Here is a 57,331-nt window from a genome sequence, read left to right as displayed (position 1 = left end):
CGAGCACCTCGATGAGCTGATGCGCCGTGAGTTCTTCTTTCTGAACTACGCCCCGCTCGTGGCCATCTCCGCCAAGAACAAGGACCACATCGGCAAGCTCTTCGTACAGATCGAAAAAGTGCGCAATGGCGCGCAGAACCGCATCAGCACCGGTGCCCTGAACCGCCTGCTCGCTCATGCCATCGAAAACACCCCGGGAGCCTTGGGCCGCAGCACGCACAGCTTTAAGCTGCTCTATGCCACCCAGGTGAACGAGGCCGAAGGCTTCGCCATCCCCGTGCCTCACTTCGTCCTCTTTGCCAACCGCGCCTCCAAGCTCACCGAAAGCTACATGCGCTACCTGGAAAAAGTCATCCGCGATGAATGGGACGCCCCCGGCGTTCCTTTCAAAATGAGCGTGCGCGGCAAAGGGCCGAAGAACGCCCGATAGCCCGCCGTAAAACGAATTTCCAAATTCGTTTTCTCCTCTGGGAGCGAACTCGGAAGTTCGCCCTACTTGTCCAATCCTGCCTGCCTTTGGACAATTGCACCCGCGCATTCCCATTCTGCGGGATGCTGACTAGGCTGCCGCATGGCCACCATCCAGACCACCACCGTCGGCTCCTATCCCGTCCCCGAATGGCTCAGCGCCCTGCCCAGCGAAGCCGCCGTCATTGATGCCACGCGTGTGGTCTTCGACACCCAGCGCCAGGCTGGCATCGACCTTCCCACGGATGGCGAGCTCTACCGCTTCGATGTCAATCATCCCGACACCAACGGCATGATCGAATACTTCGTCCACAAACTGGGCGGCATCGACAGCCGCGTGGGACGTGCCGACGCGGCAGCCTTCCGTGCCAAGCATGAGATGGCCTTCCGCAGCAAACCCGCAGCCGTGGTGCGCGGCCCCATCACCGAAGGCGTGCTCAATCTGGCCGAGGACTGCGCCCGCGCGGGCCGGGTGGCCGGCGGCCCCTTTAAATTCACCCTCACCAGCCCCTACATGCTGGCCCGCACGCTGCTGGACACGCATTACAACGACTTTGCCGCCCTTAACATGGCCATCGCCGACGCCTTGGCCGCCCAGGCAGCCGATCTGCAATGCGACTGTGTACAGGTGGATGAAGCGAACATCCCCGGCAATCCCGCTGATGCACCCATCGCCGCCGCGGGCATCAACCGCGTGCTGGATGCCGTCAAAGGCACCAAGGCTGTGCACTTCTGCTTTGGCAACTACGGCGGCCAGACCATCCAGAAAGGCGAGTGGGCCGCGCTCATCACCTTCCTCAATTCCCTGCACGCCGACCACCTCGTGCTCGAACTGGCCCACCGTCCCGCTGCGGACCTCGACGCCCTGAAGGAGCTTGATCCCAAAATCGGCGTCGGCCTCGGCGTGGTGGACATCAAGGTGAACCACGTCGAAACCGCCGACGAAATCGCCCGCCGCATCGAAGCCGCGGAGAAAAAGCTCGGCACAGGCCGGGTAAAATTCATTCACCCCGACTGCGGCTTCTGGATGCTCAAACGCAGCGTCGCCGACCGCAAGATTGAGGCCCTGGCAAAGGGCCGTGACAAATTCGAAGGACGGTGATTGTTTCCCAGGTCCTCCCTATGAAACGAATCATACTTCTCTCCACCTCGATCGCACTGGCCTCCTGCGCCAGCTTCATCAACACGCACCGCATGCATGCGGCGCAGACGAAGCTGCAAGCCGCGCGCAAACTGCAGCAAGGCGGCCAGTGGGATGCCGCGTTGGAAATGGCGGAACGAATGCATTCCAGCGTGGCCAAAAGCATCGAAACCGCTCCCACGCATAAAGGTCCGGGCGGAATTCTCGTGGACATTCGGCCTCTGCTCACCGGGTGGGAAACCGGTCCGTTTGCCTCGCTCAAGTCCGCCCTGCAGAAGCATGACTCCCACAGCGCCACCTCCGCTTTTGCCTCCCTCCGCCAGCAGTGCATGAACTGCCATGCGGTGATCGGCAAGGCGGACATCAAGCTGCAGGAGATCCCGTAATTCTCTCACGCCAGCCCAAACAGCTTTTTAAGCTCCGCTTCATTGGCCGTCGTGGCCAGCAGGAATGTCTGGCCGCCATCACTCCAGCTGGCCATGCTCCAGTTTTTGCTGTTTGTGAACTGGGGCTTGAGTTGCGGTGGGGCTCCCGAAAGGCCGCTGTTGTCCACCACGACGAGGTGCGCCTCTTTGCCAGGCTGAATTTCAAAACAGATGATGGAGGCTGGCCGCCCATCGACTTTGATGCGTTTGCAGGCAAGCACGGGCATCAAACCCACTGTACCGGGAAGCCGGCCCGGAGCAGGCGAATGATGGGCAATCAACTGCTTCTTGAGTGCCTCGAGATCATGTGAGGCGTGATCGACCTTCATCATGCCATATTCGACTTTTGTCACAGCCGCGAGCGATTCAGCCTGCCAAGCGGGCATCTCGCTGTTCACAGGCCAGAGCATGGTCCAGCTCAGAACCATCGCAGCTGCAGCTGCGGACAGCGTTGGCAGAATCCAGCGCATGGATCGTTTGGCAGGTTTTCTGGCGTTTTGCAGAATGCTCTCACGCAATCCCGCAGGAATGGATGCAGCAAATACATCGGCGACCTGCTCGTCAAACGCGGTGCGCTTCGTTAGCCATGCGCCCAGCTCAGGATCGCTCTCCGCCATCGCGCGCGCCTCGGGAGACGCGTCCTGGGGGCGGAGCGTCGTGGCGTCGAGTTCGAGTCTGGCTTCTTCGCGGTTCACGAGGCGGCAAGGGGGATGATGTTGGAGGCGGTTGAATTATCAATCCGGCGCAAAATGGTGCGCAGGCTGTCTTTCGCGCGGGAGAGGCGCGACATCACTGTACCGATGGGCACGCCCAGTGTCTCAGCGATGTCGCGATAAGATAGCTCCTTGAGATAAAAAAGCACCAGCGGAGCGCGGTAGTTGGGTTCGAGCTCCTCCAGTGCGGTCTGGAGAGTCGCGCTGTCCACACGGGGATTTTCGCCGTCATCGTGGTTTTGAGCCTCCCCATGCTGGTCGGGTTCAAACTCTACCTCCTCGTACTTTTTCTCCCGCCGGGCGATGCTGAGCCACTCGCGGTAGATCGTGGTAAACAGCCAGGTCTTCACTTTGGAGGCATCCCGCAGCGTGTGGCCCTTCTTCGCCCACTGCAAAAAAGTCTGCTGCACCAGATCCTGCGCCGTGGCCTCACGCCGGCACATGCTCAGCGCAAAGCGGTAGAGACCCTGATAGTGGGCGTCCACGATCTGCTCGAAGCTGGGCACGGAGTCAGTCACGCGTCGAGGTATCGTGCGGGTTGCAGGCAGTTCAATGCCGAATTGAAGGGCAGATTCCATGAGTTCATGGGCGGATATTCAGGTAGGAGACGGCGCGTCGGCGTTTATTCCCGCCATTCACGCCTTTTTTCGCCGGCGCAGCAGTTCATCCACCGAGAACTTGCCTGGGCCAAAGATGAAGACGATCACGCTGGCGAGCAAAAAGAGAAACGGCGGGGCTGTGACGAAGGAGTCAGCATCAGACCAGATCGTCTTTATCACATCCAGATGCGCCGTGCCGTAGGCCACCAGCATGGTGAAAATGAGGGGCACACAGATGCTTCGGGAGAAGAGACCGGAGAGAAGCAGCAAACCGCCAAAGCATTCCGTGCAGCCGGCCAGCCACGCATTGAGCTGCGGAAAGGGAATGCCCAGCTCTGTAAAGAAAGCCGTGGGCGCACTGATGTCGCTGAGCTTGCCTTTGCCAGTCTGGAAAAACTGCCAGCCCCAGTAAAGACGGATGCCGAGCAGAAAGGGATCCGGCAGATAGCTGGCGATGCGGTCGAGGAGAGTGTTGGCAAGGGTCCAGGGCTTCATGATTTGCGGTGAGATTTGACGAACCAGCCGAGCTGGGAGAATTCAGCGAACCAGTCGCGGATTTGTGCCGGCCAGTCGGTTTCCGGATTGGTACCCGCGAGGGCGAGTTCGGTGGCATCGGCGAGGGTGAGGCCATCCCGCAGCGCGGCGAGCATGGCAAAGGACTCCGGCGCAAGCCGCTTGAAGTAGAGCTGATTGTCGTGGCGATGGACGACGAGATGCACCCGCTCTTTCTTGAGCCGCGGCACTTTGCCGATGTTTTCCCGCGCGGGAGCACTGGACATGGCCTGGCTGGCGGAACCGCGCACGTCGGCGTCAGATTTTTTCATCGCGGTGATGAAGTGATCCACCGCGTGCCCAATCTGCAAAAGCACGACGCACGGCTGGATCCCAAGATGCAGCGAGGAGGGGTCGGCCCCGAGCAGATCATCCATGTGCAGCGGCTTTTTCAGCGCCTCATCAAAAGCCAGCGTCTGCGCCCACTCCACACAGGCCACATCACGCGCCTTGTCATCCGTGATGAAGGCGGGAAGCGCGGAACCGAGATTGCGCAAAGTCCACGAAGTGCTGGGGTGCTGCGCCAGGTATTCACGGCAGAGCTTGTGGAAACGGCGCTCTCCCAGCAAGACACGCAGCGCAGGGTAGTCGTCGTAAAGGCAGTCGAGCAGACGAAACCAGTACTGGCGTGCGTAGATCTCGAGACGCTCAAACCCGCTCATGCGATCATTCGGCGTGATGAAATCGACCTGCGTGCTGGCGTGCATGCCGTTCCTGTGCGTGAGCGGCTGCATGAGTGCCGCGGCCATGGTGCGCTGAAGCTGGCGCAGGTCGGCGTTCGTGCGGAGCCGGCTAGGCGTGGGCGTGTTCATGCAGGTAGCGGTTGGCCTTGAGCGCCTCGGCGTGGACTTCGTCAAAGCTGGGAATCTTGTCGTCCCATTCGAGCAGCGTGGCAGTGCTGCCGGAAAGTCGGATGGCTTCAGCGTAGAGATCCCACACAGGATCTTGCACAGGGTGATCGTGGGTGTCCAAAATCACCTGATCCAGCCGCGTGTGTCCGGCAATGTGGATCTGCCCAACACGGTGATGAGGCACAGCCCGAAGATATTGGAAGGGATCAAAACCGTGATTCTGCGATGAGACGTAAATGTTGTTCACATCCAGCAGGATGCCACAATCCGCCAGCTCCACGACTTCGTTGAGGAACTCCCACTCCGTCATTTCGTTCTGGGTGAATTCGGCATAGCTGCTCACGTTTTCCACGCAGATGGGCACTTCGAGAAAATCGCGGGCCTGTTTGATCTTCTCCGCAGTGTGCCTGGCCACACTCAGGGTGTAGGGCATGGGCAGAAGATCATGCGAACATCGGCCATCAACGCTGCCCCAGCAGAGATGATCCGAGAGCCAGGGCGTGTCGGTGCGCTTCACCAGGCGCTTCAGTTTTTTGAGGTGCTCGCGGTTCAGCGGATCCGCGTTTCCAAAGTACATCGAGACTCCATGCTGCACCACGCGATACTGTTCCAAAATGCTGTCCAGCACTTCCAGCGGACGCCCGCCATCGACCATGAAGTTTTCGGAGATGATCTCAAACCAGCCGCATAGCGGCCTCTTCTCCAAAATGTGCCGGTAGTGCGGCACACGGAGTCCTAGACCGATGCCGAGGTCCGTATAACCGTTGTGGGGATTTGCAGGCATGCTCCGTAGTTCAAAAGCTAAAGGTTGCTCCTGGTAAGCCAGACTGTCCGCAGCCACTCACGGGGGTGGCAGGTGGCTGCGGCAGTCCGCCTTCTTCACTTCTTCGGCATGGTGTTGCAGCCGCCTTTGCCTTTGCAGGAGTTCTTGCCTTTGCAGCCGTTGTCGCCGGATTTGCAGCCACCCTGCCCCTTGCAGTCGTTGTGTCCTTTGCAGGTGTGCTGGCCTTTGTCAGCCATCTTTTCAATGGAGACGCCGAGGCTGGCGGCCTTCTGAGTGCTGGTGGTCTGGGCGGCGTAAGCTCCGGACAGAAGACCGGTGAAGGCTGCGGCGGCGATGATGTGCTTGGTGCTCATGAGCGGGGTGCGTTGGTTTGTTTGTAGGTGTGTTTCGGCTGGCCGAGTGGATTCGAGCCATCGTCACGTGTGAGCGGCCGTTCGTGCGATTATTCCGGCGGAACTGAACTTTCTTTTAGCAGGGGGCAAAAATGCCTGCTTTAGTACCTGCCTGCGCACGACTTCCAGGCTGCGCCCTCTCCCTCCATGGCATCCACCAAGCACATTCATTTCATCGGCATCTGCGGCACTGCGATGGGCTCCACCGCAGTCGCGCTGCGCGCCCTAGGCCACACCATCAGCGGCTCCGACAATCAGGTCTATCCGCCCATGAGCGATGTGCTGCGCAATGCCGGCATTACCGTGACCGAAGGTTACAAGCCGGAGAACCTGCCCCTGCAGGCTGATGTGTATGTAGTGGGGAATGCCATCTCCCGCGGCAATCCTGAACTCGAAACCCTTCTGGAGAAAAAGCTGCCTTATGTCTCGATGGCCGAGATGCTGAAACGAGAAGTCATCCAGGGCAAACGCAGCTTTGTCATCAGCGGCACGCATGGCAAGACGACCACGACCACGATGCTGGCCTGGATCTACGAGCACGCGGGCAAAAACCCTGGCTTCATGATCGGCGGCGTTCCGGAGAACTTTGAATCCGGCGCACGCTTCACCCACTCGGACCTGTTTGTCATCGAAGGAGACGAATACGACACCGCCTACTTCGACAAGCGCAGCAAGTTCCTGCACTACCTGCCGGAGTGCGCTATCGTAAACAACATCGAATTCGATCACGCCGACATCTTCCGTGACCTCGATGAAATCCTGCTCTCCTTCCAGCGCTTCCTCAATACCGTGCCGCGAAACGGCCTGGTGCTGATCAATGGTGACGATCCCAACTGCCTCAGCCTGCGCGCCAAGTGCCCCGCCCCGCTCAAAACCGTGGGCCTCGGCCCCGACTGCGACTTCCGCATCGCCATCACCGGCACCACGCCTGAAAGCACCCAGTTTGAACTCAACGGCACCGCCTTTGAAGTACCCATGGTCGGCGAATTCAACGCGCGCAATGCCGCCATGTGCGTCTGCGCCGCCCGCTTTGCTGGAATGAGGGATGATGAGATCCGCGCCGGACTGTCCAGCTTCCGGGGCATCCGCCGCCGCCAGCAGGAGCGGGGGGCAGCCCACGGCATCACTGTCATCGACGACTTCGGTCATCATCCCACCGCCATCCGCGAAACCCTGCGGGGCCTGCGCCAGCGCTACAGCGGCCGCCGCCTGTGGGCCATCTTTGAACCGCGCTCCAACACCAGCCGACGCAACGTGCTGCAAAACGAGCTGATCGAAGCCCTTACCGAGGCCGATGGCTCCGTCATTGCCGCCGTGGCCAATCCCGAAAAAGTCGCCGCCGAGCAGCGCCTGGACACCGCAAAGGTGGCAGAATCCGTCACTGCCCGTGGCAAGCCCTGCTACTTCGAAGCCAGCACCGACGCCATCGTCAGCCGCCTCAAGAAGGAAACCCGCACCGGGGATGTGATCGTGGTATTCAGCAACGGCGGCTTCGACGGCATCCACGACAAGCTGCTGGCTACGCTGTAGCCGTTGACAGTTGTTTACGGTAGTTGACGATTGTTGACAGTGGTTTTCCAAACCGGAGAAGCGGCTTTGCCGCCTTCACAACAACCGTGAACCACGGTCAACAACTGTAAACAATCGTCAACCCAGCCTCGGCTTCCTCAATAAACAATCTCCACCTCATCCCCCACCCGCACCTGGCTGAAGAACTGCTTCGCCTTTTCATACGGCAGGCGGATGCAGCCATGCGAGGCGGGCTGTCCGGTGACATACCCGCTGTGCAGGCCGATGGCACCGCAGTTCAAACGCATAAACCAAGGCATCGCGACGTGGTAGAGCGTTGATACATGGGAGGTATGCTTGTCGGTGATGACATAGCGCCCCGCCGGAGTTCCATAGCCTTCACGACCGGTGGAGACCATGGTGTGATTGATGATGCGGCCCCGCTTGGTCACCCAGGCACGCTGGCTGGAAAGATCGACGGTGACGAGTGTGTCCGGCTCGGATTCGGGGTCCCGGCCAAGCAGCACGCGCATGAGAAAGAGGTACCCCTGCGTGGCGGCAAAGTTGATTGGATAGCGGTGGTAGCGCGTGGTGCCCATTCCAGGCTTGCCGCCGGCTCGCATCAGCGTCACAGCCCCCTCGACATCGCCGCGCGCGGCACAGCAGATCAGGGGTGTGATTCCGCGGTCGCTCTCCATGGCATTGCGCAGATCTTTGATGGAACAGCGGTCAATCACCTGCTTGATAACCGGGGTATTGAACCGCGTGTTGGGATCCACTCCAAAATCCAGCAATGCCTTGAGCACGGGCACGTTGCGGCGCAGGGAGGCCAGCGCGATCGGAGGCTGTTTTTCGTGTGCTGGCTGGGTCAGGCTGGCCCCGGACAGCGCCAGAACATACACGCAGTCAGCACGCCCCATGCGAACGGCGGCACACAAGGGAGTGTCCCCACCCAGAGTCATTTCATTCGGCGAAATACCCATCGCGATCAGTCTGGCCAGATGCGCAGGATCATCATTCAGCACCGCCTGATAGGCCTGCGGAAGGGCATCAGTGCGCGGCATCAGACGCGTCCAATGCTCTGCAATGGGATCAACCACCGGGCGCCAGGCGGGAATCTCCACGGCTTTCAGAGGCGCTGGTTTGGCAGGTTTGGGGGCCGCAGCCACCACGGGTTCAGGATGGACAGGTTTCGCAGGAGCAGCAGGCTTGGTCTTGGCTGCCTCAGCCGCACGCCGGATGGCCTCCTTATCGGGGTTCTGCGGCATGGGCAGCGGGCGTTCGGGACTGAACGTGGCATCCACCGGCAATGCGGCGCGGATTTCCGCTCCGTTCTCGCTCAGCTTTCCCTGTCTCACCTTGCTGTTTGCAGCGGTGGGCAGCGCTACGCGGTCCACCCGAAACATTTCATGATCCTTCAAAACGTGGATGATCCCTGCGCAAACTCCCACGCCGACGAGCGGCGGAAGCACACAGGCACCCAGCATGTTGAACCATTTGTTTTTCATTTCTGCGTCACAAGTTCGCCATCCATAACAAAAATGACCGATGTGTCGAGCGTGGATTTCGGTGAGCAGGCATCATTCCATTTCCAAAAGGAGTTTCCCTCCCCCCTCAGGGTGTGATTTTAGGTCGATTCATCAATCTTTTATGGTAATTCAGAAAGAGAGTGAGACGGTACTTGATGTTCCAGCGCTCCAAAACATCGGCATCCCTTCGCTCGCGCGTCACATGCGCTGCCTTGGCTTGGCTGTGTCTGGGCGTCTTTCCATGCCAGGCGATCGTGTTTGAAGCCACCGGAGATCCCTTCCACAACACCACTGCGCCCACGGGTGCCTTTTTGAATTCAGGATGGCAGTATGAAGGATCGTATGGTGCTTACCTCGGCACCATGATTGCCCCGCAATACTTTATCACGGCACAGCACTTCGGCACTCAGGGCAGCACTTTTACTCAAAGCAGCACCTTCAATGGTGTGGGTGACATGACCTATCACATCGATGCGGCCGCCAACGGGGGCCTGGGCTATTGGGACATCGCGGGCACGGATCTCCGCATCTTTAAAATTCAGGAATATTTTTCCAGTTACGCTCCCCTCTATACAGGCTCCTCTGAAACTGGAATGACCATGGAAATCAACGGCCGTGGCGGCCCGCGTGGCGCGGATGTCCTGGTGGGCAGCGCTCTGCATGGCTGGCAGGAAACCACTCCAGATGGCGTGGCACGCTGGGGCAGCAACACCGTGAGCGGCATTTATTCCAGCGCTATCGGCGATCTGCTCACCGCCTCCTTCAGTGCCAGCGGCACAGCCGAGGAAGCCACGCTTTCCAATGGCGATTCCGGTGGCGGTGTCTTCGTGGATGACGGCGGCATCTGGAAACTGGCGGGCGTGAACTACAGCATCGACGGCATGTTTGACACAAACAACGTCGTAGGAGACGGCTCCGACTTTAACGCGGCTTTGTTTGATCGCGGCGGCCTCTACCAAGGTTCCGATGCCTTTGGCTGGTCCCTCGTCCCCGATCTGCCCCTCGACAATCCCTCCAGCATGTATGCGTCCCGTATTTCCACCAGCGCCGACGCCATCATGGCCATCGCTGTTGTCCCGGAGCCGAGTTCTGCTCTGCTTCTGGCTCTCGCGATCGCCTGCAGCGTGACGACGCGCAGGCGCCTCACGCGCCGGGCTTGATCTCGGCAAAGATCAGCCGTCCCGCACTCGTGGGCAGCGTGCCGGAGACCACCACATCCACAGTCTGGCCGATCTTGGGTGCGGCATTGTTCACCACGATCATGGCACCGTCCGGCAAGTAACCCACTGCCTGGTTTTTGTCCTTGCCCTGCTTCGTCAGCAGCAGCCGCAGTTCATCTCCCACGCTCAGCTCCGGATTCAGCGCCCCGGCCAGTTCGCGAAAACTGAGCACGGTGATGCCGCGCAGCCGGGCCACTTTGGTGAGGTTGTCGTCACTGGTCAGCAGCCGTGCATTCAGCTCCCGCGCCAGCGTCACCAGCCGCACTTCCAGTGGCACATCGGACAAGCCGTCTTCATGGATGGACACCTTCATCTCCGGCTTGGCGCGCATCTTTTCCATCATCTCCAGCCCCCGCTTGCCCCGCAGGGACTGCGCCGGTTCGGCAGAGTCAGAAAGCTGCTGAAGTTCATCCAAAACGCAGCGTGGCACCACCACGGCGCCGCTGAGGAACCCCGTGGCAAACACGGCCGGCAGCCTCGAATCGATGACCGCATTGGTGTCCAGGAGCAATGGTTCACCTTCAGAGCCGTCCCGCCGGAAGCGGATGTAGGGGATCAAAAAGGCAAACTGGTCCCGGTCGCTGCGCAGCGCAAACGTCACTCCGAAAAACGCGAGCGTGCCGTAGATGCAGATTTCCACCACGTTTTGCAGTGCTGCCGCCTCCTCATGATTTTGAAAATAGGCGAGCTGAAACACACCGATGCGTGTGATCAGCCACGCACAAAACAAACCCACTGCCAGCCCCAGCGTGGCGTGCGAGAAATCTCGCAGGGTGAAGTGCGCCAGAATGGAGTCCAGGATCACGAGCATTCCCATGAAAACCGCACCACCTACCGCGCCCACCCAGGCATCCTGCTGCAGCCCCAGGGCAATGGCGATGCCAATGAAAACGGAGAACGCAAAGAACAGCGCGCGCACTAGGCGTATGGACCAGGATGTCTTCATGGAGATGCGCACGGATTAACGGCAAAACGGAGACCGGGCAAAAGGATTCTCCCCCGGATTCCGTCATGGCCTGAAGGCCAGCCCACCGCGCCGGGTAAACTGCAGCTCCACACCGGCCTCCGCAAACACCCGCCCCATCTCCCTTTCCAGCTCCTCCACGCTGCGCCCTGCCAGAATGCACTCCCTCACCGCCCGCTCCTCCGGCATGCCCTGCTCCATGGCATGCAGCAGTGCCTTTACGCCCGCGCCTTCCCCTCCCCTGTCCAGATACTGAAGATAAAACGTCAGCAGCATGGCCGAGGCGCGGTTTTCATTGGCAGCCTGAGTCTCCAGGCCCGCCGCCCAGCTTTTGGCATCCATGGCCAGCAGCTCAGACAAATTCAGCACTGCAAATCTCACCGCCAGCCCCATCTGCCTCGCCCCCGCCTCCCGCAGGCTTTGCCGCAGGCGGTCGATCGTTTGTGCCGGAGAAAGTCTGGCATTCTTTTCCACGGCAAAATCGGGAATGTCCGTCAGCAGCCACACTGGCGGCGGCTGTTTGATTGTTTCTTTCTGCGCCGGAAGCGGTGGTTCCAGCGAGATCGGGACCGGAGCCACCACGCCAGGAGGAGCTGATGCTGCAGCAGCGGCAGGCGTCGGCTCTTTCCTCAAACCGTATGCCGCAAGAGCGGACGATTGCGCCGTCTGCAGCGGAGATTTCAGGCTTCGTGCTTCAACCAGGGGAGACTCACGTATCGCGATGGCGGCATGCGGATGCGGCGTCTCTTGTTTCAGCCACACTGCAAAAGCAGTCACACTCAGGGCGGCGGCTGCGCCAATCGTCACCCGCATCACGGTCCAAAAGCTCCGCTTGCCGTGCCGGCGCCGCGTTTTTTGAGCGACTTCGGCCTGGTCCATGAGCGCTACAGGCGCGCAACTGGGAGCAAGAGGATGCATGACACGAGGTACAAACCGGGTAAAACCTTCAATAGTCAAGCCCGCTAAACTAAGCCAAGCTTCAGGTCACCGGACATGCCGTGGCGCCTGCCGCCCCTCACTGCATCATCGCCTGGGCCTGTTCCGGTGCCACCGGTTCATCCCGGAATGCCGCCAAACTCGGGCGCTCCAGGTTCGGATCTTCGTCCAGCGTCCGCTCCGCCAGCTGCCGCGCCAGCCGCACCAGCCGGGTGTCCGCCAGCAGTTCGCCAAACAGCAGCGGGGCCTGCCCGCTCTGCGCATGCCCCAGCACATCCCCTGGCCCACGGCGGCGCAGATCTTCTTCGGCAATTTGAAATCCGTCGCTCGTCTCCTCCATGATCGCCAGCCGCTGGCGGTTCTCCTCATCCTTGTCATCCACAAACAGCACGCAGTAGCTCGTATGCGCCCCGCGGCCGATGCGCCCGCGCAGCTGATGAAGCTGCGCCAGGCCAAAGCGGCCCGCGTCATGAATGAACATCACCGTTGCATTCGGCACATCGATGCCCACTTCGATCACTGTCGTGGAAACCAGAGCGTCCAGCTTCCCTGCGCGGAAGCGTTTCATGACTTCCTCCTTCTCATCCGCGCTCATACGGCCATGCAGCAGCCCCACCTCGCAGGGAGCCAGCAGCTTGGACCATTCCTCATGTCCTTTGGTCGCTGCGCCCGCTTCCAGCTTCTCCGACTCGTCGATCAGCGCATACACGATGTATCCCTGCCGTCCCTCCTCGATCTGTTCGCGCAGGAATTTCGCCGCTTCCTTCAGCTTCGTCTTCGGCCGCACTTTGGTGACGATCTTCACTCCATCGCGTGGCTTTTGGTCGATGGTGGAAACATCGAGGTCGCCATACACCGTCAGCGTCAGCGTGCGCGGAATTGGCGTGGCCGTCAGCACCAGCACATCGGGCGTGTCCCCTTTGTGAATCAGCCGCGCACGCTGCGCCACGCCAAACTTATGCTGCTCGTCAATAACCACGATCCCCGTGTTGTGCATCAGCTCCGCGTCATGCAGCAGCGCATGGGTTCCGATGACGATTTCCGTTTTCCCCGAACTCTTTTTCCCACGCAGCAGTTCCACCCCATCCCCGTCCTCCCGCTTTGACCCCGTGCGCAGCGCCACTCGCAGGCCCAGAGGTTCCAGCCATTTCCGTGCATTGCGCGCATGCTGCTCCGCCAGGATCTGCGTGGGTGCCATCAGCACCGCCTGCCGTCCGGACTCAACCGCGCGCAGCATCGCCGCAAAGGCCACTACCGTCTTGCCACTGCCTACATCGCCATGCAGCAGGCGGTTCATCGGATTGCCTGAAGCCATGTCCTGGTGAATTTCGTCCAGGCAGCGCTGCTGCGCCGCAGTCAGCTGAAACGGTAGCTCCTTGAAAAAATCCCGCAGCAGCTCGCCCGTGCCCGCCTGCCTGCGTCCGCCGGATTCCAGCACGCGCCGCTTCCGCATGGCCACCCGCAGCTGGTAACCGTAAAACTCCTGCAGCGCCAGGTAGCGCCGTGCCTGCTCCAGCGTCTCCATGCTGGCTGGGAAATGCACCTCCCTCAGCGCCTTGGACCGAGACATCCCCGCAAACTCTCCATCCGCGCTCGGCTTCGGCAGCAGATCTTCCACAAACGACTCTGGAAGCGCCCGCAGCACATGCCACGCAGCCACGCGCAGCGCCTTCTGCGTCATCGCCCCGCGCAGCCGGTAGATCGGCGTGATGCGTCCCATGTGGATCTGCTCCGCATCATCATCCGCCCCGCCTTTGACGATCTCATACTCCGGGTGCGCCATGCTCAGCCGCCCCTTCGTGTCCTTGATCACCCCATAGACGATCAGCTCCTGTCCCTCCGCCAGCACCCGGCTCATGAAGGGCATGTTCCACCATTTCAGCGTCAGCTGCTGCCCCAGCAGCCCCGTCGCATGCCGCACCACCGCCTCAAACACCCCCGCCCTGCCAAAAAACTTGTTCCCCGTCTTCGTGACCAGCACATGATGGCACACCGGCAGCAGCCCCGCCTGAAACGCCAGCGCCTGCATCTGCCGCCGGTCCTCATGCCGGAACGGCAGCACCGCCATCACATCCCCCACCGTTTTCACCCCCTCCTTCCCCAGCAGCCGCGCCGCATGCGCCGGCATGCCAGGAACTTCAGCGAGGGAAAGGTTGAGAGGGATCACCGGGTGAAATGGAATGCGCGGGCGGGGGTGTCAAAGAGGAACTAAGGCCTCACACCGCCTTCTCCATCACATAGTCATCCATCACAAACCCGCTGCCGATGTCGCTGACGACGTCCTCGGTGAACCGAAAACCGGCCCTCAAATAAGAGCGGATGGCCGGAGCGTTGCGCTTGTTCACGCGCAGGCGCACGGCCTTGCAGCGCAGTTCCCTGGCGCGATCCTCCGCCCAGCGGAGGGTGAAGGAGCCCAGGCCGTGGCCGTGCACCTCGGGCAGGAGGTAGAGCTTGTTGATAAAGAGCACCGGCTCAAACAGGAGCTTCTCAAACGAGATGTAGCCCACCGGCTTTGGCCCGGCGACCTCGACCAGCGCATACCACACGTCCCGCGCCTGCATCTCATGCGCCATGGAGCCGGGCTGGTACCAGATGGAAAGCATGTAGCGGATCTGCTCTTCGCTGATGATGCCGGGATAATACGCATGCCAGATCTCATGCCCAAGACGTTGCACCGTCACCAGTTCATGCGCGCCAATGCGGCGGATGCGAGCGGGGAGCGGTTCGTACTTTCGCGTTTGCAGCGTGCCCAGGGCATGCTGCCACACGTCCTCGTCCCGCGCAGGCGAGAGGCGGTGCAAATGACCGGCGATCTCACTCTTGGTCGGCTCCACGATCTGCTCCTCGCGGATTTGCTTCTGGTCCGAGGGAAACTCCGACTCCGGCAGGATCAACTGCGCAAGGTACCAGCACGCCCAGGCGCGCCAGGTACGCAGCTCCTTGTTCGGCTCCACCATGCGCGTGGCCAGATGCTGCCAGTGACGTCGCGGGTTCCCAATGAACTGACCCTCCACCCGGTGCTGCATAATCCAAACCAGCGCTAGATACGGCAGCGGCCATTTCGCCAGGATGGGTTCATCCTCCTTCAACGGCAACGAGAGCGCGCGGTTGAGAATGAGAATGCTCTTCGCCGGAAAACCTTCCCGCCACAGGCTCTGCGCATAGTGAAGAGCCGTTTCATAAAACAGCGGACCTCGCTCATGATTCAGCGCTTCGATGTCCGTGTGATCATAGTGCCGGTTTTCTTCCGGCAGAAACGGGCAGGGCGCGTTGATCCACTCTTTGTTCTTCACGCTGATTTATCCTCCCATCCCTTCGCACGGCCCAGTGCCCGGCCCCAGCCTTGTGTGATCTTGGCGCGGGCCGCCGCCTTCATGCCGGGCTTAAACTTGCGGTCCACCTGCCAGTGCTTGGCGATATCAGCCAGATCTTTCCAATAGCCCACGGCCAGCCCTGCGAGACAGGCGGCGCCGAGCGCAGTGGTTTCATTCACCTTCGGGCGCACCACAGGAACTCCAAGAAGATCGCACTGCAGTTGCATGAGCAGATTGTTCACGCACGCGCCGCCGTCCACACGCAGTTCCTTGAGCTTGATGCCCGCGTCCGCCTCCATGGCCTTCAGGATGTCCATGACCTGCAAAGCAATGCCCTCAAGCGCCGCACGCGCAATGTGCGCAGCCGTGGTGCCGCGCGTCATGCCCACCAGCGTGCCACGTGCGTACGCATCCCAATGCGGAGCGCCGAGACCCGCAAACGCAGGCACCAGGTAAACTCCGCCGGTGTCCGGCACACTCGCCGCAAGCGCTTCTACATCCGCCGACTGGCGGATGATGCCCAGCCCATCCCGCAGCCACTGAATGGCCGCGCCCGCAATAAACACGCTGCCTTCCAGCGCATACTCCGTGCGTCCGCCGATGCGCCAGGCCACCGTGGTGAGCAGCTTGTTTTTGGAGGCGATGGGCTTGGTGCCCGTGTTCATCAGCATGAAGCAGCCGGTGCCATAGGTGTTCTTCACCATGCCAGGCTTGGTGCAGATCTGCCCAAACAATGCCGACTGCTGATCTCCCGCGATGCCGGCGATGGGAATGGATCCGCCGAGCAGCGACGTCTCCCCAAACACGCCGCTGGAATCCTTCACCTCAGGCAGCATGGAGCGCGGCACGCCGAAGATTTTAAGCAGTTCATCATCCCAGGTGCCTTTCCGAATGTCATAAAGCATCGTCCGCGAGGCATTGCTCACATCCGTGGCATGCACCTTGCCGCCGGTAAGATTCCACAGCAGCCAGGAGTCGATGGTGCCAAAGGCCAGTTCCCCCTTCGCGGCCCGAGCCTTGGCCCCTTTCACATTCTGCAAAATCCACTGCACCTTCGTGGCGGAGAAATAGGCATCCACCACGAGCCCCGTCTTCTTTTGGATGATCTTGTCCAGCTTCTGCGCGCGCAGCTTGTCACACATGGGCGCCGTGCGGCGGTCCTGCCACACGATGGCATTGCAGATCGGCTTTCCTGTCTTGCGATCCCATACGACGGTTGTCTCACGCTGATTGGTGATGCCGATGGCACCCACGTCCGCCGCCGTAGCATGCGCTTTGTGCAGCACCTCTGATGCCACCCCGGCCTGCGTGGCCCAGATTTCCTGCGCATCGTGCTCCACCCAGCCCGGCTTCGGAAAGATCTGCTGGAATTCCTTCTGCGCCGTCGCCACGATGCCGCCGTCATGGTTGAAGAGGATGGCACGTGAGCTGGTGGTGCCCTGATCGAGAGCGAGTATGTATTTCATGGTTATTCCAGATGTTCCCAAGCCCGGCGCGTAGAGTCAATGCCTTACAAACTGCGGGGCAAGCTGTAGCTGGCATTTTTTCGCTGAAATGAATACTCTTGGCCGGAAAGCATCCAAACTCACCACCATGCAAACCATCCCTGAATCCGTTGCGCCCGCCGCACCGCGTGCGCGCTCCACGAAGAAAGTCGTGCTCATCACCCTCGCCGTCATCCTCGGCTGCGCGGGCATCGCCGCCGCCACCGGGGCCGTCTGGGTCAAGCATACCTTCTACCCCTCCGCCATGACTCCTGTGAGTCTGACCGCGAAGGAAAAAGAAGCCTTTGACAGCAAGCTGCAGGTCCTGAACAACCCGGCCACTGTCCCGCCTGAGGAGGCCAACCGCACGCTCGTGATCAACGAACGCGAAGTGAACGCCTACCTCGCCCAGCAGGAACTCGGCGAAAGCGTGCAGGTAAAATTCGGCGAAGGCCAGGTCTCCGCAGCCGTCATCCTCACCGCTCCGGAAGACTTCCCTATCGTCCCCAATCAAAAGATCCGTCTGCGCTTTACCTTTGGCACCAGCCTTTCCCCGGAGCACAAGCTCTCCCTGAAACTGGATGATCTCACCCTCGGCGGCATCTCTCTGCCCAACAGCTGGCTCGGCGACATGAAGGGTGTCGATCTCATCGCCCAGAACGTCGAGTCCGATCCCGCGCTGCAAAAGTTCCTTGCCGGCATTCAGTCCCTGGAAATCCACAACGGCACCCTCCGCCTCGTGCTAAACAAGTAAGCAACCTTTCAAAAATCAAAAAGCCGCAGGGAATCGCTCCCCTGCGGCTTTTTCGTTGGATTCAAAGACTCACTTTTTCGCGTCGGCCTCGGCAAGGATCTTCTTCGCCTCATCAGAGCCGATCTCGCGCACCTTCAGGTTGCGCCAGCGGATCTCGCCGCCGTGAGTTTGCAGCATGATAGGGCCTTTGGCAGGCAGCGGCTGGGTTTTGTCCCAGTAGTTTTCCATCACATTGCCGTCCACCACGAGCTTGTCATTCAGCCACACCCAGGTGCGCGCACCGATCTGGCGTATGCGGAAGCTGTTCCACTCGCCAAAGGGCTTGTCCGCCACCACCAGAGGATCACGCCCAGGCGTGTCCGGGGTGTTGTTGAACAGACCACCCGAGCCAAGGTGCGGTTTGCGTGTTGGCTTGGCCGGATCAAACACCTGGTTCTTGTCCCAGATCTGCACCTGCGGCGCGCCACGCAGGTAGATGCCGCTGTCGGCACCCGCCACGGTTTTGTATTCGATGAGGAATTCGATGTCGCCAAATTCCTCTTCCGTGGTGGCATAAGGTCCGTGGCCGTCATTGACCAGTTCGCCATTTTCGACCTTCCAGTCTGTGGCGAATTCATCGCGCATTTTCTTGAGCGCTTCCGTCTTCTTCTCGTCCTTGAGTTTGACGACGGAATGCGGGTTCAGGCCATACCAGCCGGCCAGATCTTTGCCGTTAAAAATCGGGCGAAATGCGGAGTCTTCAGCCCGCGAGATCAGACAGAGTGACAGCAGGGCGCCGCCTAGAGAGAGCGCTTTGAGTTTCATGTTCATCGGTCAGTAAAAGTCTGTTTCCTTCACTTCGTTTCCTTGAGTTTGGCAATGAGATATTCGGTGGTCGTCTTGTACTTCACATCCGCCGCACCTGGATAAACCACATCACAGGCCACACCCTTCTCCTTGCAGTGCTCCTGCAGTTTCACGCCGAAGTTCGCCGTGTGAGTCGGGTCCTTCTCTTCCTTGCCAATCGCTGGCGGCGCACCGAAGGAGCAATACACACCGGGGTCATCAGAAGTCACCAAGGCGTAAGGCGAGTACTCGTTGATCCATGGCAGGATGCGTTCACGCGCCGCCACGAAGTCATCGAAGTTTTTGAACTCACCCGCCTTGCTGAAGGCATGGCCGCCGTATTTGCTGTTCGGCGTCCACTCACGCATCTGCTGCGGGTCCAGCGTGGTCTGCGGGCCGTTCACAGCAGCAGTCAGCAGTCGTGTGGACTCGCGCTTGATGGGATCGCTGCTCTTGGGGTCCGCCATGTCGTCATGGAAGGCCAGCCAAAGGCTGCTGCACGCACCAGCCGAGCCGCCGCTCGCTGCGATGCGTGTCTTGTCGATGTTCCACTCCGCCGCCTTGCTGCGCACCGTCTGCAATGCCAGTGCTGCATCGGTCAAGGGTGCCTTCACCGGGGGCACCACATCCTGCGCCTGTGAGATGTAGCGGTAGTTGATCGACACAACGGAAATGCCCTCCTTCAAAAACGGCTCCACCGCGATGCCCGCCTTGTCCCCGCCCATCCAGCCGCCGCCATGGATAAAGAACAGCAGCGGCGTCGGCTTGTCTGATTTCGCCTGCCAAAAGTCCAGCACGTTCCGCTCAAACGGCCCATACTTCAGGTTCGCCACCGTCGGCGGCGGGTTCTTCGGGTAGTTTTTCTTGGCGGGTGCCTTCGCCGCTGGGGCCGCGGCTTTCTTGGCAGGAGCTTCAGCTTTTTTCGCCGGCGCATCGGCCGCGAACGAGATTGATGTGAGTAAGAGGAGGGAGAGAGCGAGTTTCATATCAATTTGGATTGGTATTTCGGATGTGGTTCAGGGTTTCTTCAGCGTCTCAATCAAAAAATCCGAGATGCTCTTATGCTTCACATCCGGCGCACCGGGATAGACCAGCTCGCATTCGTCTCCGATTTCGCGGCAATGTTCCTGGAGCTTCACGCCGTAGTTCGACGTATGGGTGGGATCCTTCTGTTCCTTGCCGATGGCCGGAACATTGGTGTAGTAAAGGTACACCGGCGGATCGTCCTTGCTCACAAGTTCATACGGCGAGTACATCTTGATCCACTTCAGCACAGACTCGCGTTTCTCCAAAAATTCGGCAAATCGCGTGTCGCGCGTCTTGCGCTCGTTTGGGTCCATAAAGCCGAAGGCATGACCACCGTAGCGGCTGTTGGGGGTCCACTCCTTAAGCTGCTTGGGGTCCAGCGAGGTCTGCGCACCGCTGACGGCGGCACACCAAAGGCGGGTGGACTCACGGGCGACAGGATCGCTGCTCTTTGGATCGGCCATGTCATCATGGAAGGCGAGGTAGAGGCTGGAGCATGCCCCTGCGGAGCCACCGCTGGCGCCGATGCGCTGCTTGTCGATGTTCCATTCCGCAGCCTTGCTGCGCACAAACTGCAGAGCGCGTGCCGCATCCTCCAGCGGCCATTGCACTGGTGGCATCACGCCTGCAAGCTGCGCCTGCCACGAATAGCGGTAGTTGATGGAAACCACGGAAATACCAGCCTTGAGGCAGGCCTCCAGTTCTCCCACGCCTGACTTGTCACCAGCCACCCAGCCGCCGCCGTGGATGAAAAACAGCAGCGGTGTCGGCTTGGAAGATTCAGCCTTGTAAAAGTCCAGCACCTGCCGCTCATGCGTGCCATAAGGCACATTGGCGACAGTCGGCGCACGTTTCGGAGCCGGTGCGGGCTTGGGGGTGGGAGCAGGTGTCTGCGCGTGCAGAGATGCCGCAAGGAGCAGCGTGAGGATGGCGGATGATTTCATGTGGGTTGGAGTAAACTGGGGTCAGGGTTTGGCAAATGTGTCAGCAGCGGCTTTTTGAAAAGCGGGAAGGATCTTCTTTCCTTCATCGGTTCTCCAGCCGCTGTGCTGCACCATGAAGACGGTGGCGATGCCTTTGGCAGGATCGATGTTCAGATGGGTGGAGTAGGCGCCACCATGGCCAAAGGCGGTGCCGTTGAGCTGGAATCCCAGGCTGTAGGCATTGAGGCCTTCTCCCGTCTGCTTGGTCTGCAGCTGCTTCAGCGAAGCTTCGGAGATGTAGCGTTTGCCGCCAAACTGGCCGCCGCTGAGCAGCATCTGGCAAAACCTGCCAACATCGGCTGCGGTGCTGAACAATCCTCCAGCGGGCATCGGCTGGCGGATGTGCTCGTGCAGGGGATAGTGCAGCTGAGTCACCTGCATGGCTTCAAGGCCGCTCTTGTCCGGATTGGGCTTGTACGAGGTGGCGATGCGCTCTTCCTGCGCTTCTGTGGGCCAGAAGGTGGTGTCCACCATTCCCAGAGGAGTGAAAAGACGCTGCTGCATGAAATCCTCATACCTCATGCCGGAGACGACTTCGATGATGCGGGCTGCGGTATTGATGCCGGCATTGGAGTACTGGTATTTGGAGTCTGGTTCAAATTGCAGCGCTGCGGCGGCGTAGCTTAGGACGGCCACACGGAGGGGAAGCATGTCGAGGGTGGGGTCTTCGACGGCGGATTTGAAAGTGAGACCACTCGTGTGGCTGAGGATGTTGCGCACGGTAATGGGGTGCCGGGGCTTCCGCAAAAGCACATGTTGTGTGTCTTTTTCCGCAATTACCATCTGCCCCTTAAACTCGGGCAGGTATTTTTCCACCGGGTCGTCCAGCGAGACCTTGCCCTCATCCACCAGCATAATGAAAGCGGTCGCGGTAATGGGTTTGCTCATGGAGGCAATCCAGAAAATGGCATCCTTGGTCATCGGCTTTTTGGCCTCGATGTCCGCCCAGCCGACGGTGGTCACGTCCAGCACCTTGTCTTTGTCAGCCACTAGCGTGACGGCTCCGGCGAGGACGTTGCCGTCCACAAACGGCTGCAAGGCAGTCGCGACGGGAGGCGGCGTCTCTGCATGCAGACCGGCAAGGGCGAAAAGGAAAATCGGGGCGAAGAGTTTCATCATCTGAGGGCAGACCAAACGTGCCCCGAAGGCTGTTTCATCAAACAAAAACAGCCGCGCCGCTAAGCCAGTGCCTGGGTGATCACCCGCCGGTCTTCCACTCCGGTGAGACGCTGGTTGAGTCCCTGATGCAGATAACTGAGGCGCGAGTGGTCGATGCCCATGAGATGGAGGATGGTCGCATGCAAATCGCTGACGTGGCAGCGGTCCTCCACGGCCTTAAATCCAAGTTCATCCGTGGCGCCGATGGCCTGCCCGCCTTTGACTCCGGCGCCGGCCAGCCACATGGAAAAGCCATGCCAGTCATGATCACGGCCCGGCTTGCCAACGCCTTCGCTCGTGGGTGTACGGCCAAACTCGCCGCCCCAGACGAGCAGGGTCTCCTCCCACAGGCCGGTGCGTTTCAGGTCGGCAATCAGCGCGGCGATGGGCCGATCCGTTTCTCCCGCATGCAATGTGTGGTTGGTGATACAGTCGTTGTGCCCGTCCCAGGTGTCCTCAATATGGCCGCCGCCGGAGTAGAGCTGGATGAAGCGCACGCCTTTCTCGATGAGCTTGCGGGTGATGAGGCACTTGCGGCCAAAGTCGGCGGTGCGCGGATGGTTGAGCCCGTACATCTCGCGGGTGGCGGAGTCTTCGCTGTCGAGGTCGACCACGCTCATCGCCTCCGTCTGCATGCGGTAGGCCAGTTCATAGGACTCGATGCGGGCCATCAGCTCCGTCTCTTCGGGATGACGCTTGAGGTGCTCTTCGTTCAAAGACTTGAGCAGGTCCAGACTGCGCCGCTGCGTCCGCTCGCTCGTGCCTTCCGGAGTGGCAAGATCCAGCAGGGGTGAGCCGCCGCTGCGAAACAAGGTGCCCTGATACGCCGCCGGCATGTAACCCGCCGTCCAGTTCGAGGCGCTGCCGATCGGTCCGCCTCGCGGGTCCGTCATCACGACAAAGCCCGGCAAATCTTGGTTGGAGGAGCCAAGGCCGTAGTTGAGCCAGGAACCGAGACAGGGCTTGCCGATGAAAATGCTGCCTGTGTTCATCTGCAGGCATCCCGAAGCATGCGCCGCAGTGTCAGCATGCATGGAGCGGATCACACAGAGGTCATCCGCATGCATGGCCGTGTGTGGAAACAGGCTGCTGATCTCCAGCCCGCTCTGCCCATGCTTTTTAAATTCAAACGGCGACTGCATCAGATGCCCCACCGCACGCCCATTCGACCCCACCTTCGCATCCCCCGTGTAAGGCATGCCGTGGTATTTTTTCAGCGCCGGCTTCGGATCAAACGTGTCCACCTGGCTCGGTCCGCCGTTCATAAAGAGGAAGACGCAATGCTTGGCCTTCGCGGGAAAGTGCGCGCGCTTTTCAGACAGCGGTGATGCGGCCATCAAATCCGCCAGCGCCAGACCAGCGAAGCCACCCGTGGCACGCAAGAGGTATTCGCGACGTGTGATAAAATCGTTCATCGTTTTACTCTGGATAAACAAACTCGTTCAGATTCAAAATCACGCGGCAGGCCTGCTCCAGTGGCTGCTCCTGCAAAAAGGCTCGCATCTTTGCCATCTCCTCGCGTGAAGGTTCGCGGCAGAGGGCGAGCTTCCAGGCTAGGCTGATTTGCTTCTCGGCGTCGTCACCGGCTTCGCGTTTAAGGCGTTCGGCAAAGTGACGGGCCTGCTGGTTCACGAACTCGCCATTGAAGAGACTCAGGGCCTGTGGGGCGACGGTGGTGACCTGGCGCTGGGGGCAGCTGCTCACCGTGTCAGCCAGATCAAGCGTCTCAAGCATGGGGACGACGAGGCCGCGCTTGATGAAGGCGTAAATGCTGCGGCGCGAGGCTTCGCGCTCGTCCGAGGGCTGCCAGACTTTTTCCTTGTCGGTGTTGGCCTCCAGCGCGGCCTTGGGAATGCCGGGTTTCATCGCAGGGCCGAAGCGCCTCGAGTTGAGCTGACCGCTGACGGCAAGCATGGAGTCCCGGATGGCCTCGACTTCGAGGCGACGATAGCGCATGAGCGAGTCCGGTGTCTTGCTCATCTGCCAGGCACGGCTGGTGAGGATGAGGCGGTGCAGCTTTTTCAGCGACCAGCTGGCATCGTGCATGAACCAGTGAGAAAGCCAGTCGAGGAGTTCGGGTTGTGAAGGAGCGGAACCCATGAGGCCGAAGTCGTTGGCCGTGGTCACCAATCCCTGGCCGAAGTGCTGCTGCCAGATGCGGTTCACGATGACACGGGCCGTGAGCGGGTTTTGCTCGCTGGCGATCCACTGCGCCAGGCCGAGACGGCGTCGGGTGGTTGCATCGTTCGCCCCGGGAAATTCCGGCTGCTGCCTGGCGAGAATGGCGGGCACCGCAGGCCCTACGAGATCGCCGAAGCGGGTGGGCGAACCGCGCACGAGCACGTGCGTCTCCGGCGCCTTCGCAGACGGTTCGTGAAAGGCATAAACCTCGGTGCTGTCGATTGGGAAGGTCAGCTCCTTACGTCCTTTGGCAGGACGTTGCAGGGGATTGAAGACAGCGACGAGGCTGTAGTAGTCGCGCGTGGACAACGGCTCAAATTTGTGATCGTGGCAGCGCGCGCAGCCGATGGTGAGCCCGAGAAACGCCTGCCCGGTGGTGCTGACGATGTCATCAAGCTGATCATAACGATCTGCCACAGAATCGGCAGGCTCGTCATCCCAGTGACCGAGGCGCAGAAACCCGGTGGCTATGACGGATGCGAGGGAGCGGTCCGGCAATTCATCGCCCGCGAGCTGCTCCAGCACGAAGCGATTGAACGCCTTGTCTTGATTGAGCGAATCAATGACATAGTCCCGATAGCGCCAGACGAAGGGCTTTTCGGCATCGCGCTCGTAGCCGTTGCTGTCCGCATAACGCACCACATCCAGCCAGTGCCGGGCCCAGCGCTCGCCGTACTCGGGGCGTGTGAGCAGGTCATCGATCACGGTGTTGATGTCTGAAAAGCGCTCTTGCTCTTGAAGCGTCGGCGGCAGGCCGGTCAGGTCTAGGTGCACACGCCGCAGCAGCACTTGCGCATCGGCCTTAGGTGCTGCCTCATGCCTGCCAAACACAAAGGCGTCAATGGGATGGGTGAAGGCGGACGCAGGGACGTCGGGCCGCCGCACCGGCTGAAAGGACCAGTGCTCGGAGGGTTTCTTCGGGATGACTTCATCCTTGGGAAAGGGCGCACCGGCCGCAGTCCATTGCCGCAGCAGTTCTATCTGCTCAGCACTCAGCCGTTTGCCCTCCGGAGGCATGCGTTCGTCTTCATCCGTGGACGCAATGCGTTTGAGCAGCTCGTGATGAACATCTTTTTGAATCAACGCACCCGCATCGAGCCGCAGATCCCCTTTCTGCTTCACGGTGCCATGGCAGGAGACACAGCGCTCCTTGAGGAGTGGCTTGATGTCCTTCACGTAATCCACGGCCATCGCCGGCAGTGCAAACACCGAGAGGCACAGCACTGCGCAGAGGGCAGATGGCGGGCAGGTGCTGGGATGGAGTTCAGGCGGACGCATGGGCTGGCATTGACTGTCTGACATACCCATACGGGCTTCCGGCTTCTCTCTAAATTGAATGTTTGACCTCATTCATGCATATTTTGGCATGGCTGATGTGCGCGACCCCAATCTTTACTTCAACATTCCCGGTCCGTGGAATGTAAACGCCACGCGTCCTGTGCACTGCGAGCTGGGACAGATCGTTTACGCAGGCACCAAGTGGAACAGCCAGGCCACCTATGCGCATGCGCCGCCTCCACACTTCCTGCGTCCCACGCCAAACTACCTTCTGGTGCTGACGCTGGAGGGCAGCGCCGACTACATGGACGACACCGGTGTGCGCCGCGTGCTGCAGCCCGGCACGCTGGTGTGGTCAAAGCCTGGAATCAACCAAAGCTACGGCCCGCAAAACGGTGTGCGCTGGAGCGAGCTTTTTCTGTGGTTCAACGGCAGCCTCTTTGACGCCTGGCAGTCCGCCGGACATCCCGGGGACCGCAGCCGCGTGCTGGAGCTGAGCCCCCTGCCCTATTGGGTGGACCGCCTTCGCCGCATCATCGTGCCGCCGCCGGACGCGCCCGAGTCCGCGCCATTGACAAGGCTGTGCCAGTTTCAGCAGTGGCTGGCCGACGCCCTGCAGTTTGATGATGCGCGGCATCAAACAACGGAGAGCGTGCAGTGGCGTGAATCTGCAGAGCGCATGCTGGCCGATGGCAAACTCAACACACCTTCGCTGGAGCAGATCGCCGCTGACCTTGGCATGTCCTACAGTGCTTTTCGAAAACGGTTCGTGCACATGACCGGCAAAAGCCCCGGCGAGTTTCGCGCCGATGAGATCGTGCTACGCGCCTGCTCCAAACTCCTGGAGAGCAGCCACACCCTCGCCCAGATCGCGGCCGATCTGGGCTTTCACGACGCCTTTCATTTCTCCCGGCGCTTCAAGCAGGTGGTGGGCATGTCGCCGAAGGATTTTCGGCGGCAGCATGCGCCGCCCTGAGGATCACACCTCGGGAAGTTCAAAGCCCGCGGCGTATTCCTCCTGTGCAAGTTTGTTGGCCTCCGTGGCGAACTGGCCGGTGAAGACCTCGTTGACCGGATCAAAATCAAGCCAGGGGCCGACAATGACTTGATCGACATCGGTGTTGATTTGATTGGCCGCGAGCGTGCTGAGCATGTCGGCAAACATGGCCTGGCCAAATTTGTCCCCCTGCAGCCGTTCCTTGATCTCCTCGTTCTTCATGGCTTTGCCAAGGCGGTAGGACGTGTTTGCGAGATGGGAGAGCATGGCCGCCTGCTGCCCGTGGCGGATGTGAAGCACGTCCTTGGTGTATTTCCCTTCACGCACGGAGTCGATGAAGTTCTTCATGTGGTCAGGGCCGGTGAGGAAGTTCTCAAACTTCGTGATCGTCTTGCCCTCATTGTCATAGGCCTTCGATTCCGCCACGTAGCCGCCCTCACAGTGGATGATGTTCCCGGTGCGGATGCCCTTGTAAGGAGGCTCGCCGGATTTCTTGTCCATGTTCCTCATGGGCAGGCCAAACATGTCCATCAAAAGCGGCACCGGCTCGTACGGGTGGAAGGCCAGCTGGCAGTTCGCGGTCTGCCCATCATCCACATACCCCCAGCGATGGCCCAGGCTCATCACACGCTGCGGCAGCGTGGCGGGATCATTGAGCGCCCAGCGCGCCACATCATACTGATGCGGCCCCTGGTTGCCGATGTCGCCGTTTCCATACGGCCACTGCCAGTGCCAGTCGTAGTGAAACTGCCTGCGCATGACCGGCATTTCAGGACGCGGTGCAGACCACAGCTTGTAGTCCACCGTGGCGGGCGGTGGCTGGGCGGCATCCACCTTGTCGATGCTCAGGCGCATGCCATGCACCAGCGCGTGGGAGAGTTTTTTCTGTCCGATGTGACCTTCATTCACCCATGCCATCGCCGCGGCCCAGCCAAGGTCCGAACGGCGCTGCATGCCATGCTGCACGATGATGCCTTTGGCAGCCGCTTTGGTGGCGGCAGCCATGAGCTTGCGGCCCTCAATGAGATTATGGCAGACAGGCTTCTCCACATACACGTGCTTGCCATGCTGCAAGGCGGTGAGAGCGATGAGCACATGGCTGTGGTTCGGCGTGGCGATGGTCACCGCGTCGATGTCCTTGTCAGCGCAGCACTCGCGGAAGTCACGGTAGGTTTTCACCTTCACACCTTGCTTGTCGAGTTCAGCCACTTTCTTGTCCACGACGGCGGAATCGACATCGCACAGGGCGACCAAGCGCACGCCGGGAACTTTGAGCAGTTCCTTGATGTGTCCGCCACCTCGACCGCGAAAGCCAATCACAGCGACGCGCACGTCGCCGTTGGCTCCCAGTGGAGCAGCCCAGGCGGGCATGGAAATGGCCCCTGCGAGGGAGCTTTGAAGAAACCGACGGCGAGAAGTGGTGGGCGCGTTCATGGTGCCACTCATAACGCAGGCTGCGGGCTTGCCTTTACGGAGTTCATGCCTAGCGATGAAAGATGCCCTCCCTTCCAACCCTCAGCGAAATCGAATCCGCCAAGGCCCTGATCCGCCCCTGCATCCATGAGACGCCTGCGTATCGCTGGCCGCTGCTGGAGGCCGGCCTGGGCTGCGAGCTGTGGCTGAAGCACGAAAACCACACGCCTGTGGGGGCATTTAAAATTCGTGGCGGACTGGTGTACATGGACGAGTTGAAACGCCAGCAGCCTGAAGTGCGCGGGGTGATCGCGGCGACAACGGGCAATCATGGGCAGTCGATTGCCTTTGCGGCGAAACGGAACGGCCTGCGCGCCGTGATCGTGGTGCCGCATGGGAACAATCCGGAGAAGAATGCGGCGATGCGCTCACTGGGAGCGGAACTGGTGGAGCATGGGCGGGAGTTTCAGGAGGCGCTGGAGTACTCGCGTGAACTGGCCGTGCAAGAAGGGCTGCACGCGGTGCCGTCATTCCACCCGTGGCTGGTGCGCGGCGTGGCGACGTATGGCGTGGAGCTGTTTCATGCGGTGAAGGATCTGGATGTGGTCTTTGTTCCCATCGGGCTGGGGTCGGGATTCTGCGGTGTGACCGCCGCTCGCGAGGCACTGGGATTGAAGACAAAGATCATCGGCGTGGTGTCCGAGCACGCGCCCGCGTATGCGCTGTCGTTTCAACAAAGGCAGTTTGTGGAGCAGGCGAGCACGACACGCGTGGCGGAAGGGGTGGCGTGCAAGACGCCGAACCGGGAGGCGCTGGAGCATGTGATGCAGCATGCGCATGAAATCGTCACGGTGAATGATGAAGAGGCCGTGGCGGCCATGCGTGAGATCATTCAGGCCACGCACAATACCGCGGAAGGCGCCGGAGCGCTGGCCTTTGCAGCACTGAGGAAGCGGCGCAGCGAATGGCTGGGCAAACGTGTGGCGTGCGTGCTCACGGGAGGAAATGCGAGCATGCACATCCTGCGCGAGGCGCTGGCATCCTCCTCGTAGAAAAAGACGGGATGAGGAAGAGCGCAATCTTTCGCAGTCCCATTCTCTACCGCTGCACCACCGGCAGCACAATCTGCGAGGGATGCTCGCGATCATGATGCACCGTGTTCGTCGCGATGACCGTCCGCCGGTGCTGCTGCAGCGGCTCTCCGGTGTTGGGGTTCACATCAAAGCGCGGGAAATTGCTGCTGCTGATGTCCACTCGAATCCGGTGCCCCTTTTTGAATACATTGCTCGTGGGGTAGAGCTTGATCGTGATGGGATACACCTTCCCCGGCTGCATCAGCTTCTCCTCCTTCAGCGAATCGCGAAACCGCGCCCGCATGATGCCGTCGGTCAGATTCAGGTCAAAGCCATGCGGCCAGTCCGCGCTCGGAGGATACACATCCACCAGCTTGGCCGTGAAGTCGGTGTCCACCGCCGAAGATGAAACCCACAGCTTCACCTCCATCTCCCCCGTCACCTCCGCATCCTCCGGCAGCGGTGCTGTCTGAAACACGAGCACGTCGCTGCGCGCCGAGAGCGGGATGGGTTTTGTCCAGTTCCAGAACTTGTCACTCCCACGCTGATCCCACGCACCCTGCTGCATGATGCCGTCGCCGGAGGAAATATTCCCGCCAAGCGTCGGCACAGGATTTTTGGGATCAAACGCATAGCTCTGCGCCGCCGCCTCGACCTTCGGCTTTTCATCACTCAGCAGCCCTTCGGGATGCAGGTAAAACGGCGTCGCCTTAGCCCGCGCCAGCGGCCATTCATTCTCATCGCGCCACTGGCCGCCGTGATTCAGCAGTCCGTCCTTCGTCTTGCTGCCATCACCGCTGCCCATGACGAAGATGCGGACTTTTTTGGCAAAAGGCGCCGCCCGGCCCACGCTGTTGTCCAGACCTTTCATCCAATGGTCAAACCACTCCTTCCGCCACGCCAGCTGGTCAGCAATGGCGGCGTCAGCGCCAAACTCCACCTGCCCATGCGCAGACTTGTTTTGCGCCCCGTGAATCCACGGCCCCATGATTAGATAGACGTCACTTTTGAGCGACTTTGAGAGCGCCTGGAAATTCGCGGAGGTGTTGCCCGCCCATGAGTCATACCAGCCGCCTACGAGATACACAGGCATGTCCTTGTAGCTCTTCGGATCCGCCAGAATGTTGTTCTGCGCCCAGAAGTCGTCGTCCTTGCCGTGCCGCATGGCCTGGATCAGCCAGTCCTCATATTCCGGCGCCAGCTTCAGCGGCGTGCAGCCCGCACGCAGCGGCAGCAGAGGCAGGTAGTCCCAGCGATGCTCCGCCATCTCCTTCAGCTCGGCCTGCGTCGCGGGATTCAGCGCCGCATTGCTTCCCTTCCCCGCGTTCAGCATGATCCAGTTCCAGAAGCGCATCTCAAACGCCCCTGCATTCCGCATGCTCTGCCGCCCCATGTTCGACACCGCATCCACCGGGATCACCGTCGTCAGCTCCGGCACTTTAGCCAGTGCCATCGCGTGCTGGGTGCCGCCCACATACGAAGTGCCCACCATGCCGATCTTCCCGTTCGCCCACGGCTGAGCCGCGATCCACGCGGCGCAGTCAGCGCCGTCCACGCCATCGTCCGTCATCCAGTGCCACACGCCCTGGCTCGCGTAACGCCCGCGTGTATCCTGTGCCACAAACACATACCCGTGCGCCGCGAAGTATTCGCCAAAGCTTTTGGCTCCGTCCTTGTTGTAGGGCGTGCGGGTCAAAACTACGGGCAGCTTTTCCGCGCTGGCAGCCGGCAGGTAAACATCCGTGGCCAGCTGCACTCCGTCGCGCATGGCCACCATGACGTTTTTATGAACCTGGAGGTCGGGATGTTGCGCACGTAAAACCGCAGCGGCCAGCAGGACAGCCAGAAAAACAGGTCGATGAATCATGCGCCTACTCCTCGAGCAGTTTGGACACCTTCGTCTCCAGATCGCCACGCGCATTGGTGCTCACCACCATGCCCTTCTTGTTCAGCAGCCACATGGCGGGGATCGAGTCGATGCCATACTTGGAGGAGATCTCGTTTTTCCAGCCCTTGCCATCAAAGAACTGCGGCCACTCCATGCCCTTCTGCTTCACAAAGGCCTCCAGCTCGGCCTTGTCGCTGTCGAGCGAGATGCCCACAATTTCAAAGCCCTTGGGGTGCAGTTCTTTGTAGGCCTTGAGCACATTCGGCAGCTCGGCAACGCAGGGCCCGCACCAGGTGGCCCAGAAGTCGATCAGCACGACCTTGCCCTGCAGCTTGGACACATCCACTTCACGGCCGTCCACGGCGGTGAACTTCAGATCGAGCGGCTTCGTCTTCAGTTCAGAGGTGGCCTTCATGCTCTTGAGCTTGCCTTCCACCATCTTGTTCATCTTTTCTTCCGGGAAATCCTTCAGGTGCTTCTCCGCCTTTGCCACCCACGCGGCGGTGTCCCCGCCGGGGCTTTCAGCGGCATCGGCCGCCTCCATGACGCTCATCAGGCTGGCCTGTGATTTCGTTTCAGGCTTGGCGTCAGCGGCTTTGAGCACGTCCTCGAGGCTGCCGACTTTGTTTTCTGGCGCAGGCACTCCTGCCAGACTACGTGCGCGTTCGACCATCACATTAAACAAGACCGCGTCCCACCGCGCGGGATTCTCAGGCGCGACCTTCATCGCCGCTGCACAAGCTGCATCGAACTCCGTCAGCCCCGTTTTCAGCAGGGCGATCGCCTCTTCGCGTGATTTGGGCCGGGTCTTGGGTTGTTTGATGCCATCGACGATCTCCTCCACTTTTTTCCACTCGGCATCGCCTGCGGCGGCATGAAGGAGGGAAGAAGCGGCCAGGACCAAAGTCGTGACCCCGATGCGGAGGAGGCGGTGCGTGTTCATGAGCCAGCCTAAACGGAGGTCCGCCGCCCAACCATTCTTTTTACGCGAAGATTTCCAGCTTACCCTCCAATCATAAAATTCCCTGGTGGTGTGACAATCGATTTTGGTCCGGCCAGATCTATCGAGCACGCTGTCATTCAGCGAGGAGCTTTGTGACCTGCTCCTTCATGCCCTCGGCGGCATGCATGCTCACGATCATGCCCTTCTTGTTCAGCAGCCACATCGTGGGGATGGACTCGAGCTTGTATTTGAGAAAGAGCTGGTTCTCCGGGCCCTTGCCATCGAAGTACTGCGGCCATTCCATGCCCTTTTCCTTCACAAAAGCCTCCAGCTCGGCCTTGTCGCCATCGAGTGAAACGCCGATGACTTCAAAGCCCTTTTCATGCAGCTCCTTGTAGTTTTTCAGGACGTTGGGCAGCTCTTCCACACAGGGTCCGCACCACGTGGCCCAGAAGTCAATGAGGACCACCTTGCCGCGCAGCTTGCTCACATCCACTTCACGACCGTCCAGGGCGGTGAACTTCAGATCGAGTGGTTTCGTGCGGAGGTTGACCTCCACCAGCCTGTCCTCCACCATCTTGTTCAGCTTTTCCGCGGGATATTCCTTTAGATGCTTCTCCGCCTGGGCCATCCACGCCGCGGCATCGCCCCCCGGGGCGAGAGCTGCGTCTGAAGCCACCATGACCAAGGTCAGGCTCGCCTGCGATTTAGTCTCGGGCTTGGCGTCCGCTGCTTTGACGATGTCTGCCAGGCTGATGGGCTGCTGCTCGGGTCCGGGAACATTGGCCATTTCGCGCACGCGTCCGAGCATGGAATCAAAAAGCGCCACGTCCCACCGTGCGGGATTGGCAGGCGCGGCTTTCATGGCGGCCTCGTAGCTGGCATCAAACTCCTTGAGGCTCTTCTTCAGCATTCCCATCGCCTCATCATCCGACTGCGGTTTCACCTTCGGATTTCGGATGTCTTCGATGACATCATTGACCTTCTTCCATGCATCATCGCCATCGGCGGCACAAAGAAAAGAGGAGGCTGTGAGGACGAGAGCCGTGACTCCGATGCAAAAAAAGCGTTGGGCGTTCATGAGTGTGGGGGAAGCCTAAACGGGAGGAAACCCCGCCACCAATCTTTTTACGCGAAGATTTCCATGACGGCTTTTCCCTTGCCGTCTTCGGTGACGTAGAAGGGCCGCCCCTCGATCTCAAACTCCGTCTTCGGACTGATCCCCATCGCAGTCATGATGGTGGCATGCAGGTCCATCACGCTCACCGGATTCTTCGTGGCAATGAGCGGCCTCTCATCGGCGGTTTCTCCATACAGGTGCCCTTTCTTCACTCCGCCGCCAAACATGACCACGCTGGTGCCGCCGGTGAAGTGGCGGTGCAGGCCGTAGTGCTTCATCTCGCTGAGCGTATCGACCTTGAAGGTGGTCTGATCATTCGCGGTGGAGCCGGGCTTGCCCTCCATGAGCGCGTCACGGCTGAACTCGCTGGCGATGATGATGAGCGTGCGGTCCAGCAGCCCTTTGGCCTCAAGATCACGCACAAGCTGGGCGATGGGCATGTCAATCTCCTTGTGCATGGCCTCCAGCGTGGTGTGGCCGTCCTTGTGCGTGTCCCACTGAAAGAAGGGCACGTACTCGGTGGTCACCTCCACGAAACGTGTGCCGGCCTCCACGAGTCGGCGGGCGAGCAGGCAGCCACGTCCGAAACGACCCGTGTCATACTTGGCGTAGCTCTCCTTGGGTTCGAGGGTGATGTCGAAGGCCTCTCGCTCCTTCGCGCTCAGCAGGCGGTAGGCATTGTCCATGCTGCGCAGCATGGACTCCTGCTGGTAGTCGCTCATGAATTCACGTTGCGGACTTTGATCGACCAGCTTGCGAAAAAGCCGGTCACGATTGGCGAAACGGTTCGCGTCCATTCCCTTCGGCGGCTTCACGGATTGCGCGGCCTCTTCAGGAAACGGCAGGTTCATGGGGCCAAACTCGCTGCCGAAAAATCCGGCGGTGGTAAAGGCCTTCAGTTCTTCGCTTTCGCCCACGCCTTCGAGGCGCTGGCCGATGTTGATAAAGGCGGGCATCACCTCATTGCGAGGGCCGAGCACCTTGGCCATCCAGGAGCCGATGTGCGGGCACGCCACCGTCTGGGGCGGCACGTAACCAGTGTGCCAGTGGTACTGATGCCGCGAGTGCAAAATGCTGCCGAGATCCGGCTGCACCGCGCTGCGAATCAGCGTGGCCCTGTCCATCACCTGCGCAATGTTTTCCAGCCCCTGGCAGATCTTGATGCCGTCCACGCTGGTGTTGATGGCAGGAAAGGTGCTGAGCATGCGCTTGACCTCCAGGCCCTTCTCAAAGGGGAGGTAGCCTTTGGGGTCAAACGTGTCCGGCGCAGCCATGCCTCCGGCCATCCAGAGAAGGATGCAGGCATCAGCCTTTGCATTTGGGTGCGTCACCTTGTCCCCTTTCTTGGCCCAGACTGCCTGGGGTGCGCCGGTCATCCATGCAGCGGTGCTGGCAGCCGCAAGTTTCTTCAGGAAATCGCGGCGGACGAGGTGCTCGGGGAGGGTGGGGTCGATGTCGTACTTCACACCCTTAAAACGCTGCGACAATCACTCCACTGGCGCATTTTTCTTCTTTCCTGCCCCTTTTGCAGATCTCGGATCTGGCGCTCCCGGCACGCGCTCAGCATTTGCCCGGTGGTCTTCTCATTTGGATGCCGCAAAAACGAAGCCTCCTGCAGGGGCTGCCATAAATGCCCCAAGATTCCGCGATTGACGGGCGTCTAGCCATCCGCCATCTCCATACCGTGCTGATCAGCCTTCACCATCTGCTCTTCGTCCTGCTCCCCGTCGCTCTGGCGGCGCGCATGGTCATCAAACCACGCCCGTCCGCTCTCGATATGGCGCATGGGATCACGCGTTTCTGCCTGGGTTTTGGCAAAGCGGTGCTGCTGGTGGATCCTCTATGGCATCTGGCGGCGATGGTCTTTCGCGGCGGGCCGGAAAGCCTGAGCGTCAGCGTGGCGTGGATGGGGTTTCTGGCGCAGCTGGTCAGCCTGCATTTCGCCTGCACTGCTGCGGGAGACATGCTTTCAGGAACAGCGGAAATGTTTGGCTCCAAGGTGGCGGAGCCGGTGCAGGAGGCGCTGACGCTGCGGCGCTTTACCAAAGGCAAATGGCTGCAGCTGGTCGTGCTCTTGCTCGTTGCAGCCGTGATCGGCATGCTGGTGCAGACAGCTTCCTTTGGCGACACGTGGAAGCACCTGCATGCCATGTTTGTGGCTCCGGCCAAAACGACCGCCACGGTGTTTCAGCAGGAGCGGGTGTGGACGGATTTCAATGCGCTCACACTGTTTGCCTCGCTGATGTGCCTGATCGCCCTGCCGCACTCGCGTGACTTTCTGCGCGAACCTGCCCCTTGGAAAGCGGTGGTCTGCCTCGTAACCTTCATCCTTGCCGTGGCGATGCTGTGGGGGCACGCCGCACCGATGCCATGAAACCAACCCTGCAACGAATCGACCCGGCCAAGCGCACGATCCTGCCGCCCGAGCCTGAGCTGAGCGCCAAGGCAGCGCGAAACATCGTGGGCGTGTTTTTGTTTTTGCTGGCCGTGCCGCTGGCGTTTGAAGTCGCGGCGCGGTTCACGCCATCCAAAACCAACCTCGCCGCGGCAACGGTGCGCAGCGGTGTGCAATGGCTGCTGCTGCACGGGCTGAACGAGGGGAACAAGGCCGTGTTTGTGGGAAAGGACCGCTGGCTGTTTGCCCAGCATGAAATTGACCGGCTGGTTCACGCCAGACGCGCTGGGAACTTCATGCAAGCGGATTTGCTGAAACTGGCGGCCGAGCTGAAAGCGCAGGACACACCGCTTCTCGTCATCACAATTCCGGAACGTGCGGCGCTCTATCCCGAGCAGATCCATCCCGCACGCTATGCGGGCGTCATACGGCTGAAGGAGGAAGCGACCCGCCTGGCTGAATTGAAGGCCGCAGGCGTGGACGTGCTGGATATGAGCGATGCCATGTGGGAGACTCGTGAGCGGCCTCCGGCTTACTATGCTCAGGACAGCCACTGGACGCCCGAAGTGATGAAGGCGGTGGCGCTGGTGGTGAACAAGCACATCAGGGAAAAAGTTCCCCGCCTCGGCAACACCGAAACTCCGATTATCAACGCGACGACCCCGGAGCATGCGGATGCCGGAGACCTGGCGCGCCAGCTTGATCCGCGCCATGCCACGACCCTGCTGGGCGATGAGGTGGCTGACCTGGTTTCGTTTCAAGGGCTGGAGCCGAGCGCCGAGTCCCCCATCGTGCTTTTCGGAGAAGAACTGCTTCGTGTCTATGAAGATGCGAACCTGAGCTTTGGCGGCGGTGGCGCGCCACCACATGCGGGCTTTGCCTCGCAGCTGGCCGCATTGATGGGACGCCCGCTGGACGTCCGGTGGCGCATGCCAGCCCGGGAAAACGGCTACGAGGACAAGAAGCTTGTCATCATTCTGTTGCCGATGGCGGAACTGGTGCCGTAAGTTTGGCCTTTCCATGCTGCGGCTTCTTCTCCATTTCTTTTTTGGCGGCGTCTTCGTCTATGCAGGGGTTTTGAAAGTGGCGGATCCCATGTCGTTTCTGGATGACATCCGCAGCTTTGACCTGCTGGGAGATCCCTGGGCCGCATGGCTGGCCATGGGGCTGCCGTGGCTGGAGATCTTTGCAGGACTGGCGGTGATGAGCGGCCTGCTGCGCTCCGGCGGCCTCCTGATTTTGAATGGCTCGCTCGTAATCTTCCTCGCAGCCATCGGCATTTCATGGTGGCGCGGCATCGACATCCGCTGCGGCTGCTTTGGCCACGCGGATGCCACCTCCAATTATTACGATCTCATTCTGCGCGATGTGCTGCTGCTGATCGCAGGGATCGTGCTCGTATGGCATGGCAAACGGAACGCAAAAGCATGAGCACTGAAATCAAATACCACTTCGCCTCGGACAATACGTCCGGCATTTGTCCTGAAGCCTGGCAGGCGCTGGAAGAGGCCAATGCCGGCTATCAGCCTAGCTACGGAGCAGACAGCACCACCGCCGAGGCCTGCGAAACCTTCAGGCAGTTTTTTGAAACCGACTGCGATGTGTACTTCGTCTTCAACGGCACTGCGGCCAACTCGCTCTCTCTCGCAACACTCTGCCAGAGCTACCACAGCATCATCACCGCGCAGGAGGCGCATGTGGAGACGGACGAATGCGGCGCGCCGGAGTTTTTCAGCCACGGGTCGAAAATCCTCCTCGCCCGCAGCCCCCTGGGCAAGCTGGACCCTTCTGATGTGGAACGTCTGGCCACGAGCCGGAACGATGTACACTTCCCCAAGCCACGCGCGCTGAGCATCAGCCAAAGCACGGAGCTGGGCACCGTGTATCGCCCCGGAGAGGTCAAAGGACTTGGCGCCTTGGCGAAGAAGCATGGCCTCTCCATCCACATGGATGGCGCGCGGTTTTTCAATGCGCTGACCGGGCTGAACTGTTCACCGGCAGACATCACCTGGCGGGCGGGGGTTGATGTGCTGTGCTGTGGCGGCACGAAGCTCGGCATGGCGGTGACGGAGGCCGTGGTGTTCTTCAACAAGGAGCTGTCCCGGGAGTTTGCCTACCGCTGCAAGCAGGCCGGACAGCTCTGCTCCAAAATGCGCTTCATCTCCGCGCAATGGCTGCGCATTCTGACCGATGAAACCTGGCGCAGGCATGCGCAAAACGGCAACACCCTGGCACGCCGGCTGGCGGACGCGCTGGGCCATCTGCCGGGAGTCCAGATTCTCTACCCGGTGGATGCCAACGCGGTCTTCGCCAAACTGCCTGACAAGATGAAGGAAGGCCTCAAGGAACGCGGCTGGATTTTCTACAGCTTTATCGGTGGCGGCTCACGCCTCATGTGCTCCTGGCGCACAACGGAGGCGGATGTGGATGCCTTCGTGGCGGATGCGGCGGCGCTGGCATGACAGGTGCCTTGAGCGAAGTTGGACTCAACGCGGTTCCACGTTCGCCTGACGGATTCAGCGCTGTAGAAGATACACATCCCGGGAGAATGAACGTGGAAGGCCCCGGCTCAGATCCCTGGGGGAAAGCAGGCGGCGGCAGTTCCTTCCACGGCATGACCTGCGTCAAACACCCTCGGCCACTTCGCCCGCCAGCTCGGCGGCGTCGGAAATCGGGGAGAGGCGCTTGAAGTGCAGTTGCAGCACACGGCGGAGGTCGGCCTTGGTGGTGGTGACTTCGTAGCCTTCGATGGTCACTTTTTCGCCCACCTTGGGCAGGTGGCCGAGAAGATGGGTGACGTAGCCGCCAACGGTGGTGACTTCATCGCTGTCGAGATCAATGCCGGTCTGATCGGCGAGTTCATAGAGGTTGTAGGTGCCTTCGACGGTAAACTCGCGATCATTGATGCGGCGGAACTCGCTCACTTCGTGGTCGAATTCGTCCTGGATGTCTCCCACGATTTCTTCGAGCACGTTGTCGAGCGTGACGATGCCGACGGCACCGCCAAATTCATCCACCGCCAGGGCCACATGCACGTGCTTGTCGAGGAAGAAGCGAAGCAGCTTGTCGATGGGCATCATCTCCGGCACCATCTGCAGCTCGCGTTTGATCTTGCGCAGATCAGGCTGGGGTTTGCCGACGAGGCTCAGCAGGTCCTTGATATGAATGGTTCCGATGGCGTGGTCCAGATGGCCTTCCACGAGCGGATAGCGGGTGTGCTTGGAGTCGATGGCGATTTTGAGGTTGTCCTCAAAGGTTTCGTCCGCATCGAGCGAGACCACCTGGTTGCGCGGGGTCATCACATCGCGCACGCAGCGGTCGTTGAGAGCCAGGGCGTTGAGCAGAATGTCCTTCTCGGTCTCCGTCACCTCCTTGGATTTCTGGCTTTCGGCCACGATGTGGCGCAGTTCCTCCTCCGAGTGGGCGATTTCGTGCTCTGAGACGGCGGAGATGCCAAGGAAGCGGAGCACCACATTGGTGCTGGCGCTGAGGATCCAAATGGCAGGCTTCAGTACGATGTAGAAAAGGTGCAGCGGGCGCGCGACCAGCATGGCGGTCTGCATGGACTTGCGGATCGCCAGCACCTTCGGCGTCTGCTCGCCGAGGACGACGTGCAAGTAGGTGACGATGGCGTAGGCGATGCCGGTGGACGTCCAGCGGATGACGGTTTCGCTGACGATGCCCACTTTAAACAGCAGGGGCTGCACCAGGAGGGAAACGAAAGGCTCGCCGAAAATACCCAGAGCGATGCTGGTGAGGGTGATGCCGAGCTGGCCGGCCGAAAGGTAGGCGTCCAGATCGCGCGTGACCGTCTGGGCAAACTTGGCGCCGCGGGTGCCCTCGTCGATGGCGGCCTGCAGCTGGCTGTCGCGCACCTTGACGATGGCGAATTCAGCCGCGACGAAAAAGGCATTGAGCAGCACGATGGCCAGCACGATGACTACCTGCCAGAAGACTTCTCCAGCGGTGAACCCCCACTCGTGAGGAAGTTCAGCGGAGGCATTGGCTAGCAAGGGTGTCATGAGGCGGCGCTATCGGTCGTTCACAGCTTCTCGTAATTCCCATCGCATCGTTTTTCGAGGATGGTGAAGCCGGCGGCCTTGGCGTCGGAAACAGAGAGGGGTTTGGTGATCTTCGGCGTGTTGAAGCCGGAGATGAGTTTTTTGACCGGCTGCCTGCAAAGTGGGCAGGCCTCCAGCGCGGGGCGGCTGAGAGGGCGGCGCAGGTCAAAGCCTCTGCGGCATGCAGGGCATCCCTTTTCAGGGTCTTCGGCAATGTAGGAGTAGGTGGGCATCAGAGAAGATACGCTTCGCCTCTCCATGCAGCCAGAACCAGGCTCTGGCTGCAAGTTCGGACGCAATGCTTACCAGCTGGACTTCGTCACCCCGGGGATCATTCCCTGGGAAGCGAGTTCGCGGAAGGTCATACGGGACATCTGGAAGCGGCGGATGAACGCGCGACGACGGCCGGAGACACGGCAGCGGTTGATGAGACGCGTCGGGCTTGCATCGCGTGGAAGCATGGAAAGGCCGACGTAGTCGCCTTTCTCCTTGAGTTCAGCACGGAGTTTAGCGTACTTTTCGACGGTTTTACGTTTGCGCTTGTCGCGCTCGAGCCAGCATGTTTTTGCCATAGGGGCGCGGAGTCTGCCTCAAAGCCCCGTTTTCGCAAGAAGAAATTTCTACTGGCGAACACTGCGATCCGCGCTAAATGCCCATCCACTATGGTCATCTTTTACGGAATGTGTCTCGCCGCCTCACTGCTTTTCTGCGGTGTCATCGTCTTCACCTACCTGGTGAAAGGCTGAAGCGGGCCGTTTTTAACTTATTGATACAGGAAGGTCGTCAGCGGGCTGGTGGCTGAAGCCTCCGCCGCACCTTCGCTCAGACCGATTTCATAGGCGCTGCGCCCTGCTTCCACGGCCATTCTAAAGGCCTGAGCCATGCGCACGGGGTCGGAGGCCACGGCGATGGCCGTGTTGACCAGCACGGCGTCCGCCCCCATTTCAAAGGCTTCCGCGGCATGGCTGGGAGCGCCGATCCCGGCATCCACCACCACCGGCACCGTAGCCTGGGTGATGATGATTTCGATCTGCCGCCGCGTGGTGATGCCCTGGTGCGACCCGATGGGCGAGCCCAGGGGCATGACCGTGGCCGTGCCCACATCCTGCAAACGGCGCGCCAGCACGGGGTCGGCATTGATGTAGGGCAGGACGGTGAAGCCTTCCTTCACCAAAATTTCAGCCGCTTTGAGCGTCTCAATGGGATCCGGCAGCAGGTAGCGCGGGTCGGGGTGGATCTCCAGTTTCACCCAGTTGGGCAGGCCCGCAGCCACGGCCAGCCGGGCCAGGCGCACCGCCTCCTCTGCATTCATCGCTCCGCTTGTATTGGGCAGAAGCAGGATGTTTTTCGGAATGAAATCAAGGATGTTGGCAAACGGATCTCCCTTTCCGGTCAAATCCGCACGCCGCAGGGCCACGGTGACAATCTCCGTCTCCGAAGCCACGATGGCGTCCCGCATCAGCTCCCCACTGGCAAATTTCCCCGTACCCAGCATGAGTCGGGAGTTAAACTGACGATTGGCGATGGTGAGGGGCTGATTGGACACGGGAACTCAGAGATGCACCCAATCCCGCCTCACGCAAGCATCACCCGCTGCAGCAGCTCGTTCGTCGGCGGCTGGATGCCGATGTAGAAGTCGCCAAACTCCCCATACTGGGTGGTCACTTCGTCGAAGCGCATCTCATAAACGATGCTTTTGATCTGGAACATGTCGTGCGCGAAGAGCGTCACGCCCCACTCGTGGCTGTCCAGGCCGGTGGAGCCGGAGATCAGCTGGCGCACCTTGCCGGAGTATTTGCGGCCGGTTTTAGCGTGGCCGCCCATGAGTTCGCGGCGTTTGGCGAAGTCATTGGCGTACCAGTTGGCCCCCACGTTGCGGCGCTTGCTCATGGGGTAGAAGCAGAAGACCTGCCAGTCGGGCATGTTGGGGTACAGACGGTCGTTAAAATACTTCGTCATGTGGCCCTTCCACTCCGCCAGGCGCTTGTCGAAGGCCTCGGTGCCGGGAGTCAGGTTTTCCGCTTTCTCGAGCTGCACCTTGAACTCTTCCTCGCTCTGCGAGTATTCGGTCCACTCCGTCATGGAAAGGTAGCTGTAGGCGGGCGTGAGCACATCCGGACCTAGCGCCAGGGTGATCTGCTTTTCAAAACGCTGCGAGTCATGCAGGTCCGGCGTCAGCAGCATGAAGCCCAGCTCGGATTTGGGCGAGACCATGGCCAACGCGAGCAGCTGTGTGCCAGGGTGCTTGCGAATGGCCTCGATCGTGCGCGTAAAATTCTCGCGCCGCTCCTGGCGCTCCTCAGGTGTCAGCGCCGCCCAGTAGCCGTGGTCGATGTTGAAAAACAGATGCTGCACCACCCAGCCCTCCTGGGAGATTAGAGGCTTGGATTCAGCAGGGCCGTTGGAGGTTGGGAAAGAGGTCGGAATGAGCATGGGGTTGGGAGGAAGCTTTCTTTCCATACGCTGGAAATCCGCACGCTCAACGGGCGATCCTTGGGATTTGCTGTGCCTATGGCGATCCGCTGCTGCTCACCCATGTGAACTGCGGCGTTCACTGCGGCATGGCCAAATGACCAAACCGCCTGCGGCGGCTCAAGACGGCTGCCAGTCCCGTCAACCACAGCATGATCGCAAAAATCCAAGGCAGATCGGGATGCGAAGGCGGAGTCTCCGGAATCATTTGTCTGCCTTCCAGGCGTGAGCAAACGACTCTGAGTGCTTCCATGAAAATCTCTGGAAGCAGCTTGAATGAACGAAGAGTCCCGAAGCTCATGCCAAATCCGAGCATGTAGATGGGCACCATGAAAAACCAGACAGTTCGCGTAAACCACGCCAGAATGACCGGAAAAAAGGCGCAGTAAACACCACGCATCAAAACCGTACCGACCTCAAGCCTGGCACCACCGATTTCAGCTCCAAAAATCCCAACTCCATATCCGACTATGAAGGCTGTGGTGCCTGCCAGAATGAGTGCTCCTAGCTGTTGCTCATGCCAGGTGAAATCTTGTCTGGGGTTCATGCTTTCCATAAGCTCACCTCGCCACTGTCAGGTCCTTCGCCACCCGGCTCCCGCTCTGCGCATAATTTCCCTCCCTGGAGCAGGAACTCCGAGAGCAAACCGCAGGAAGAATAAAATGTGGCGGTTTTCAAGGCTGCATTACGTTACCACTCAATGCACCGCTCGTCGATCCTCTTCCTCATCCTTCTGGCTCTACGCATCTGCCCTGCGCAGGAGGCGTTTGACCGGCTGACCTTTCATGCAGCACCAAAGCCGCTTTCGAAAGACGCCAAAACCAACGACTGGCCCCGTGTCCTCGGTCCCACGGATGATGCGCACTCGCCGGAAACACATCTGCTCAAAAAGTGGGGCGCGGGCGAACCCAGGGCAGTGTGGGAAGTGCAGATGGGAGAGGCCTACAACTCCCCTGCCATCAGCGGTGATTATTGCGTGATCTTCCACGCCCTTGAAGGCAAGGAAACCATCGAGTGCCTGCACCGCGAAACGGGCAGGCGCTTCTGGTCGCAGGATTATCCCATTTCATACCAGGACCGCTATGGCTTTGGCAACGGGCCGCGCGGCAGCCCGGTCATCTCTGACGGTGTGGTGGTGACGTATGGGGTGACTTCGGAGCTGCGTGCCTTCGATTTGAAAACGGGCAGGCCGCTGTGGCAGCATGACCTGCGCAAAGAGTACAACGTGCCGCAGGATTTCTTCGGCGCGGGCGGCACGCCGCTGATTCTCAATGGCCGGGTGATCTTAAACGTCGGCGGGAAGAAGGGCGCGCTCGAAGGAAATGAAGGCCTGCGCGAGCGCAAAACGCGGCTCTCCGAAGCAGGCGTGTGCGTGGCGGCCTTTGACCTCCAAAGCGGCAAGGTGGCGTGGACCGTGGAAGACGCCTGGGGTGCCAGCTATGCCTCCCCCATTCCCGCCAAACTGCACGGACAGACCAAGGTGCTCGTCTATGCGGGTGGCGAGAGCGATCCCGCCATCGGCGGCCTCATGTGCATCGATCCCGCAAGTGGAAAGCTCCACTCCAAATTTCCCTGGCGCAATGAAGACTACATCCAGGCCATCGGAACTTCGCCCGTGGTCATTCCGGAAAAGAACCGCGCCTTCATCACCACGGCTTATCCCAAAGGACGCCCGCTCGGCGGCGTGATGGTGGAGTATGACGCGGAGTTTCAGGCCAAAGAAGTGTGGCAGTCGCAAAAGCTCGCCGTGCACTGGATGAATCCCGTCTATCACGAAGGCCACCTCTACGCCATCGATGGCGAGACGGAGCCGAAGTCCCGCCTCGTGTGCGTGAATGCGGACACCGGCGCGGAAGTATGGGAGCAGCACATCGAATGGGAGGACGCGGAGTTCAGCAAACAAAGCGGTCGGGCGAATCCGGTGCGTTTGAGCATCCTGCGTGCGAGTCTGCTGAAAGTGGACGGCGCCTTCCTCTGCTTAGGCGAAACGGGCTCGCTGCACTGGCTGGACCTCAGCCCCGCAGGCGCCAAGGTTCTGGCGCAGGCGCAGGCCTTTTACGCGCTGAATACCTGGAGCCTGCCCGCGCTCAGCTACGGCCTGCTCTATGTGCGCCAGCAGTCGGAAGATCTGCTGCGGAAGTCAGGGCCGCGGGTGATCTGCCTGGACCTGCGCGGTGAGTGAGAGCGCTAAACTGGCGTTTTCAGCCTGTGGCGTCTTATTGCAATAGCGTGTAGCGTTTTGCGCCACACGGCATAGGGAGCGGAGGAGCCTAACCCGCTTCCCTCGCGCCCCGAGAATCGCCCCTCATTTGCCGCCCGCCTCCTACTGTCCAGCTTGAAATGTGCGACTCGGAATAGGCGCGTTGCAAATCCCGCCATCTGACTTGGAGGGGTGTAAAATAGCCCGTGAAGGGGATGGAAAACACCATACGCCCCCCTCCGTCCGCAGCCCCTTTTTCGGCGTGCTTTGGAGAAGTGGCATATCTGCTGCTCATGCAAAAGTTTCATGACCCTCCGCCATTCTCTCCGTGAAAAACGTGCCAGCGCCATTGCCAGGGCAGCCCTGTGCTGCGCGGTGCTCCTGCCAGCCCTCTCTTGCAGCGAGAAAAAAACGGCCTCCAGCCACGAGGCCAGCAAATCCTACCCCGTCACCTCCGGCATGGTCATGGATGTGCCGCATGGCCAGGAATATGTGGCCAGCATTCAGAACTCCAACTTTGTGGAGCTGCGCGCCCGCGTGAACGGACACCTGGAAACCATCCCCGTCGATGAAGGACAGCGTGTGACGAAAGGGCAGGTGCTCTTCACCATCAGCAGCCATGAGTTTCAGGAGGAGCTGAAGCGTGCCAATGCCAGGCTCAAATCCGCCATGGCCGAGGCCAAAATGGCGGAGATCGACCTGCAGAACAATCAGCTGCTGCTGGAGAAGAAGATCATCGCCCGCTCGGAATGGGAGCTGGCGCAGGCGCGGCTGGACTCCGCCATGGCCAAGGTGGATGAAGCACGCACCACCGTCTCCGATGCGGAACGCAAGCTGACCTATGCCGAAGTGCGCGCGCCGTTTGACGGCATCATCAACCGCATTCGCACCAAGGCGGGCAGCCTCGTCTCCGAGGGCGACCTGCTCACCTCCATCTCCAATGACGGCGATGTGTACGCCTACTTCAATGTCTCCGAGCGCGAATACCTGGAGCTGGCGCGCAGGAAGGATCTGGGAGTGGAAGGCAGCGTGGAGCTGGAGCTGGCGAATGGCGAGATCCATCCGCACAAGGGTCGCATCGAAACCTGGGAAAGCGTGATCTCCAAGAGCACCGGAAACATCGCCTTTCGCGCACGCTTCCCCAATCCCGAGCATCTGCTGAAGCATGGCTCCAGCGGCAAGGTGATGGTGCAGTCACGCCTGAAAAACGCCCTGGTCATCCCGCAGAAATGCACCTTCGAAGTTCAGGACAAGATCTGCGTCTACATGCTGAATGCGGACAACAGCATCCAGTTGCGCAGCATCGGCACCAAGCTGCGCCTGCCCAACCACTACGTCATCGACTCGGGTCTGCAGCCCACGGATCGCATCATCTTTGAAGGCATTCAGGTGGTGAAGGAGGGCGAGGTGATCGCGCCCGACTTCAAATCTCTGGAGGAAGTGGCCCCTTTCTACGCAGCAAGGTAAGGCGGCACACAGCTACGTCCAAAAAATCCGGCCTGAACGTGGCGCGGCAGTCCCCCTGCGCGCCCAGGTCTCACAAATCATGCACCCAAACGAGAACAAGAAGGCCTGAATGATCCAGCAGTTTATCCGCAGACCCGTGCTCTCGATGGTTGTGTCCATCATCATCACCTTCCTCGGCCTGCTGGCTTTGTTTCAGCTTCCCATCACCCAGTTCCCCAGCATCGCGCCGCCGGAGGTCAATGTGACGGTGGAGTACACGGGCGCCAATGCCGAGACGCTGACGAAGGCGGCCATCGTGCCACTGGAGCGCTCCATCAATGGTGTGCCGAGGATGAAATACATGTCCTCACGCGCGGCGAACGATGGCATTGGCGTCATCTCCGTGGTGTTTGAGGCTGGCACGGATCCGGACGTGGCCGCTGTGAATGTGCAGAACCGCGTGGCCACCGTGATGGGAGAGCTGCCGGAGGAAATCATCAAGGCCGGCGTCCGCATCGCCAAGGAGGAGAAGGCCATGCTGATGTACCTCGACATCACCAGCACCAATCCGGACATCGACGAGATGTTTTTGTACAACTTCGCCGACATCAACATCTTCACCGAGCTGAAGCGCATCAAAGGCGTCGGCTTTGTGGACATCCTCGGCACGCGGGAGTACGCCATGCGCATCTGGCTCAAGCCGGACAGCATGCTGGCCTACAACATCTCGGCCGAGGACGTGCTCGTGGCGCTCAAGGAGCAGAACGTGGAGGCCGCACCCGGCAAGGTGGGGGAAAGCTCGGACAAGTCGGAGCCGCACCTTCAGTACGTCATTCGCTACTCCGGCAAATACCGCACCAAAGAGGACTATGAAAAGATCCCCATCCGCTCCAACGAGGAAGGGCAGGTGCTGCGCATCAAGGACATCGCGGAGGTGGAGTTCAGCACGAACTACTTTGACGTGGAAGCCAGGCTCAATGGCAAACCCACGGCGGCCATCCTGCTGAAACAGCTGCCCGGCTCGAATGCGAACGAAGTCATTGCCAGCATCAAGCAGCGCATGGCTGAGATCAAGGAGACCACCTTTCTCAAAGGCATGAACTACGAGATCAGCTACGACGTCTCGCGCTTTCTTGATGCTTCTTTGCACGAGGTGGTGCGCACGCTGGCGGAGGCCTTTTTGCTCGTCTCCATCGTGACGTTTGTGTTCTTGCAGGACTGGCGCTCCACGCTCATCCCGGTCATCGCCGTGCCGGTGTCTCTCGTAGGCACGTTCTTTTTCATGCAGCTGCTCGGCTTTTCGCTGAATCTCATCACGCTGCTCGCGCTGGTGCTGGCCATCGGCATCGTGGTGGACGGGGCCATCGTGGTGGTGGAGGCCGTGCATGCCAAGATGGAGGGCACCGGCGCAGGACCGCGCCAGGCCACGGAGGAGGCCATGCAGGAGATTGGCGGCGCCATCATCGCCATCACTTTGGTCATGGCCGCCGTCTTTGTGCCCGCGTCCTTCATGTCCGGACCTTCTGGCATTTTCTACCAGCAGTTTGCGCTGACCATGGCCATCGCAATCGTGCTTTCCGGCGTGGTGGCGCTCACGCTCACGCCCGCGCTTTGCGCCTTGATGCTGAAAAACACGCATCATGCGCCGAAGCGCAAAAATCTGCTGACCCGCTTCTTCAGCCTTTTCAACAAGAGCTACGACAAGGTCTCCGGCGTTTATCATGGATGGATTCTGGCGCTGGCCGGCAGGCGCGGCTTGAGCTGGCTGCTGCTGCTGGCCTTCTGCGGCGTCATGGTCCTCACAGGCGGCAGGCTGCCTTCCGGCTTCATCCCCAATGAAGACCAGGGCGCGTTTTACGTGGGTATCACGACTCCGGCAGGCTCCACCCTGGAGCGCACCAAGGCCGTGGTGGACGAGATCCAGCACTGCTGCGAGGGCATCCCCTCCATCTCCTCCGTGTCCACGCTCGCAGGCTCCAACATCATCACGGACGCCAGCGGCTCCACCTATGGCTCCTGCCTCGTCAATCTCACCGGCTGGCATGACCGAAAAGAGTCCGTTGGCGAAGTGATGAGCGAACTGGTGCGCAGGACGCGGCACATCAAGGACGCGGAGATCGAGCTCTTCTCTCCTCCCGCCGTGCCCGGCTATGGAAATGCCAGCGGCTTTGAACTCCGCCTGCTGGACCGCACCGGCACCGGTGACTTCAAAAACATGGAGGCCGTGGCGGCGAAGTTCATCGCCGATCTGAAGCAGCGGCCCGAGATCGCCAATGCCTTCACCAGCTTTGACGCCAGCTTCCCCCAGTACCTCGCGCATGTGGACAATGACCAGGCCGCGCAAAAAGGCGTGACCGCCAACAACGTGATGAGCACCCTGCAGACCATGCTCGGCGGCAAGTACGCCACCAATTTCATCCGCTTTGGCCAGCTCTACAAAGTCATGGTGCAGACACTGCCGGAGTACCGTGCGCGCCCGGAGGACATCCTGAAACTGCATGTGAAAAACGACACCGGAGAGATGGTGCAGATAGGCACCTTTGTGCAGCTGGAGAAAGTCTTCGGCGTGGACCAGGTGACGCGCTACAACATGTTCACCTCCGCCGAGATCAATGGCGAGCCTGCTGCGGGCTTCAGCAGTGGCGCGGCCATCAAGGCCGTCCAGGAAACAGCGAAGGAGAAGCTGCCCAAAGGCTTCAGCATCGACTGGGCGGGCATCACGCGGGATCAGATCATGGCCGGAAACCAGGCGATCTACATCTTCATTATCTGCCTGGCCTTTGTGTACCTCCTGCTGGCCGCGCAGTATGAGAGTTTTCTGCTGCCGCTGCCCGTCATTCTCTCCCTGCCGACGGGGCTGGTGGGTGCCTTCGCGTTTCTGCTGTGGCTGGGGCTGGAAAACAACATCTACGCGCAGGTGTCCATGATCATGCTGATCGGCCTACTTGGAAAGAACGCCATTCTTGTGGTGGAGTTTGCCATCCAGCGGCAGCGCGAAGGCCTCGCGCCATTGCAGGCGGCGGTGGAGAGCGCCACCTCGCGCCTGCGGCCCATTTTGATGACCTCGCTGGCCTTTGTCGCGGGCCTGAGTCCGCTCATGGCAGCTTCAGGCGTGGGTGCCGCGGGCAACCGCACCATTGGCGCAGCAGCGGTGGGCGGAATGATCTTCGGCACTGTGTTTGGCATGCTCCTCATCCCGGGCCTCTACGTCATTTTTGCCTCCATCACTCGAACCTCTGAACCCGCCAAAGCACCGGAACATGCGTGAAGTTTTGCCACAAAACTGGCCCCTGCTGAGCGCCTGCCTTTCGCTCCTGCCTCTGATGCTGACCAGCTGTGAAGATCTGCGCCGCTTCGGAAAAAAAACGCCGCCGCCTCAAGCGGATAAAACAGCCGCCTTCACCGGCGTGAGCCAGTGGAAGAAACATTTCACCGATCCAAAACTGCAGGCGCTCACTGACAAGGCGCTGGAGAACAACCGCGATCTCAAGATCGCGCTGCAACGTATCGAGATGGCGCGCGCGCAGATCACCGCCGCACGCAGCGCACTCGCGCCCAAGGTCTCCGGAGTTGCAGGCGCGGGGCTGCAGCGCTTTGGCCTCTACACCATGGATGGCGCAGGCAACAGCACATCGCCCATCTACGACGGCCGCATCGTGCCACGGGATCTGCCCGACTACATGCTCGGCCTGCAGACCACCTGGGAGATCGACCTGTGGGGCAAGCTGCGCAGCAAAAAAACCTCCGCCACCGCGCGCCTGCTCGCCAGCGTGGAAGGAAGAAACCTGGTGCAGACGCAGCTGATCGCCGAGCTGGCCACCGCCTACTACGAGCTGCTGGCGCTGGATGCTGAGATCACCAACATCGACGAAACCATCAAGATTCAGCGTGATGCTTTGGAAACCGTGCAGACGCAGAAGCAGGCAGGCGCAGCCAATGAACTGGCGGTGCAGCAGTTTGAGGCGCTGCTCTTCAATCTGCAAGGCATGCGCTTCGACATCCAGCAGCAGATCGTGGAGCAGGAGGGCATCATCTGCAGCCTGCTGGGAGATCCGCAGCGCCCCATCCTGCGCAGCAAGCTCGGGCTGCAGCACGCGGCGCCGCCGCAGCTCTCCGCCAGTGTGCCGGCGGATCTGCTGAAAAACCGCCCGGACATCCGTCGTGCCGAGTTTGAACTCGCAGCTACCAAGGCCGATGTGAAAGCAGCAAAGGCGGCCTTTCTGCCCTCCGTCTCCATCAACGGCATGCTGGGCCTGCAGGCTTTCCGCAGCAATCTCCTCTTCAGCGCCCACTCCGCCACGTACTCCGCGCTCGGAGGCCTCGTGGCTCCGCTGATCAATCGCAAGGCCATCCAGGCCGAGTTTGACCACGCCACTGCCTCGCAGCTGGAGGCCCTGGCCGCCTACCAGCAGTCCATCGTAAACGGTTACGTGGAGGTGCACAACCAGCTCGCCTTCATCCGCATTTTAAAAGACCTGCAAGCGGTAAAATCGAAGGAGGTTCATCTGCTCATCGAGTCCGTGGGCACGGCCAGCGATCTCTTTCGCACCCGCCGCGCCACCTACATCGAGGTGCTCAATGCGCAGCAAAATGCGCTGAAAGCACGCCTGCAGCTGATCGGCGTGACCAAGCGCCAGTTCCAGGTGCAGGCGCAGCTTTACAAAGCCCTAGGCGGCGGCTGATCAGATAGTGACGGCCGCACTTGCCTGTCCCGAATGGCAGCAGCTCGTACCACGATCCATGAATAGAAGTCTGGGAGATAGCTTGGCAAAGAATCAACCACAGAGGCCTGAAACTGATCTTGATCGCAGATCTCTTTGTTCATCGTGCCTCTGCGGTTAAAAAACGCCCCCCTCCTACTCGCCAGACCTTTTGACCGCTCAAGGGATGAAGCTCTTGTTTCGACGCGTGTTTCCCCTGTCTTTGCAGACATCCACCGCGCAAAGTTGAAGCCGTCCCCCTCCCCCCTCCAAATTTCGTGCTTGGTGAATCGAGGCCGTTTTGATAGCGTCCCAAATAACCAGCCCGAATTATGAACCGCGCGCTTATCATCCGCATCTGCGTCATCACTCTCGCCGTCCTGCTCCTCGCCCTGCTGTGGACTTTCATGAAAGAGATGGGCGACGGTGGAAAGCTGGTGTTCATGATCTTCATCGGCCTCATTGGTGGCCTGCTCGCCGTGAAGTTCGTCATCCCCTGGGTGGGAGACTTGATGGGGGAGGCGGTCTTCTCCTCCGGCGAACGGGTCGAGCAGGACAAGATGACCAAGGCGGCCGCCTGCATCGCCAAAGGCGACTACACCGGCGCGATCGAGTACTATGAGAAAATGCTGGAGGACAAGCCTGACGATCCCTTCCCCGTGGCCGAAATTTCCAAGGTCTATGCCGAGCGTCTGCGTGACCCGCAGGCGGCGCTGAAGGCCCTTGAGGAGCACCTGCAGAGCAAGGACTGGCCCGTGGATGACGCGGCATTCATCATGTTCCGCATCGCCGACATTCATCTGACCCACCGCCATGATTTTGAAACCGCTCGCGACATGCTGGAGCAGATCATCGGCAACTTCCCCAACACCCGCCACAGCGCCAATGCGCACCACCGCATGAGCGAACTCGAGCAGATGCAGTACAAGCTCTTGATGGAACAGCGCTCGAAGGGCGCGGCGACCGCGTAGGCACCCACATCTGCCGGTGCATGCTCGCAAAACTCCAGCGTTGGGCACGGATCAATCCGCTCATGGCTCTGGCGCTTGCGGCCGTGTGCGGCATCCTTGCCAGTGAATGGGGCTGGCTGCACGCAAATGGCACGTGGTTTCTTTTGGGAACCACCGCTCTGCTGGCTGCGGCGCTGCTCAGCGGGCGTGCCTGGCTGCTGCCGCCGGCTTGCCTCATGGTCTTCGCATTCGTCCATGCCACACGCATCGACGAGACCTACGGCCACCCTCTGCGTCTGGCCCTGCAGCAGCAGGAAGGCCCGGTGCAGGCTACGGTGCGCGGCAGCCTGCTGCCCGAGTATGACTCCACGGCCGATGGCCGCGCGCACGCGCTGTGCGAGACGCAGCAGATCGAGATCACGCAGAGCGGCAGCGCTTTCTCCCAGCCCGCCACGCTGCTGGTGCGCCTGCCCAAAAACATCCCCTTTCCCGGCCCCGGCGTGTATGACCTTCATGGCATGCTTTCCCTGCCGCGGCCTGCTTCCAATCCCGGCACCTTTGACTCGCAGGAGTACGCGTTGCGCATGGGCAGAGTGGCACGCTTTGACGTCGAAAAGCTGCAGCGCGCGGAAGGTGGCGGCGAGGTGTGGTGGTGCTCCTTTCTCGAACGGGCGGAGCGCTGCCGGCAGTGGATCAGCCACCAGCTTGGGCAGGATTTGGATGACGACCCAAAAACCGTGGCCGTGCTGCGCGCCATGGCGCTGGGAGTCTCCGCTGAAGCGGATGACGAAATCGAGGACGCCTTCCGCAACAGCGGCACGCTGCACGTTTTTGCCGTCAGCGGCCTGCATGTGGCCATGCTGGGAGCCATCGTGCTGGTGGCGCTGGGCATGGTGGGCACGCGGCGGGATGTCTCGCTGTGGCTCGTCATCTTCGTCGTGTTTGCGTATGCTTTTGTGACCGGCTGGCGGCCTTCCGCCTCACGTGCGGCCTTCATGGTGGCCATCTACCTCAGCTCCGCGCTGCTGGACCGCAGATCGTCTCTGGAAAACAGCCTCGGCGCCGCCGCCCTGCTGCTGCTGGGCACGGACTCACACCAGCTCTTCATGCCCGGCTTTCAGCTCTCCTTTGGCGTGCTGTGGCTAAGCACCATCGGTGCGGCTCCGCTGTTGAGGCGCTTCACGCGCTTTGCCCAGCTGGACCCTTTCCTGCCGCCGCAGCTCGCCAGCTGGCAGCAGCGGACCTCCAGCCAGTGCCGCCTGTGGCTCGTGCGCACCGTCTGCGTTTCGCTCGCCGCATGGCTTGGCAGCCTGCCCTTCATTCTAGGTCATTTTCAAGCCGTGACTCCCGTGGCCGTCATCGCCAATTGCGTGCTCGTGCCGCTGTCATCCCTGTGCCTGGCGGCCACCACCCTGAGCCTGTGCGCGGCGGCGGTGCGTCTGACGGGCCTGCAGATCATTTTCAACAATCTGAACTGGTGCCTCGCCAGGGCCATGATCGTCAGCTCCGCATGGTTCGCCGCGCTGCCGGGCGCAAATTTCCATTTCCAGCCCGGCGCCGTTCTTGCCTCCTCGTCCGCCCCCGCCGTGTGGCACATGCTGGAGCTGCCGCGCGGCGGCTCGGCCAGTCATCTGCGCATCGGCTCGGAGCACTGGCTTTTCGACACCGGGGACGAGGCCGCCTTCCGCCGCGTGCTGCGCCCATATTTGCATTCAAACGGCGTCAATCAGGTGACCGGCGTTTTCCTCAGCCACAACGACGCCGACCACATCGGCGGCCTTCCCGCCGTGCTCAGCACTTTTCAGGCCCCCAAGATCTATGCCAGCGCCCAGGAGCCCGGGCCGCGCGACTCCTCGCGCTCGCCGCTGCGCCGTCTGCTCGATCAGCCGCACCCGCCCTCCCTCCATGGCCTGCGCACCGGTGAAAGCATCGCGCTTTCCGAGGGCGCGGCTTTTAAAGTCAAAGCGCAGATGCTGCACCCCGCGCCGAATCTGCCCGGAGAAAGCGGAGACGACCGCGCCATGGTGCTGCTGCTCCACCTCGGCCCCTGGCGCGTTCTGTGGATGAGCGACGCCGGCTGGCGCGCCGAAAAAGCCCTCTGCGCCAGCGCCGCCGACCTGGGCTGCGACATCCTCATCCGCAGCCAGCACGAAGACGACCGCGCCCCCAGCGCCGAATTTCTCCTCCGCGCCCGCCCCCAGCTGATCCTCTGCGGCAGCGACCCCCGTGACGCTCAGACCGCCCTCCCAGCCTCCCTGGTAGACCATGCCACAAAGCATCACATCCCCCTCTTCGACACCTGGACCGCCGGCAGCGTCGAGGTCCAGTTTGACACGGCCGAACTGCGCCTCTCCACCACCCGCACCCGGCAGCACCTCACCCTGAAGCCCCGGTAGGCCACCCCATCACTTCCCCGGCTCCGGCCTCGTGCCGAGGCGGGCGATGATGTCTCCCATCTTGCTGTTGCGAATGACTTCGAGCTTCACCTCGCTGCCGGGCGGCTGGGTGCGGATGATCTGCAGCAGGTCGGCGGGGGAGCGGAAGGCCATGCCCTGAAACTTCGTGACCACATCCCCCGGGCGCAGGCCTGCATCGAAGGCGGGCGACTTGTCGCCAATGCCGGACACCAGCGCGCCTCGGCGCGAGGTGCCCCATACCGGATCGATCTCCACGGGCTCGCTGCTGACTTCGAGGCCGAGGTAGCCCTTGCCCATGTTGCCGCTCATGCCTGCGGCGTTCTTGTCGTCCTCCTTGAGCTTGGCCATCATGCTTTCCACGGCGGATTTCACTTCGTTCGATGGCACGGCCAGCCCCACGCCCTGCCAGCTGTTGGTCTTGGCATCTCCGCGATAAATGGAGACATTGATGCCGAGGATTTCGCCGCGAATGTTCACCAGCGGGCCGCCGGAGCTGCCGGGGTTGATGGCCGTGTCTGTCTGCAGGTAGTCCAGCTGGCTGTCGCTGAGGTGGCGGTCCCGCGCGCTGATGATGCCCTGCGTGACCGTGCCGCTGAGGCCAAAGGGATTTCCCACCGCCAGCACGATCTGGCCCACGCGGGCGTCGTCTGAGTTGGCAAAGTTCAGCGCGGGAAAATCCACGCGCGGGCTCTCGATCTTAAGCAGCGCGATGTCCCGCTCCTTGTTGTAGTCCAGAATGACGGTGAGGTAGGGCCGGTTGTCGTTGGTGGTGACCTGGATGTTGGCCTGAAGTCCCTCAATGACGTGGTAGTTTGTCACGACGTGCCCCTCCTTGCTGATGATCACTCCGGAGCCAAGGCTGGGAATCGGCTCGACTCCCTTTCCTTCGGCATCATTGAACGAACGCCAGCCCATGGGGCCCGGTCGAAAGGAGGTGGTGGAGACGCTGACCACCGAGGGCAGCACAGCGGCGGACACCTTGGCCAGCTCGTCATTCAGGCGGCCGAGCAGCGGCAGTTCATCCCCCGGGATCCTGGCCTTTTGCGGCTGGGTGAGCGGGCCTGCACCGGGTTTTTCGCTCTTGAGCAGATTGACCGCGCCGTAGCCCTCACGCCCGCTGCGCCAGGACGCAAACAGCAGCGCGGCCAGCACGAATACAAACAGCGCAAACAGCAGACGGCGGGTGTTTTCCATGGTTTACCAATGCGCCAGCGGCTGCGAACTTCAAAGTTCAAAATGCGGTCGCTGCCGCACGCAGCAGGGCCACGGCCGCAGAGCCCGGCCGGCAGATCTCAGGCTGCTTTTTTGGGGCACAGGATGATGAGCTTCTGCCGTGAGATCGGCGGCGGTGGCGGTTCCGAGGGCTCGCTGAGGGCGCGCTCCACGGCGGCTTTGATTTCGTCCGGCTCAAAGGGCTTGGTCACGTAGTCACACACACCGCGGCGCACAGCGGTCACGATGTCGCGCGTCTCAGAGCAGGCGGAGACCATCACAAAGCGGGTCTGGGGTGAGGCCTCGCGGGCGTCACGGATCATGTCCAGCCCGTCCATCTCGCCAAGGCGGCGGTCCACCAGCGCCAGGTCTGGCGTCATTTCGCGGATGGCGTCCAGCCCGGCGCGGCCATTGTCAAAGGCCATCACATCATGCCCTTCAGAGCGGCAGAGGGCGGCCAAAAGCTTGAGCACGGGGGGATGATCTTCGATAACAACGATATTTGCCATATTCAGTCAAATCTTACCACGTCCCGCTCAAACCGGCAAGACCCACGTAAGAAACTTGTAAGCACATGCTCATGCCCGCGGCTTCCCGTTTGCGTCACCGCTGCAATCCGGCATTCTAAGCACCCACCATGTCCTCCCCCCTGCTCCGCTACTGCCCCGACCTTTACAACTACCAGCGCCGCGAAACGCGCCCCGTGATGGTGGGGAATGTCCAGATCGGCGGTGGTGCGCCCGTGGTGGTGCAGAGCATGCTGACCAGCGACACCCGGGACGCCGCCGCCTGCGTGAAGGAAGCTCTCGGACTCGCCGAAGCAGGCTGCCAGATCGTCCGCGTCACCGCCCAAACCCGCGTCATCGCCGAAAATCTCCAGCACATCCGCGATGGCATTCGCTCCGCCGGCTGCGATGTGCCGCTGGTGGCCGACATCCACTTCAAACCCGACGCCGCCATGGAAGCGGTGAAGTGGGTGGAAAAAGTCCGCGTGAACCCCGGCAACTACGCCGACAAAAAAAAGTTCGCCGTCAAGGAGTACACCGATGCCGAGTACGCCGCCGAGGTGGCCTACATGGAGGAGCAGTTCGTCCCGCTGGTGAAGGAGTGCATCCGCCTTGGCCGCGCCATGCGCATCGGCACCAATCACGGCTCATTGAGCGACCGCATCATGAACCGCCATGGCGACACGCCGCTGGGCATGGTGGAGAGCGCGCTGGAGTTTGCCCGCATCGCACGTGCGCAGGGCTATCACAATTTCCTCTTCTCGATGAAGGCCAGCAATCCGAAGGTCATGATCGAGGCCTACCGCCTGCTCGTGGCGCATCTCAATGAACTCGGCTCCGACTGGAACTATCCGATCCACCTCGGCGTCACCGAAGCCGGCGATGGCGAAGACGGCCGCATCAAGAGCGCCATCGGCATCGGATCCCTCCTTGCAGACGGCATCGGCGATACCGTGCGCGTCTCCTTGACCGAAGACGCCATCTTTGAGATCCCCGTGGCACAGCAGCTGGTGAAGCCCTACAACGAGGGCCTGCCCGCACAGCACGAGCACATCAGCAACGCTCCGCAGGTCAGCTATGATCCCTTTGACTACGTGCGCCGCAGCTCGGAGGTGGTCACGGTGAATGGCATCAAGACGGGAGGTCTTGAAACCGTGCCCGTATTCACCACCCGCAAGAAGTGGGACGCCGTCGCTCACAAGATCGACAAGCTCGGCGACTACAAGCCGGAGGTCGTCATCGAAGACAGCGGCGTGGTCGAGCTCGACCCGCGCGATGATGCCGCCATCGCCAGCCTTTATGACAGCGCCACCGCCAAGCTCGTCACCATCAAAGACGGCCTCAATCTGCCCGTGATTGCCGCCTACCGCCTGCTCGCCGCCAAGCTTCAGGCGCGGCATCCCATCCTTCTCAAAGACACCTTCCGGGCCGCCGGCAGCGATGACTTCACCGAGAACCTCCTCGTGGCCGCCACCAACATCGGCTCCCTCCTTTGCGATGGCATTGGCGATGCCGTCATCGTGAATGGCGAAGCCGCCCCCGGCCAGGCGCTGCGCATCAGCTACAACATCCTGCAGGCCGCCGGCGTGCGCATTTTCAAGACCGACTACGTCGCCTGCCCGAGCTGCGGCCGCACGCTCTTCAACCTGCAGACCACCACGCAAAAAATCCGCGCCGCCACCGGCCACCTCAAAGGCGTGCGCATCGCCGTCATGGGCTGCATCGTCAACGGCCCCGGTGAAATGGCCGATGCTGACTTCGGCTACGTCGGCGGAGCCCCGGACAAAATCAACCTCTACGTCGGCAAGACCGCCGTGAAGTTCAACATCCCTGAGGAAGAAGCTGTCGAACGCCTCATCGATCTCATCAAAGAACACAACCGCTGGTTTGATGCCCCCGCACCGGTGGCGGCGTAGTGCCACAATCCTCTCATCGCTGAGCGAGGCGACTACTGCACTCTTGCAGCTCCCTCAGCGGCATGACACACTCCGCACATGTCTTTGCAGAAAGCACTTCTGCTTCTCCTCCTGCTGGCACAAAGCCTGCCGGCATTTGGCGAAGGTTTTTCCAAATCCGAAACGCCGCAGAGCTGGTCCCTCAAGCAGATGCAGCACATGCTCGCGGACCGGCCGGTGATGAAGAGCTGCCGGATCGGCGAGCAGATCTACTGGGTGCGGCAGCAGGACAGCATCTGGCAGTGGGTGGCCGAACACTTTGCCGGCAAGACCACCCGCTTCTGGACCGCCTGGCACGGGGACATCCCCACCGAAGGCGCCCAGGCCATGCATTCCTACGGCAAGGACACAGGCTACCTCTATCTCGAGATGCCCGCCGCTGACAGCAAAGAGACCTCCAACCAAGTTTTCGAGCGGCTGTGGAAGGAAGCGGTGTTTGAACTTCTGAACCTGGAAAACGCCCCCGAATTTAGTGCGGCAATTGCGGATGCCTGCGC

The 57,331-nt window shown here is 60.7% G+C and carries 51 protein-coding genes (2 of these 51 only partly in view); 20 read left to right on the top strand and 31 right to left on the bottom strand.

Annotated elements, in window-relative coordinates; genetic code table 11:
• The 3 genes from der to ACILSO_RS02635 form a co-directional block, all read left to right on the top strand.
• A protein-coding gene (der, locus tag ACILSO_RS02645) for a ribosome biogenesis GTPase Der (protein WP_395735812.1) crosses the window boundary here: on the top strand, window positions 1–430 show its 3' end. It extends 947 nt beyond the left edge of the window; only the last 430 of its 1,377 coding nucleotides appear in the window; its start codon lies beyond the left edge, outside the window; it ends in the stop codon at window positions 428–430.
• 141 nt (window positions 431–571) lie between these two features.
• Window positions 572–1,570, top strand: a complete 999-nt coding sequence (locus ACILSO_RS02640; RefSeq protein WP_395735811.1) for a cobalamin-independent methionine synthase II family protein — start codon at window positions 572–574, stop codon at window positions 1,568–1,570.
• A 20-nt stretch (window positions 1,571–1,590) separates the two neighbouring features.
• A complete protein-coding gene (locus ACILSO_RS02635) occupies window positions 1,591–1,995 on the top strand; it encodes a hypothetical protein (protein WP_395735810.1) in 405 nt (134 codons plus the stop codon).
• Window positions 1,996–2,000: 5 nt separating this feature from the next.
• On the opposite strand, the gene ACILSO_RS02630 is transcribed toward ACILSO_RS02635, so the two are convergent.
• The 6 genes from ACILSO_RS02630 to ACILSO_RS02605 form a co-directional block, all read right to left on the bottom strand.
• Window positions 2,001–2,729: a hypothetical protein gene (locus ACILSO_RS02630; RefSeq protein WP_395735809.1), complete on the bottom strand. Its 729-nt coding sequence runs from the start codon at window positions 2,727–2,729 to the stop codon at window positions 2,001–2,003.
• Window positions 2,726–3,265: an RNA polymerase sigma factor gene (locus tag ACILSO_RS02625; protein ID WP_395735808.1), complete on the bottom strand. Its 540-nt coding sequence runs from the start codon at window positions 3,263–3,265 to the stop codon at window positions 2,726–2,728. Before ACILSO_RS02625 ends, ACILSO_RS02630 begins: the two co-directional genes overlap by 4 nt.
• Window positions 3,266–3,382: 117 nt before the next feature.
• Window positions 3,383–3,841, bottom strand: a complete 459-nt coding sequence (locus tag ACILSO_RS02620; protein ID WP_395735807.1) for a DoxX family protein — start codon at window positions 3,839–3,841, stop codon at window positions 3,383–3,385.
• A complete protein-coding gene (locus ACILSO_RS02615; protein WP_395735806.1) occupies window positions 3,838–4,710 on the bottom strand; it encodes a putative DNA-binding domain-containing protein in 873 nt (290 codons plus the stop codon). The genes ACILSO_RS02620 and ACILSO_RS02615 overlap by 4 nt, the downstream gene beginning before the upstream one ends.
• Window positions 4,691–5,533, bottom strand: coding sequence for a DUF692 domain-containing protein (locus ACILSO_RS02610; RefSeq protein ID WP_395735805.1), 843 nt, complete (start codon window positions 5,531–5,533; stop codon window positions 4,691–4,693). The genes ACILSO_RS02615 and ACILSO_RS02610 overlap by 20 nt, the downstream gene beginning before the upstream one ends.
• Before the next feature lie 95 nt (window positions 5,534–5,628).
• Window positions 5,629–5,886, bottom strand: a complete 258-nt coding sequence (locus tag ACILSO_RS02605; protein ID WP_395735804.1) for a hypothetical protein — start codon at window positions 5,884–5,886, stop codon at window positions 5,629–5,631.
• 186 nt (window positions 5,887–6,072) lie between these two features.
• On the opposite strand from ACILSO_RS02605, the gene mpl reads away from it, so the two are divergent.
• On the top strand, window positions 6,073–7,455 hold the full coding sequence (gene mpl / locus ACILSO_RS02600) for a UDP-N-acetylmuramate:L-alanyl-gamma-D-glutamyl-meso-diaminopimelate ligase (protein ID WP_395735803.1): 1,383 nt from the start codon (window positions 6,073–6,075) through the stop codon (window positions 7,453–7,455).
• Between the two features lie 137 nt (window positions 7,456–7,592).
• Here mpl and ACILSO_RS02595 read toward each other — a convergent pair whose 3' ends face one another.
• Window positions 7,593–8,942: a L,D-transpeptidase family protein gene (locus ACILSO_RS02595; RefSeq protein WP_395735802.1), complete on the bottom strand. Its 1,350-nt coding sequence runs from the start codon at window positions 8,940–8,942 to the stop codon at window positions 7,593–7,595.
• Between the two features lie 275 nt (window positions 8,943–9,217).
• Here ACILSO_RS02595 and ACILSO_RS02590 point away from each other — a divergent pair, with 275 nt between their 5' ends.
• Entirely contained in the window at window positions 9,218–10,123 is a 906-nt protein-coding gene (locus ACILSO_RS02590) for a PEP-CTERM sorting domain-containing protein (protein WP_395735801.1), read from the top strand.
• On the opposite strand, the gene ACILSO_RS02585 is transcribed toward ACILSO_RS02590, so the two are convergent.
• From ACILSO_RS02585 to glpK, 5 genes are all read right to left on the bottom strand, one after another.
• Window positions 10,107–11,129 (bottom strand): PIN/TRAM domain-containing protein, encoded by a 1,023-nt coding sequence (locus ACILSO_RS02585; protein WP_395735800.1) that lies wholly within the window; start codon window positions 11,127–11,129, stop codon window positions 10,107–10,109. The genes ACILSO_RS02590 and ACILSO_RS02585 overlap by 17 nt on opposite strands.
• A 63-nt stretch (window positions 11,130–11,192) precedes the next feature.
• Complete coding sequence (locus ACILSO_RS02580) at window positions 11,193–12,065, bottom strand: hypothetical protein (protein WP_395735799.1); 873 nt, start codon at window positions 12,063–12,065, stop codon at window positions 11,193–11,195.
• A gap of 97 nt (window positions 12,066–12,162) precedes the next feature.
• On the bottom strand, window positions 12,163–14,250 hold the full coding sequence (recG, locus tag ACILSO_RS02575) for an ATP-dependent DNA helicase RecG (RefSeq protein WP_395735798.1): 2,088 nt from the start codon (window positions 14,248–14,250) through the stop codon (window positions 12,163–12,165).
• Window positions 14,251–14,299: 49 nt separating this feature from the next.
• Entirely contained in the window at window positions 14,300–15,376 is a 1,077-nt protein-coding gene (locus ACILSO_RS02570; RefSeq protein ID WP_395735797.1) for a GNAT family N-acetyltransferase, read from the bottom strand.
• The gene (gene glpK, locus ACILSO_RS02565) at window positions 15,373–16,863 is read right to left on the bottom strand and encodes a glycerol kinase GlpK (protein ID WP_395735796.1); all 1,491 of its coding nucleotides are present in this window, start codon (window positions 16,861–16,863) and stop codon (window positions 15,373–15,375) included. Before glpK ends, ACILSO_RS02570 begins: the two co-directional genes overlap by 4 nt.
• Before the next feature lie 127 nt (window positions 16,864–16,990).
• Here glpK and ACILSO_RS02560 point away from each other — a divergent pair, with 127 nt between their 5' ends.
• Complete coding sequence (locus tag ACILSO_RS02560) at window positions 16,991–17,635, top strand: hypothetical protein (RefSeq protein WP_395735795.1); 645 nt, start codon at window positions 16,991–16,993, stop codon at window positions 17,633–17,635.
• Between the two features lie 69 nt (window positions 17,636–17,704).
• Here ACILSO_RS02560 and ACILSO_RS02555 read toward each other — a convergent pair whose 3' ends face one another.
• The 6 genes from ACILSO_RS02555 to ACILSO_RS02530 are packed head-to-tail and all read right to left on the bottom strand — an operon-like array spanning window position 17,705 to window position 25,086.
• Window positions 17,705–18,439, bottom strand: coding sequence for a DUF1080 domain-containing protein (locus tag ACILSO_RS02555; protein ID WP_395735794.1), 735 nt, complete (start codon window positions 18,437–18,439; stop codon window positions 17,705–17,707).
• 29 nt (window positions 18,440–18,468) lie between these two features.
• Complete coding sequence (locus ACILSO_RS02550) at window positions 18,469–19,446, bottom strand: carboxylesterase family protein (protein WP_395735793.1); 978 nt, start codon at window positions 19,444–19,446, stop codon at window positions 18,469–18,471.
• Window positions 19,447–19,476: 30 nt separating this feature from the next.
• On the bottom strand, window positions 19,477–20,430 hold the full coding sequence (locus tag ACILSO_RS02545; RefSeq protein ID WP_395735792.1) for a carboxylesterase family protein: 954 nt from the start codon (window positions 20,428–20,430) through the stop codon (window positions 19,477–19,479).
• Between the two features lie 21 nt (window positions 20,431–20,451).
• Window positions 20,452–21,588: a serine hydrolase domain-containing protein gene (locus ACILSO_RS02540; RefSeq protein ID WP_395735791.1), complete on the bottom strand. Its 1,137-nt coding sequence runs from the start codon at window positions 21,586–21,588 to the stop codon at window positions 20,452–20,454.
• Window positions 21,589–21,647: 59 nt separating this feature from the next.
• Window positions 21,648–23,042 (bottom strand): DUF1501 domain-containing protein, encoded by a 1,395-nt coding sequence (locus tag ACILSO_RS02535; protein ID WP_395735790.1) that lies wholly within the window; start codon window positions 23,040–23,042, stop codon window positions 21,648–21,650.
• A gap of 4 nt (window positions 23,043–23,046) precedes the next feature.
• Window positions 23,047–25,086, bottom strand: a complete 2,040-nt coding sequence (locus ACILSO_RS02530) for a PSD1 and planctomycete cytochrome C domain-containing protein (protein ID WP_395735789.1) — start codon at window positions 25,084–25,086, stop codon at window positions 23,047–23,049.
• 88 nt (window positions 25,087–25,174) lie between these two features.
• On the opposite strand from ACILSO_RS02530, the gene ACILSO_RS02525 reads away from it, so the two are divergent.
• Window positions 25,175–26,062 carry an AraC family transcriptional regulator gene (locus tag ACILSO_RS02525; RefSeq protein WP_395735788.1) on the top strand — a complete coding sequence of 296 codons (888 nt, stop codon included), beginning with the start codon at window positions 25,175–25,177 and terminating at the stop codon, window positions 26,060–26,062.
• 3 nt (window positions 26,063–26,065) lie between these two features.
• On the opposite strand, the gene ACILSO_RS02520 is transcribed toward ACILSO_RS02525, so the two are convergent.
• Window positions 26,066–27,517 (bottom strand): Gfo/Idh/MocA family protein, encoded by a 1,452-nt coding sequence (locus tag ACILSO_RS02520; RefSeq protein WP_395735787.1) that lies wholly within the window; start codon window positions 27,515–27,517, stop codon window positions 26,066–26,068.
• A gap of 62 nt (window positions 27,518–27,579) precedes the next feature.
• Between ACILSO_RS02520 and ACILSO_RS02515 the strand changes: the two genes are divergently transcribed.
• A complete protein-coding gene (locus ACILSO_RS02515) occupies window positions 27,580–28,548 on the top strand; it encodes a threonine dehydratase (protein WP_395735786.1) in 969 nt (322 codons plus the stop codon).
• 46 nt (window positions 28,549–28,594) lie between these two features.
• Here the strand turns inward: ACILSO_RS02515 and ACILSO_RS02510 are convergent, their stop codons facing one another.
• From ACILSO_RS02510 to ACILSO_RS02495, 4 genes are all read right to left on the bottom strand, one after another.
• Complete coding sequence (locus tag ACILSO_RS02510) at window positions 28,595–30,436, bottom strand: CocE/NonD family hydrolase (RefSeq protein WP_395735785.1); 1,842 nt, start codon at window positions 30,434–30,436, stop codon at window positions 28,595–28,597.
• 4 nt (window positions 30,437–30,440) lie between these two features.
• The gene (locus ACILSO_RS02505; protein ID WP_395735784.1) at window positions 30,441–31,400 is read right to left on the bottom strand and encodes a TlpA family protein disulfide reductase; all 960 of its coding nucleotides are present in this window, start codon (window positions 31,398–31,400) and stop codon (window positions 30,441–30,443) included.
• Window positions 31,401–31,533: 133 nt separating this feature from the next.
• Complete coding sequence (locus ACILSO_RS02500) at window positions 31,534–32,481, bottom strand: TlpA family protein disulfide reductase (protein WP_395735783.1); 948 nt, start codon at window positions 32,479–32,481, stop codon at window positions 31,534–31,536.
• Between the two features lie 47 nt (window positions 32,482–32,528).
• On the bottom strand, window positions 32,529–34,007 hold the full coding sequence (locus ACILSO_RS02495; RefSeq protein WP_395735782.1) for a DUF1501 domain-containing protein: 1,479 nt from the start codon (window positions 34,005–34,007) through the stop codon (window positions 32,529–32,531).
• 197 nt (window positions 34,008–34,204) lie between these two features.
• Here ACILSO_RS02495 and ACILSO_RS02490 point away from each other — a divergent pair, with 197 nt between their 5' ends.
• Genes ACILSO_RS02490 through ACILSO_RS02475 form a run of 4 tightly spaced genes read left to right on the top strand, consistent with a single transcriptional unit; the run spans window position 34,205 to window position 37,377 of the window.
• Entirely contained in the window at window positions 34,205–34,894 is a 690-nt protein-coding gene (locus ACILSO_RS02490; RefSeq protein ID WP_395735781.1) for a hypothetical protein, read from the top strand.
• Entirely contained in the window at window positions 34,891–35,922 is a 1,032-nt protein-coding gene (locus ACILSO_RS02485) for an alginate O-acetyltransferase AlgX-related protein (protein ID WP_395735780.1), read from the top strand. The genes ACILSO_RS02490 and ACILSO_RS02485 overlap by 4 nt, the downstream gene beginning before the upstream one ends.
• Before the next feature lie 13 nt (window positions 35,923–35,935).
• Window positions 35,936–36,346, top strand: coding sequence for a MauE/DoxX family redox-associated membrane protein (locus ACILSO_RS02480; RefSeq protein ID WP_395735779.1), 411 nt, complete (start codon window positions 35,936–35,938; stop codon window positions 36,344–36,346).
• Window positions 36,343–37,377, top strand: coding sequence for a threonine aldolase family protein (locus tag ACILSO_RS02475; RefSeq protein ID WP_395735778.1), 1,035 nt, complete (start codon window positions 36,343–36,345; stop codon window positions 37,375–37,377). Before ACILSO_RS02480 ends, ACILSO_RS02475 begins: the two co-directional genes overlap by 4 nt.
• A gap of 162 nt (window positions 37,378–37,539) precedes the next feature.
• On the opposite strand, the gene ACILSO_RS02470 is transcribed toward ACILSO_RS02475, so the two are convergent.
• The 6 genes from ACILSO_RS02470 to ACILSO_RS02445 form a co-directional block, all read right to left on the bottom strand.
• Window positions 37,540–38,937 carry a hemolysin family protein gene (locus tag ACILSO_RS02470; RefSeq protein ID WP_395735777.1) on the bottom strand — a complete coding sequence of 466 codons (1,398 nt, stop codon included), beginning with the start codon at window positions 38,935–38,937 and terminating at the stop codon, window positions 37,540–37,542.
• 20 nt (window positions 38,938–38,957) lie between these two features.
• Window positions 38,958–39,209, bottom strand: a complete 252-nt coding sequence (locus ACILSO_RS02465) for an FmdB family zinc ribbon protein (RefSeq protein ID WP_395735776.1) — start codon at window positions 39,207–39,209, stop codon at window positions 38,958–38,960.
• A 69-nt stretch (window positions 39,210–39,278) separates the two neighbouring features.
• A complete protein-coding gene (gene rpsN, locus ACILSO_RS02460; protein ID WP_377168970.1) occupies window positions 39,279–39,548 on the bottom strand; it encodes a 30S ribosomal protein S14 in 270 nt (89 codons plus the stop codon).
• A 191-nt stretch (window positions 39,549–39,739) separates the two neighbouring features.
• Window positions 39,740–40,522, bottom strand: a complete 783-nt coding sequence (locus ACILSO_RS02455; protein ID WP_395735775.1) for a thiazole synthase — start codon at window positions 40,520–40,522, stop codon at window positions 39,740–39,742.
• A gap of 29 nt (window positions 40,523–40,551) precedes the next feature.
• Window positions 40,552–41,409: a chlorite dismutase family protein gene (locus tag ACILSO_RS02450; protein WP_395735774.1), complete on the bottom strand. Its 858-nt coding sequence runs from the start codon at window positions 41,407–41,409 to the stop codon at window positions 40,552–40,554.
• Between the two features lie 118 nt (window positions 41,410–41,527).
• Window positions 41,528–41,995 carry a hypothetical protein gene (locus ACILSO_RS02445; RefSeq protein ID WP_395735773.1) on the bottom strand — a complete coding sequence of 156 codons (468 nt, stop codon included), beginning with the start codon at window positions 41,993–41,995 and terminating at the stop codon, window positions 41,528–41,530.
• Between the two features lie 153 nt (window positions 41,996–42,148).
• Here ACILSO_RS02445 and ACILSO_RS02440 point away from each other — a divergent pair, with 153 nt between their 5' ends.
• The 6 genes from ACILSO_RS02440 (at window position 42,149) to ACILSO_RS02415 (ending at window position 53,140) form a co-directional block, all read left to right on the top strand.
• The gene (locus ACILSO_RS02440) at window positions 42,149–43,630 is read left to right on the top strand and encodes a PQQ-binding-like beta-propeller repeat protein (RefSeq protein WP_395735772.1); all 1,482 of its coding nucleotides are present in this window, start codon (window positions 42,149–42,151) and stop codon (window positions 43,628–43,630) included.
• A gap of 324 nt (window positions 43,631–43,954) precedes the next feature.
• Window positions 43,955–45,115, top strand: coding sequence for an efflux RND transporter periplasmic adaptor subunit (locus ACILSO_RS02435; protein ID WP_395735771.1), 1,161 nt, complete (start codon window positions 43,955–43,957; stop codon window positions 45,113–45,115).
• Window positions 45,116–45,224: 109 nt separating this feature from the next.
• Entirely contained in the window at window positions 45,225–48,362 is a 3,138-nt protein-coding gene (locus ACILSO_RS02430) for an efflux RND transporter permease subunit (protein ID WP_395735770.1), read from the top strand.
• The gene (locus ACILSO_RS02425; RefSeq protein WP_395735769.1) at window positions 48,355–49,776 is read left to right on the top strand and encodes an efflux transporter outer membrane subunit; all 1,422 of its coding nucleotides are present in this window, start codon (window positions 48,355–48,357) and stop codon (window positions 49,774–49,776) included. The genes ACILSO_RS02430 and ACILSO_RS02425 overlap by 8 nt, the downstream gene beginning before the upstream one ends.
• A gap of 350 nt (window positions 49,777–50,126) precedes the next feature.
• Window positions 50,127–50,765 carry a tol-pal system YbgF family protein gene (locus ACILSO_RS02420; RefSeq protein ID WP_395735768.1) on the top strand — a complete coding sequence of 213 codons (639 nt, stop codon included), beginning with the start codon at window positions 50,127–50,129 and terminating at the stop codon, window positions 50,763–50,765.
• 62 nt (window positions 50,766–50,827) lie between these two features.
• Window positions 50,828–53,140: a ComEC/Rec2 family competence protein gene (locus ACILSO_RS02415; protein ID WP_395735767.1), complete on the top strand. Its 2,313-nt coding sequence runs from the start codon at window positions 50,828–50,830 to the stop codon at window positions 53,138–53,140.
• A 9-nt stretch (window positions 53,141–53,149) separates the two neighbouring features.
• Here ACILSO_RS02415 and ACILSO_RS02410 read toward each other — a convergent pair whose 3' ends face one another.
• Complete coding sequence (locus ACILSO_RS02410; RefSeq protein ID WP_395735766.1) at window positions 53,150–54,355, bottom strand: S1C family serine protease; 1,206 nt, start codon at window positions 54,353–54,355, stop codon at window positions 53,150–53,152.
• 98 nt (window positions 54,356–54,453) lie between these two features.
• On the bottom strand, window positions 54,454–54,882 hold the full coding sequence (locus ACILSO_RS02405; protein ID WP_395735765.1) for a response regulator: 429 nt from the start codon (window positions 54,880–54,882) through the stop codon (window positions 54,454–54,456).
• Between the two features lie 128 nt (window positions 54,883–55,010).
• Here ACILSO_RS02405 and ispG point away from each other — a divergent pair, with 128 nt between their 5' ends.
• Together ispG and ACILSO_RS02395 are read left to right on the top strand one after the other, a co-directional pair.
• Window positions 55,011–56,795: a (E)-4-hydroxy-3-methylbut-2-enyl-diphosphate synthase gene (gene ispG / locus ACILSO_RS02400; RefSeq protein WP_395735764.1), complete on the top strand. Its 1,785-nt coding sequence runs from the start codon at window positions 55,011–55,013 to the stop codon at window positions 56,793–56,795.
• A gap of 78 nt (window positions 56,796–56,873) precedes the next feature.
• On the top strand, window positions 56,874–57,331 hold the 5' portion of the coding sequence (locus tag ACILSO_RS02395; protein WP_395735763.1) for a hypothetical protein. Its footprint extends 325 nt past the window's final position; the window shows 458 of its 783 coding nt (coding positions 1–458); the start codon lies at window positions 56,874–56,876; its stop codon lies off the right edge, out of view.

The sequence above is a fragment of the Prosthecobacter sp. genome (assembly GCF_044226605.1).
Lineage (GTDB): Bacteria > Verrucomicrobiota > Verrucomicrobiia > Verrucomicrobiales > Verrucomicrobiaceae > Prosthecobacter.
This window is presented reverse-complemented; position numbering and strand designations above follow the sequence as displayed.

Bases quoted from the DNA above. Each gene is read 5' to 3' on its own strand.
- ACILSO_RS02435 (WP_395735771.1), top strand. From the start codon at position 43,955: ATGACCCTCCGCCATTCTCTCCGTGAAAAACGTGCCAGCGCCATTGCC.
- ACILSO_RS02525 (WP_395735788.1), top strand. From the start codon at position 25,175: ATGGCTGATGTGCGCGACCCCAATCTTTACTTCAACATTCCCGGTCCG.
- ACILSO_RS02440 (WP_395735772.1), top strand. From the start codon at position 42,149: ATGCACCGCTCGTCGATCCTCTTCCTCATCCTTCTGGCTCTACGCATC.
- ACILSO_RS02470 (WP_395735777.1), bottom strand. From the start codon at position 38,937: ATGACACCCTTGCTAGCCAATGCCTCCGCTGAACTTCCTCACGAGTGG.
- ACILSO_RS02605 (WP_395735804.1), bottom strand. From the start codon at position 5,886: ATGAGCACCAAGCACATCATCGCCGCCGCAGCCTTCACCGGTCTTCTG.
- ACILSO_RS02410 (WP_395735766.1), bottom strand. From the start codon at position 54,355: ATGGAAAACACCCGCCGTCTGCTGTTTGCGCTGTTTGTATTCGTGCTG.
- ACILSO_RS02540 (WP_395735791.1), bottom strand. From the start codon at position 21,588: ATGATGAAACTCTTCGCCCCGATTTTCCTTTTCGCCCTTGCCGGTCTG.
- ACILSO_RS02425 (WP_395735769.1), top strand. From the start codon at position 48,355: ATGCGTGAAGTTTTGCCACAAAACTGGCCCCTGCTGAGCGCCTGCCTT.
- ACILSO_RS02555 (WP_395735794.1), bottom strand. From the start codon at position 18,439: ATGAAACTCAAAGCGCTCTCTCTAGGCGGCGCCCTGCTGTCACTCTGT.
- ACILSO_RS02500 (WP_395735783.1), bottom strand. From the start codon at position 32,481: ATGAACGCCCAACGCTTTTTTTGCATCGGAGTCACGGCTCTCGTCCTC.
- glpK (WP_395735796.1), bottom strand. From the start codon at position 16,863: ATGAAATACATACTCGCTCTCGATCAGGGCACCACCAGCTCACGTGCC.
- ACILSO_RS02515 (WP_395735786.1), top strand. From the start codon at position 27,580: ATGCCCTCCCTTCCAACCCTCAGCGAAATCGAATCCGCCAAGGCCCTG.
- ACILSO_RS02610 (WP_395735805.1), bottom strand. From the start codon at position 5,533: ATGCCTGCAAATCCCCACAACGGTTATACGGACCTCGGCATCGGTCTA.
- ACILSO_RS02560 (WP_395735795.1), top strand. From the start codon at position 16,991: ATGCAAACCATCCCTGAATCCGTTGCGCCCGCCGCACCGCGTGCGCGC.
- ACILSO_RS02510 (WP_395735785.1), bottom strand. From the start codon at position 30,436: ATGATTCATCGACCTGTTTTTCTGGCTGTCCTGCTGGCCGCTGCGGTT.
- ACILSO_RS02640 (WP_395735811.1), top strand. From the start codon at position 572: ATGGCCACCATCCAGACCACCACCGTCGGCTCCTATCCCGTCCCCGAA.
- ispG (WP_395735764.1), top strand. From the start codon at position 55,011: ATGTCCTCCCCCCTGCTCCGCTACTGCCCCGACCTTTACAACTACCAG.
- ACILSO_RS02530 (WP_395735789.1), bottom strand. From the start codon at position 25,086: ATGCGTCCGCCTGAACTCCATCCCAGCACCTGCCCGCCATCTGCCCTC.
- ACILSO_RS02595 (WP_395735802.1), bottom strand. From the start codon at position 8,942: ATGAAAAACAAATGGTTCAACATGCTGGGTGCCTGTGTGCTTCCGCCG.
- ACILSO_RS02450 (WP_395735774.1), bottom strand. From the start codon at position 41,409: ATGCTCATTCCGACCTCTTTCCCAACCTCCAACGGCCCTGCTGAATCC.
- rpsN (WP_377168970.1), bottom strand. From the start codon at position 39,548: ATGGCAAAAACATGCTGGCTCGAGCGCGACAAGCGCAAACGTAAAACC.
- ACILSO_RS02550 (WP_395735793.1), bottom strand. From the start codon at position 19,446: ATGAAACTCGCTCTCTCCCTCCTCTTACTCACATCAATCTCGTTCGCG.
- ACILSO_RS02615 (WP_395735806.1), bottom strand. From the start codon at position 4,710: ATGAACACGCCCACGCCTAGCCGGCTCCGCACGAACGCCGACCTGCGC.
- ACILSO_RS02520 (WP_395735787.1), bottom strand. From the start codon at position 27,517: ATGAACGCGCCCACCACTTCTCGCCGTCGGTTTCTTCAAAGCTCCCTC.
- mpl (WP_395735803.1), top strand. From the start codon at position 6,073: ATGGCATCCACCAAGCACATTCATTTCATCGGCATCTGCGGCACTGCG.
- ACILSO_RS02535 (WP_395735790.1), bottom strand. From the start codon at position 23,042: ATGAACGATTTTATCACACGTCGCGAATACCTCTTGCGTGCCACGGGT.
- ACILSO_RS02475 (WP_395735778.1), top strand. From the start codon at position 36,343: ATGAGCACTGAAATCAAATACCACTTCGCCTCGGACAATACGTCCGGC.
- ACILSO_RS02415 (WP_395735767.1), top strand. From the start codon at position 50,828: ATGGCTCTGGCGCTTGCGGCCGTGTGCGGCATCCTTGCCAGTGAATGG.
- ACILSO_RS02485 (WP_395735780.1), top strand. From the start codon at position 34,891: ATGAAACCAACCCTGCAACGAATCGACCCGGCCAAGCGCACGATCCTG.
- ACILSO_RS02420 (WP_395735768.1), top strand. From the start codon at position 50,127: ATGAACCGCGCGCTTATCATCCGCATCTGCGTCATCACTCTCGCCGTC.
- ACILSO_RS02545 (WP_395735792.1), bottom strand. From the start codon at position 20,430: ATGAAATCATCCGCCATCCTCACGCTGCTCCTTGCGGCATCTCTGCAC.
- ACILSO_RS02635 (WP_395735810.1), top strand. From the start codon at position 1,591: ATGAAACGAATCATACTTCTCTCCACCTCGATCGCACTGGCCTCCTGC.
- ACILSO_RS02430 (WP_395735770.1), top strand. From the start codon at position 45,225: ATGATCCAGCAGTTTATCCGCAGACCCGTGCTCTCGATGGTTGTGTCC.
- ACILSO_RS02480 (WP_395735779.1), top strand. From the start codon at position 35,936: ATGCTGCGGCTTCTTCTCCATTTCTTTTTTGGCGGCGTCTTCGTCTAT.
- ACILSO_RS02620 (WP_395735807.1), bottom strand. From the start codon at position 3,841: ATGAAGCCCTGGACCCTTGCCAACACTCTCCTCGACCGCATCGCCAGC.
- ACILSO_RS02585 (WP_395735800.1), bottom strand. From the start codon at position 11,129: ATGAAGACATCCTGGTCCATACGCCTAGTGCGCGCGCTGTTCTTTGCG.
- ACILSO_RS02465 (WP_395735776.1), bottom strand. From the start codon at position 39,209: ATGCCCACCTACTCCTACATTGCCGAAGACCCTGAAAAGGGATGCCCT.
- ACILSO_RS02405 (WP_395735765.1), bottom strand. From the start codon at position 54,882: ATGGCAAATATCGTTGTTATCGAAGATCATCCCCCCGTGCTCAAGCTT.
- ACILSO_RS02505 (WP_395735784.1), bottom strand. From the start codon at position 31,400: ATGAACACGCACCGCCTCCTCCGCATCGGGGTCACGACTTTGGTCCTG.
- ACILSO_RS02580 (WP_395735799.1), bottom strand. From the start codon at position 12,065: ATGCATCCTCTTGCTCCCAGTTGCGCGCCTGTAGCGCTCATGGACCAG.
- ACILSO_RS02445 (WP_395735773.1), bottom strand. From the start codon at position 41,995: ATGAACCCCAGACAAGATTTCACCTGGCATGAGCAACAGCTAGGAGCA.